Source organism: Fictibacillus macauensis ZFHKF-1 (genome assembly GCF_000269865.1).
Taxonomy (GTDB): Bacteria; Bacillota; Bacilli; order Bacillales; family Fictibacillaceae; genus Fictibacillus_C; species Fictibacillus_C macauensis.
Genome location: NZ_AKKV01000026.1, coordinates 173,015 through 230,685 on the forward strand (window position 1 = coordinate 173,015; position 57,671 = coordinate 230,685).

General features: G+C 40.6%; 50 protein-coding genes, 2 tRNA genes and 2 other annotated features (2 of these 54 running past the window's edge). Of the genes, 5 read left to right on the top strand and 47 right to left on the bottom strand.

The window, feature by feature from the left end; all coding sequences use genetic code 11:
* From A374_RS11390 to A374_RS11405, 4 genes are all read right to left on the bottom strand, one after another.
* A protein-coding gene (locus tag A374_RS11390) for a Maf family protein (protein WP_007202362.1) crosses the window boundary here: on the bottom strand, positions 1 to 477 show its 5' portion. It extends 111 nt beyond the left edge of the window; the window shows 477 of its 588 coding nt (coding positions 1–477); the start codon lies at positions 475 to 477; its stop codon lies off the left edge, out of view.
* Between the two features lie 295 nt (positions 478 to 772).
* Complete coding sequence (locus A374_RS11395) at positions 773 to 1,762, bottom strand: SPOR domain-containing protein (protein WP_007202363.1); 990 nt, start codon at positions 1,760 to 1,762, stop codon at positions 773 to 775.
* A 117-nt stretch (positions 1,763 to 1,879) separates the two neighbouring features.
* Positions 1,880 to 2,650, bottom strand: coding sequence for a prepilin peptidase (locus A374_RS20060; protein WP_040340537.1), 771 nt, complete (start codon positions 2,648 to 2,650; stop codon positions 1,880 to 1,882).
* A gap of 79 nt (positions 2,651 to 2,729) precedes the next feature.
* Positions 2,730 to 4,046 carry a bifunctional folylpolyglutamate synthase/dihydrofolate synthase gene (locus A374_RS11405; RefSeq protein WP_007202365.1) on the bottom strand — a complete coding sequence of 439 codons (1,317 nt, stop codon included), beginning with the start codon at positions 4,044 to 4,046 and terminating at the stop codon, positions 2,730 to 2,732.
* Positions 4,047 to 4,109: 63 nt separating this feature from the next.
* On the opposite strand from A374_RS11405, the gene A374_RS11410 reads away from it, so the two are divergent.
* Both A374_RS11410 and A374_RS11415 read left to right on the top strand, forming a co-directional pair.
* Positions 4,110 to 5,018, top strand: a complete 909-nt coding sequence (locus A374_RS11410; protein WP_007202366.1) for an ATP-grasp domain-containing protein — start codon at positions 4,110 to 4,112, stop codon at positions 5,016 to 5,018.
* Positions 4,937 to 5,887: an ATP-grasp domain-containing protein gene (locus A374_RS11415; protein WP_083842021.1), complete on the top strand. Its 951-nt coding sequence runs from the start codon at positions 4,937 to 4,939 to the stop codon at positions 5,885 to 5,887. Before A374_RS11410 ends, A374_RS11415 begins: the two co-directional genes overlap by 82 nt.
* Before the next feature lie 69 nt (positions 5,888 to 5,956).
* Here A374_RS11415 and A374_RS11420 read toward each other — a convergent pair whose 3' ends face one another.
* Complete coding sequence (locus A374_RS11420) at positions 5,957 to 8,608, bottom strand: valine--tRNA ligase (protein WP_007202368.1); 2,652 nt, start codon at positions 8,606 to 8,608, stop codon at positions 5,957 to 5,959.
* Between the two features lie 43 nt (positions 8,609 to 8,651).
* Positions 8,652 to 8,892, bottom strand: a binding site (T-box leader).
* Between the two features lie 196 nt (positions 8,893 to 9,088).
* Between A374_RS11420 and A374_RS11425 the strand changes: the two genes are divergently transcribed.
* On the top strand, positions 9,089 to 9,301 hold the full coding sequence (locus A374_RS11425; protein ID WP_007202369.1) for a hypothetical protein: 213 nt from the start codon (positions 9,089 to 9,091) through the stop codon (positions 9,299 to 9,301).
* Positions 9,302 to 9,335: 34 nt separating this feature from the next.
* On the opposite strand, the gene ysxE is transcribed toward A374_RS11425, so the two are convergent.
* The 29 genes from ysxE to A374_RS11580 form a co-directional block, all read right to left on the bottom strand.
* The gene (gene ysxE / locus A374_RS11430) at positions 9,336 to 10,391 is read right to left on the bottom strand and encodes a spore coat protein YsxE (RefSeq protein WP_007202370.1); all 1,056 of its coding nucleotides are present in this window, start codon (positions 10,389 to 10,391) and stop codon (positions 9,336 to 9,338) included.
* The gene (locus tag A374_RS11435; RefSeq protein WP_007202371.1) at positions 10,388 to 11,308 is read right to left on the bottom strand and encodes a hypothetical protein; all 921 of its coding nucleotides are present in this window, start codon (positions 11,306 to 11,308) and stop codon (positions 10,388 to 10,390) included. Before A374_RS11435 ends, ysxE begins: the two co-directional genes overlap by 4 nt.
* 4 nt (positions 11,309 to 11,312) lie before the next feature.
* On the bottom strand, positions 11,313 to 12,620 hold the full coding sequence (locus A374_RS11440; protein WP_007202372.1) for a LysM peptidoglycan-binding domain-containing protein: 1,308 nt from the start codon (positions 12,618 to 12,620) through the stop codon (positions 11,313 to 11,315).
* A 159-nt stretch (positions 12,621 to 12,779) separates the two neighbouring features.
* On the bottom strand, positions 12,780 to 14,063 hold the full coding sequence (gene hemL, locus A374_RS11445; protein WP_007202373.1) for a glutamate-1-semialdehyde 2,1-aminomutase: 1,284 nt from the start codon (positions 14,061 to 14,063) through the stop codon (positions 12,780 to 12,782).
* A 13-nt stretch (positions 14,064 to 14,076) separates the two neighbouring features.
* Complete coding sequence (gene hemB / locus A374_RS11450; RefSeq protein WP_007202374.1) at positions 14,077 to 15,051, bottom strand: porphobilinogen synthase; 975 nt, start codon at positions 15,049 to 15,051, stop codon at positions 14,077 to 14,079.
* A gap of 14 nt (positions 15,052 to 15,065) precedes the next feature.
* Positions 15,066 to 15,818 carry a uroporphyrinogen-III synthase gene (locus A374_RS11455; RefSeq protein WP_007202375.1) on the bottom strand — a complete coding sequence of 251 codons (753 nt, stop codon included), beginning with the start codon at positions 15,816 to 15,818 and terminating at the stop codon, positions 15,066 to 15,068.
* A complete protein-coding gene (gene hemC / locus A374_RS11460) occupies positions 15,815 to 16,747 on the bottom strand; it encodes a hydroxymethylbilane synthase (protein WP_007202376.1) in 933 nt (310 codons plus the stop codon). Before hemC ends, A374_RS11455 begins: the two co-directional genes overlap by 4 nt.
* Positions 16,748 to 16,779: 32 nt before the next feature.
* Positions 16,780 to 17,613, bottom strand: coding sequence for a cytochrome c biogenesis protein (locus A374_RS11465; RefSeq protein WP_007202377.1), 834 nt, complete (start codon positions 17,611 to 17,613; stop codon positions 16,780 to 16,782).
* 39 nt (positions 17,614 to 17,652) lie between these two features.
* Positions 17,653 to 18,987: a glutamyl-tRNA reductase gene (gene hemA / locus A374_RS11470; protein WP_007202378.1), complete on the bottom strand. Its 1,335-nt coding sequence runs from the start codon at positions 18,985 to 18,987 to the stop codon at positions 17,653 to 17,655.
* 752 nt (positions 18,988 to 19,739) lie between these two features.
* Entirely contained in the window at positions 19,740 to 20,327 is a 588-nt protein-coding gene (gene yihA / locus A374_RS11480; RefSeq protein WP_007202379.1) for a ribosome biogenesis GTP-binding protein YihA/YsxC, read from the bottom strand.
* Between the two features lie 5 nt (positions 20,328 to 20,332).
* A complete protein-coding gene (gene lon / locus A374_RS11485; protein WP_007202380.1) occupies positions 20,333 to 22,651 on the bottom strand; it encodes an endopeptidase La in 2,319 nt (772 codons plus the stop codon).
* 233 nt (positions 22,652 to 22,884) lie between these two features.
* A complete protein-coding gene (gene lonB / locus A374_RS11490; RefSeq protein WP_007202381.1) occupies positions 22,885 to 24,558 on the bottom strand; it encodes an ATP-dependent protease LonB in 1,674 nt (557 codons plus the stop codon).
* A 126-nt stretch (positions 24,559 to 24,684) separates the two neighbouring features.
* Entirely contained in the window at positions 24,685 to 25,959 is a 1,275-nt protein-coding gene (clpX, locus tag A374_RS11495) for an ATP-dependent protease ATP-binding subunit ClpX (protein WP_007202382.1), read from the bottom strand.
* Positions 25,960 to 26,356: 397 nt separating this feature from the next.
* Positions 26,357 to 27,652, bottom strand: coding sequence for a trigger factor (gene tig / locus A374_RS11500; RefSeq protein ID WP_007202383.1), 1,296 nt, complete (start codon positions 27,650 to 27,652; stop codon positions 26,357 to 26,359).
* 116 nt (positions 27,653 to 27,768) lie between these two features.
* A complete protein-coding gene (locus A374_RS19560) occupies positions 27,769 to 28,806 on the bottom strand; it encodes a hypothetical protein (protein ID WP_007202384.1) in 1,038 nt (345 codons plus the stop codon).
* 191 nt (positions 28,807 to 28,997) lie between these two features.
* Positions 28,998 to 29,582: a 3-isopropylmalate dehydratase small subunit gene (leuD, locus tag A374_RS11510; RefSeq protein WP_007202385.1), complete on the bottom strand. Its 585-nt coding sequence runs from the start codon at positions 29,580 to 29,582 to the stop codon at positions 28,998 to 29,000.
* Positions 29,569 to 30,999 (bottom strand): 3-isopropylmalate dehydratase large subunit, encoded by a 1,431-nt coding sequence (gene leuC / locus A374_RS11515; protein ID WP_156793211.1) that lies wholly within the window; start codon positions 30,997 to 30,999, stop codon positions 29,569 to 29,571. The genes leuD and leuC overlap by 14 nt, the downstream gene beginning before the upstream one ends.
* A 10-nt stretch (positions 31,000 to 31,009) precedes the next feature.
* A complete protein-coding gene (gene leuB / locus A374_RS11520) occupies positions 31,010 to 32,107 on the bottom strand; it encodes a 3-isopropylmalate dehydrogenase (RefSeq protein ID WP_007202387.1) in 1,098 nt (365 codons plus the stop codon).
* A 58-nt stretch (positions 32,108 to 32,165) separates the two neighbouring features.
* A complete protein-coding gene (locus A374_RS11525) occupies positions 32,166 to 33,704 on the bottom strand; it encodes a 2-isopropylmalate synthase (RefSeq protein ID WP_007202388.1) in 1,539 nt (512 codons plus the stop codon).
* A 131-nt stretch (positions 33,705 to 33,835) separates the two neighbouring features.
* Positions 33,836 to 34,080: a binding site (T-box leader), on the bottom strand.
* 701 nt (positions 34,081 to 34,781) lie between these two features.
* Positions 34,782 to 35,594 (bottom strand): PP2C family serine/threonine-protein phosphatase, encoded by an 813-nt coding sequence (locus tag A374_RS11530; RefSeq protein ID WP_007202389.1) that lies wholly within the window; start codon positions 35,592 to 35,594, stop codon positions 34,782 to 34,784.
* A complete protein-coding gene (locus A374_RS11535) occupies positions 35,587 to 36,039 on the bottom strand; it encodes an HIT family protein (RefSeq protein WP_007202390.1) in 453 nt (150 codons plus the stop codon). Before A374_RS11535 ends, A374_RS11530 begins: the two co-directional genes overlap by 8 nt.
* A gap of 67 nt (positions 36,040 to 36,106) precedes the next feature.
* The gene (locus tag A374_RS11540; RefSeq protein ID WP_007202391.1) at positions 36,107 to 36,451 is read right to left on the bottom strand and encodes a hypothetical protein; all 345 of its coding nucleotides are present in this window, start codon (positions 36,449 to 36,451) and stop codon (positions 36,107 to 36,109) included.
* 105 nt (positions 36,452 to 36,556) lie between these two features.
* A complete protein-coding gene (ilvC, locus tag A374_RS11545) occupies positions 36,557 to 37,567 on the bottom strand; it encodes a ketol-acid reductoisomerase (protein ID WP_007202392.1) in 1,011 nt (336 codons plus the stop codon).
* Positions 37,568 to 37,604: 37 nt separating this feature from the next.
* The gene (gene ilvN, locus A374_RS11550; RefSeq protein ID WP_007202393.1) at positions 37,605 to 38,123 is read right to left on the bottom strand and encodes an acetolactate synthase small subunit; all 519 of its coding nucleotides are present in this window, start codon (positions 38,121 to 38,123) and stop codon (positions 37,605 to 37,607) included.
* The gene (gene ilvB / locus A374_RS11555; RefSeq protein WP_040340539.1) at positions 38,120 to 39,838 is read right to left on the bottom strand and encodes an acetolactate synthase large subunit; all 1,719 of its coding nucleotides are present in this window, start codon (positions 39,836 to 39,838) and stop codon (positions 38,120 to 38,122) included. The genes ilvN and ilvB overlap by 4 nt, the downstream gene beginning before the upstream one ends.
* A gap of 320 nt (positions 39,839 to 40,158) precedes the next feature.
* Positions 40,159 to 41,826 (bottom strand): dihydroxy-acid dehydratase, encoded by a 1,668-nt coding sequence (gene ilvD / locus A374_RS11560; RefSeq protein ID WP_007202395.1) that lies wholly within the window; start codon positions 41,824 to 41,826, stop codon positions 40,159 to 40,161.
* Positions 41,827 to 42,735: 909 nt separating this feature from the next.
* Positions 42,736 to 43,509: an RNA polymerase sigma factor sigma-70 region 4 domain-containing protein gene (locus tag A374_RS11570; protein WP_007202396.1), complete on the bottom strand. Its 774-nt coding sequence runs from the start codon at positions 43,507 to 43,509 to the stop codon at positions 42,736 to 42,738.
* A gap of 21 nt (positions 43,510 to 43,530) precedes the next feature.
* Positions 43,531 to 44,511 carry a hypothetical protein gene (locus tag A374_RS11575; RefSeq protein ID WP_007202397.1) on the bottom strand — a complete coding sequence of 327 codons (981 nt, stop codon included), beginning with the start codon at positions 44,509 to 44,511 and terminating at the stop codon, positions 43,531 to 43,533.
* A gap of 480 nt (positions 44,512 to 44,991) precedes the next feature.
* Positions 44,992 to 45,855 carry a MarR family transcriptional regulator gene (locus A374_RS11580; protein ID WP_007202398.1) on the bottom strand — a complete coding sequence of 288 codons (864 nt, stop codon included), beginning with the start codon at positions 45,853 to 45,855 and terminating at the stop codon, positions 44,992 to 44,994.
* Between the two features lie 1,549 nt (positions 45,856 to 47,404).
* On the opposite strand from A374_RS11580, the gene A374_RS11590 reads away from it, so the two are divergent.
* Positions 47,405 to 47,953, top strand: a complete 549-nt coding sequence (locus A374_RS11590) for a tyrosine-type recombinase/integrase (protein ID WP_007202400.1) — start codon at positions 47,405 to 47,407, stop codon at positions 47,951 to 47,953.
* Positions 47,954 to 48,334: 381 nt separating this feature from the next.
* Here the strand turns inward: A374_RS11590 and A374_RS11595 are convergent, their stop codons facing one another.
* The gene (locus tag A374_RS11595) at positions 48,335 to 48,565 is read right to left on the bottom strand and encodes a hypothetical protein (protein WP_007202401.1); all 231 of its coding nucleotides are present in this window, start codon (positions 48,563 to 48,565) and stop codon (positions 48,335 to 48,337) included.
* A gap of 113 nt (positions 48,566 to 48,678) precedes the next feature.
* Entirely contained in the window at positions 48,679 to 49,452 is a 774-nt protein-coding gene (locus A374_RS11600; RefSeq protein ID WP_007202402.1) for an HNH endonuclease, read from the bottom strand.
* 109 nt (positions 49,453 to 49,561) lie between these two features.
* Here A374_RS11600 and A374_RS11605 point away from each other — a divergent pair, with 109 nt between their 5' ends.
* Positions 49,562 to 50,692, top strand: coding sequence for a Shedu immune nuclease family protein (locus A374_RS11605; RefSeq protein ID WP_007202403.1), 1,131 nt, complete (start codon positions 49,562 to 49,564; stop codon positions 50,690 to 50,692).
* A gap of 72 nt (positions 50,693 to 50,764) precedes the next feature.
* On the opposite strand, the gene A374_RS11610 is transcribed toward A374_RS11605, so the two are convergent.
* The 11 genes from A374_RS11610 to racE form a co-directional block, all read right to left on the bottom strand.
* Complete coding sequence (locus A374_RS11610) at positions 50,765 to 51,232, bottom strand: hypothetical protein (RefSeq protein ID WP_007202404.1); 468 nt, start codon at positions 51,230 to 51,232, stop codon at positions 50,765 to 50,767.
* Between the two features lie 3 nt (positions 51,233 to 51,235).
* Entirely contained in the window at positions 51,236 to 51,610 is a 375-nt protein-coding gene (locus A374_RS11615) for a hypothetical protein (protein WP_007202405.1), read from the bottom strand.
* 203 nt (positions 51,611 to 51,813) lie between these two features.
* Positions 51,814 to 52,068, bottom strand: a complete 255-nt coding sequence (locus tag A374_RS11620) for a hypothetical protein (RefSeq protein WP_007202406.1) — start codon at positions 52,066 to 52,068, stop codon at positions 51,814 to 51,816.
* 102 nt (positions 52,069 to 52,170) lie between these two features.
* Complete coding sequence (locus A374_RS11625) at positions 52,171 to 53,187, bottom strand: tyrosine-type recombinase/integrase (protein ID WP_007202407.1); 1,017 nt, start codon at positions 53,185 to 53,187, stop codon at positions 52,171 to 52,173.
* Positions 53,188 to 53,347: 160 nt separating this feature from the next.
* A tRNA-Arg gene (locus A374_RS11630) sits at positions 53,348 to 53,424 on the bottom strand.
* A gap of 180 nt (positions 53,425 to 53,604) precedes the next feature.
* A tRNA-Gly gene (locus tag A374_RS11635) sits at positions 53,605 to 53,678 on the bottom strand.
* Positions 53,679 to 53,797: 119 nt separating this feature from the next.
* Positions 53,798 to 54,325 carry a metallophosphoesterase family protein gene (locus A374_RS11640; RefSeq protein ID WP_007202408.1) on the bottom strand — a complete coding sequence of 176 codons (528 nt, stop codon included), beginning with the start codon at positions 54,323 to 54,325 and terminating at the stop codon, positions 53,798 to 53,800.
* Positions 54,326 to 54,339: 14 nt separating this feature from the next.
* A complete protein-coding gene (locus A374_RS11645) occupies positions 54,340 to 54,930 on the bottom strand; it encodes an XTP/dITP diphosphatase (RefSeq protein ID WP_007202409.1) in 591 nt (196 codons plus the stop codon).
* Positions 54,927 to 55,670 carry a ribonuclease PH gene (rph, locus tag A374_RS11650; protein ID WP_007202410.1) on the bottom strand — a complete coding sequence of 248 codons (744 nt, stop codon included), beginning with the start codon at positions 55,668 to 55,670 and terminating at the stop codon, positions 54,927 to 54,929. The genes A374_RS11645 and rph overlap by 4 nt, the downstream gene beginning before the upstream one ends.
* 94 nt (positions 55,671 to 55,764) lie before the next feature.
* Positions 55,765 to 56,826: a GerMN domain-containing protein gene (locus tag A374_RS11655; RefSeq protein WP_007202411.1), complete on the bottom strand. Its 1,062-nt coding sequence runs from the start codon at positions 56,824 to 56,826 to the stop codon at positions 55,765 to 55,767.
* 123 nt (positions 56,827 to 56,949) lie between these two features.
* On the bottom strand, positions 56,950 to 57,671 hold the 3' portion of the coding sequence (racE, locus tag A374_RS11660) for a glutamate racemase (RefSeq protein ID WP_007202412.1). The gene runs 82 nt beyond the window's last position; 722 of the gene's 804 nt are visible here — the last part of the coding sequence; the start codon falls outside the window, past its right edge; the stop codon is at positions 56,950 to 56,952.

Below are 57,671 nucleotides of genomic sequence, written 5' to 3' on the forward strand. Positions count from 1 at the left end.
GACAAGGCGAGAACCTCTCCCTTGAATGCCATAGCTTCCAGCTTTGTCAAACGGTTCACCTGTTTCGATGTAGTTCTCAATTTCAGCAGCGCTTAGTTCCCAAAAGGTAACCTCTGTCGCGACCGAAAAAACGCATTCTTTTTCTTCTGAAAGAATGCATACACCTGTGTAAACAGTATGAGTTTTCCCTGATAAAGACTGCAGTGTGCGTACTGCATCACTTCGGTCTTCAGGCTTTCCCATTACCGTTTCATCAATAACAACGACCGTGTCTGCGCCAAGAACGACCGCATCTTTATGGCGCTTCCAAACATCTTCTGCTTTTTGTCTCGCAAGTGAACAAACAAGTTCCTCAGATGATAACGTAGGATCCATGACCTCTTGAATCGTACTAGGAATCACTTCGTATTTGATAGAGTTCATTGAAAGAAGTTCTTTTCTTCGAGGCGAAGAAGAGGCTAATATGAGGCGTTTCATGTCATCATCCTTTACAACGGGTTGCAAAACCATCTATTGGCAGGAGATGTACAGTAAGCATATCAAAATCTCCAAAGTTAGACAATATGCAATCCGATTCAACATTTGTTCTTTTAATTTTTCGCCATTCTTTCTCTTTTTATGACGGATTTCGCGAAATCTTTCGTACTATTTTTTTAAAATTGACGTTTATATGAACTCTTTCTCCATTTGCTTGCTTCTTCCTAGATCATGGCCGACAGATTAAGTGCTAAGAAAAAGGTGGAATGCTACGCCACCTTTTTCTCATTGGATTCTATTGCAGAGCCTTCATAAGGGAATCGTACGCTATAAAACTATTAAGAGCGGCTTGCTTTACGCGGCTGTCTTTGTTCGTTTTTAACTGCGCAATCGTCGCTCCAACTTCTTTCTCGTACGCAGCGACTGCTTTTCGTTGACCTTCTGACCATAGATGCTCTTGCTTTACTCGATACGCTTGCCATTGTTTAAAGTCTTTGCTGATGGACGCTTGTGCTTTCTCACTAACAGCCGTCATTTCAGAAAGTGTAATGAGATTTTGTAATAAGATTTTTCCGTTCACCATATATGCTTCATCACGGCGATCTGCAACGTGTAGCTTAGAAGACGAAGCATCTACCTTTCGTAACCATGTAGAGACACCTTCTTTTTTGTACGTTTGTTCGAGTGCGACCGCTTGATCTTTTTGATTTGATAACCCAATTAAAACGGCGTAGCTTGTCCCTTGCTTATAAATAGCAGCGGCAACTCCCTTCTTTTGCAAGTCGGTCCTCGCTTCCTCCGCCTTGTCTTTTGTAGCAAATAATCCGTTTTGAATACCATATAACGTGAGCGGTATTTCTTTAATCGTCACCGCTGAACTTCGCTGTGCCGCTTGTGTTGGTATAGATTGGTCGTGTTGACTAACTGAATTTCCTGTAAACAGCATGAGAATGACGGCGCCAAATGTGCAACCAATGAAGACGGCTGCAATGACAGCTGTAATCATCGGCTTTGAAAATGGACGTACATTTCGATGTTGATTTCTTAACAGCATTCGTTTGCGTTGAAACCGATGTTTCCACTGCAATTTTTGAAAGAGGGCATGCAATTGCGGCGTTTGAAATAGCGGTTCTTTCCTACTGCCCTTTTTACTTAAAAAAGATTCATTAGGACTAGGATAAATCGTAACAGCGGTTTCTTCGATTGAAACATCTTGGGCTTTATGTGACTCGTGCGTAACCGACTTCCCATTAATCGTTACATTCACTTTATTAGACGTTGTCATATGTGGTTATCCTCGCTTCCCTATAGTTTGTACCTCACTTGTGCTCTATCATCTAGTAATTACTCTATGCGTGTTTTGACATTCGTAGAACAAACGAGACAAAATGAAAGAGTCGTTTTAGGGAAGCAAGGCTAGAAATGTTGAGAAGTACCACGTTACTAGGCTATCACCCATCACGTAAGCCGCTAGGGAACCAATAGCTAGGAAAGGACCAAATGGTAGAAGCATGCCTTTTGTTACCGATTGACGAAACAATAGAAGAATACCAACATAAAGCGAACCACAAAACGTCGCTAGTATAATAGCAAGCAGCACGAGTTGCCAACCAAGCACAAGGCCAACAACGCCCATTAGCTTAACATCACCACCCCCGATTCCGCCTTTAGAGACAAGCAATACGAGATATAAGGTAAAAAAACCAACAGCACCACCAACAACCATCAACCACCAAGGATCAAAAGGAATAAACAACCGCTCTATACCGAGCAAAATACTGAAGTAGAGTAAGATACGATGAGGAATGATGAGGTAACATAAATCGGAAACAGAAATGATAAGTAGAAAAAGAAGAAAGGATAGCGCAACAAGCAGTTCGGGTGACCACCCAACAAAAGAAGGAAACAGTGGAAAGAAACAACATGCAAGGCATTCCATTAAAAAATAATGAATGGGAATACTGCGTTGACACGTTCGACATCGCCCGCGTTGCACCATCCATGAAAACAGTGGAATTAATTCGTACCAGCGAAGGAACCGATGGCAGTAGGGGCAGTGTGAGCGTGGTGCAATAATGGAATCGCCCTTTCCCATTCGATGTCCAACCACATGACCAAAGGAAGCAACGACACTTCCAAAAAGAGCGAGAAACACATAAGGTAGGCTATTCATGAAAGGGCAGCTACTACCATCACCAACGTGGTAGCAGCCTCTTTCACCTCACTTTCTTTGCATCAAATAAGAGGAAAGGTTAGACGTTCATCTCTGAAATTTTTTGCAACAAATAGCTACGCACTTCCGCAATAAAGTAAAGTGAGCCTGTTAACAACAACGGTTCCGTTTGTGAACCTTTTTGAAGCCATCTGCGGATGGCTTCATGCCAATCTTTCTCATAATACGTTTCAGAGAGTGAACATTGCGCTCTTAACATCTCGCCCTTTTGCGCGCGATGATGAGAAAAGTCTGTAAACGTAATCGATAAGGCAACTTCTTCTAACGGCGTTAACATCTCGTGAACGTCTTTATCTTGTAGCGCCCCAAATAAAATATGAAACCGCGTCTTTGGCGCATGATCGCGTAACGTTTGTAGAAGTGCTGTCATACTTTCTGGGTTATGTGCGCCATCTACTAACAACGGAAACGGTGCAGCAACATACTCAAATCGGCCGCTCCACGACGCTTTTTGCAAACCATTCGTTAGCGCCTCTTCTGAAATCGTAAATCCGTAGCGTCTGTTGAGTGCTTCAATCGTCATAACTACAATGCCGGCGTTATCAACTTGATGGGCACCAAGCATAGAAAGTGGATAAGGCCCCTTTTTATCGTCTTGCGTCGTGACGTAAAAAACCTCTTGCCCCCGCTGCTTCACGGCTGTCCGCTCTGTCTGATAAGTCATGCCCGCACACTCTAACGGTGCAGCAACCTTTTTTGCCGTGTTTATAATTACCTCTTTTGGTTCTTGCTTTTTGACAGCTGTAATGACCGGAACACCTTCTTTAATAATGCCCGCTTTATGATGCGCAATCTCAGCTAGCGTTCTACCAAGGATGTTCATATGATCATAGCCGATACTTGTAATCACAGAAACGAGGGGTGTAATGACATTCGTAGCATCGGTTAGGCCGCCTAAGCCTGCTTCAATCAAACAAATATCCGGTTGTTCTTCTGCAAAATAGAGAAAAGCCGCTGCTGTCATCGCTTCAAACTCTGACAAGCTTCCATACCCCTCCTTTTTAACTTCATCGGCAGGTTGCTTTAATTTGTGAAGAATATCCTGTAATTTTTCATGAGGAATGGCTTCTCCTTGATAGTGAATATGATCCGTAACACATTCAAGATACGGAGACGTAAATGTCCCGACCGTGTAGCCTGCTTCTTTAAAAATAGCATGTAACATCGCAATGACTGAGCCTTTTCCATTCGTGCCAGCCACATGAATACACGTAAGTTTTTTTTCAGGATGCTGCATTTTTTGTAAAACGGCACGCATTCTTTCTAAACCCATTTTCATCTCACCAGGATGTTCTAATTGTAAAAAGCGATTCACATCATCGTACGTTTGGAACATAAGATTTTTCACCCTTTCTTGTGCTATGCTAAACAATAGAGAAAACTGCTTAAGGAGGCTTCTATGAAACCATCTATGTGTTGGATTATTTATAATGGCAATTTAAATTCAGCAAAATTCACCGATTTTGCACAATGGATGGCGCGCGCCGCCGAAGACGCCGGCATTACCCCTATCCTTATCAAAAACAATGAACTGTTACCTCTGCTTCATGAACGAAAACTACTGCTTGCTGGCAAAGAAACGGAGCTACCCGCTTTTGTTATTTTTGGCGATAAAGATCTTTTTCTCGCGCGCCAGCTAGAGCTTCTTGGAATTCCTGTGTACAATTCTGCCGAGACGATTGAACGATGTGATCATAAAGGAAAAATGTATCAAGCGCTCGCCGCTCAAGGGCTTCCGCTTCCGAAAACAATCATCGCACCAAAAATCTTTCATACGCTATCAAACGATGATCACCTTGCCCTATTTACAGCGCACCTCTCGTTTCCCCTTGTTATTAAGGAAGCCTATGGCTCATTTGGTATGCAAGTATACCTCGTTCATAATGAAACAGAGCTGCGTGAAAAAGTAGCAGCACTTGGTGCTACAGAGTATATTGTACAAGAAATGATCACCTCTAGCTGGGGCAAAGACATTCGGCTTAACGTAGTCGGTGGCCAAGTGATTGCCGCTATGCAGCGAAGTAGCGAAACAGATTTTCGCGCGAACATTACAGCTGGCGGACGCAGCATGCCGTACGATCCAAGCGATGAAGAAGTAGCGTTAGCGATTGCCTGTGCTTCTGCTGTGAATGCCGCTTTCGCTGGCGTCGATCTCCTTTTTGGTCCTGATGGCTCTCCGATTGTCTGTGAAATTAATTCTAATGCGCATATAAGAAGCATCTATGAATGCACACAAATCGATGTGGCGCCAGCAATGATTGCGCATATACAAAGCGACTTAGCAAGAAGGAACGGTATGATCGGATGACCATTTCGGGCTGGCTCATTTATCAAAAACAAGCGAGTGTGACGAATGCTTCCTACATTAAGTGGATGCAAGACGAAGCTGCTGCTGTGGGTCTTTCCTTAACGCTTATGTACGTCGAAGACTTTGCTTATGGTGTGACGAATCATCGTCTTTCTCTTTACTATAACGAAGAGCACATCGCTTTGCCAACGTTTGCGATCATGCGTGGTGTAGATCCCTTCTTATCCGCTCACCTTGAAAAAATGGGCATCACGGTTTTTAACAATAGCGCTCTTGCTAGTATTGCAAACGATAAAGCGCGAACGTATCAATTTTTAGCAGGTCTTCATATACCGATGATGGATAGTATTTTTCTTGTTCCATCCCGCTTTTCGCTCGCATCGCTTCCCTTTTCCTTTCCACTCGTTGCCAAGTTAGCAAGCGGCAGAGGGGGCACTGACGTTCACCTCGTTCATCACCCAAACGAGCTTGAAGCTATATTTCGTGAGCATTTCCATGAGCGCTGGGTTTTGCAAAAGTGTTTACTACCTTATGGAAAAGATGTTCGTGTGTTTATTGTCAACAATGAGATTATCGGCGCCGTTCTTCGCTCCTCATCCACTCAGTTTCACGCCAACGTGTCACTTGGTGGCGAAGCCTCATTTTACGAGTTATCAACCGAGCAACGCCAGCTTGTTCAGCGCATTCTTGATGTTGTGACCATTGATATGGCTGGGATTGATTTTTTAGTAACAGAAAACGGCGAATTTATTTTTAACGAAATTGAAGATGCGGTTGGCAGCCGCTCGCTAAGTGCAACGAGCTCTATTAATATCGTTCAATGCTATATGACACATATTGCCCAACACTTACACAACAGTTCTCTATAAAAAAATCCGAACGTACACCCTCATCTACTTGAAAGGACGTACTGTTCGGATTTTTTTCGTTGCTAGTACTTATGCTTGTAGTTCTTGAATACGTTGGCGTACTTTATCGAGCTTTTCGCTATAATCTTGTTCTTTCGCACGCTCTTCTTCAATTACTTTTTCAGGCGCTTTCTTCATAAAGCCTTCATTGCTAAGCTTCTTCTGAACGCGCTCTACTTCTTTTTTATATTTATCTACTTCTTTTTCAAGGCGAGCAATTTCTTCGTCCAAATTAATTAAGCCTTCAAGTGGTAAGTACAGTTCCACATCAGATAACACGGCACTCATCGATTTCTCTGGTGCACTAAGACCTACCGCAATCGTTAACTCACTTGGGTTACAGAATTTCTCTAAATAGTTTTTATTTCTTTGTAGCGCATGTAACACGGTTTCTGTTTTCGCTGAAATCTCTAGTTTAATTGGTTTACTTGGTGCCACATTCATTTCAGAACGAATGTTGCGAACCGTACGAATGATTTCAGTTACTAAGCTCATGTCAGCTGCCGCTTCTGGGAAATGAAGATCCTCGCGTTTCGTCGGCCAAGCTGCTACGGTAATTGATTGCCCAACGTGCGGAAGATGCTGCCAAATTTCCTCTGTAATAAATGGCATAATCGGATGCAATAAGCGCAATGTTTGGTCAAGCACATAAGCAAGAACCGAACGAGTTGTCTTTTTCGCCGCTTCGTCTTCTCCATATAATGGAAGCTTTGCCATTTCAATATACCAATCACAAAGATCATCCCAAATGAAGTTATACAATACGCGCCCTACTTCACCGAACTCGTACGTATCCATTAAGCGCGTTACGTTTTCAGCCGTGTCATTGAGGCGTGTTAAAATCCATTGATCCGCTAAGCTTAATGTTCCACTTAAATCAATCTCTTCCGCTTTTAAGCCATCCATGTTCATTAATGCAAAACGAGAAGCGTTCCAAATCTTATTTGCAAAATTCCATGTAGACTCTACTTTTTCCCAATAGAAACGCAAATCATTTCCTGGTGAGCTTCCTGTTGTTAAGAAGAAACGCAGCGCATCGGCACCGTATTTTTCAATAACATCCATCGGATCGACACCATTGCCGAGTGATTTACTCATCTTACGGCCATCTGAGTCACGAACGAGTCCATGAATGAGTACGTCTTGGAACGGACGCTCTTCTGTAAATTCGAGACCTTGGAAAATCATGCGTGCTACCCAGAAGTAAATAATATCATAGCCGGTTACAAGCACATTTGTTGGATAATAGCGTTTCAGATCAGCTGCTTCCTCATCTGGCCAACCCATTGTTGAAAATGGCCATAGTGCCGATGAGAACCACGTATCAAGGACATCTGTATCTTGTTCCCAATTGTCAAGATCAGCTGGTGCTTCTTCTCCTACGTAAAGTTCGCCTGTTTCTTTATGGAACCAAGCAGGAATGCGATGACCCCACCATAATTGACGTGAAATACACCAATCACGAATATTTTCAATCCAGCGAAGATACGTTTTCTCAAAACGATCTGGTACGAAGTTTACTTTGTTCTCAGATTGTTGCAGCGCAATCGCCTGCTGTGCTAGTGGCTGCATTTTCACGAACCATTGTGTAGACAAGTACGGCTCAACGACCGCACCACTGCGCTCAGAATGACCAACCGAATGCATATGCTCTTCAATTTTAAAGAGAACGCCTGCCTCTTGAAGATCCTTTACGATGGCTTTACGGCATTCGAAGCGATCTAATCCTTCATACTTGCCGGCATTGTCATTCATTTTTCCGCCCTCATCCATTACGAGAATGCGTTCTAAATTATGACGATTGCCGATTTCAAAGTCATTCGGATCATGTGCTGGCGTGATTTTTACAGCGCCAGATCCAAACTCACGATCCACATAGTCATCGCCGACAATTTCAATTTCACGACCGACAATCGGTAGAATTGCTTTCTTCCCAATTAAATGCTTGTAGCGATCATCGTGTGGATGAACCGCAATCGCTGTATCTCCGAGCATCGTTTCTGGACGCGTGGTTGCCACTTCAATACTTCCAGAACCGTCTGCTAATGGATATTTCATATGATAAAAAGCACCTTGCACTTCTTCGTGAATCACTTCAATATCAGAAAGCGCTGTTTTCGTATCTGGATCCCAGTTAATAATATACTCGCCACGGTAAATGAGACCTTTGTTATACAAATCAACAAAAACTTTACGTACCGCTTTTGATAAGCCGTCATCTAGTGTAAAGCGCTCACGCGAATAATCTAATCCAAGCCCAAGCTTTGACCATTGCTTACGAATAAACGTTGCGTATTCTTCTTTCCACTCCCACGCTTTTTCGAGGAACTTTTCGCGTCCTAACTCATAGCGATTCGTTCCTTCTTCACGAAGCTTGCCTTCTACTTTTGCTTGTGTCGCAATCCCTGCATGATCCATACCTGGTAGCCAAAGCACATCATAGCCTTGCATGCGCTTGGCACGACTCATAATATCTTGCAGTGCCGTATCCCAAGCGTGACCTAAGTGTAACTTTCCTGTTACGTTCGGTGGGGGAATAACAATTGTATATGGTTTTTTTTCAGGATCACCTGTTGCTTCAAAAAATTTCCCATCTACCCAATATTGATACCAAGCGGCTTCTGTTGCCTTTGGATCATATTTCGTTGGCATAGAAAGCTCTTGCTTTTCTTCATTCGACATACATGTCGCCTCCTTTTAACATATAAAAAAGCCCCTAATCGTCTCAAAGGACGAAAAGAAGCTACATTCGCGGTACCACCTTTGTTTACAGAAAATAACGTACGTTTTCTGTACACTCATGTCATGATAACGGCTGTTCGCCGACTTTTCCTACGTGATTCCCACCTCAAAAAAGCTGCTCCTGGGCGACCTTCTGACGTTTAACATCCTTAGAAAATCTCTCAGCTACTGATTTTCCTCTCTAAAAGGGTAAATGTCGTACTCTTCCCATTCTTCGCATCTAGTATTATTCAGTTATGTACCCCTTATTTTACCGAGTGCACCATAAGACGTCAATAGCTTTCCCCCTTTATCGATGATTTATTCTATGTTGCAGTACGGATGAACGTGTTTTACTACAGTATTTTTTTGACAAGAAGTAGCTTAATGATGAATACCTTTACTATAAGAGACTCTTACTAAGGAAAGTAGGAAGGAACCATGGCTAAACGCTTTCGTCGATCATGGAGAGGACAAGGAAAAATGCAGTGGCCAAGTTGGTTAAAAAATATCCGCGATACAATCAGTCAATTTACCATCCCTCTTATCATCTTTCAAGTCATCCGGACGCTTCTCTTTCCATCGGGAGTAGATTTAATTATTATCGTCATTTTGCTACTGCTTCACGTTTGCTTTGTAGTTGAAATCCTATAAAAGCGCAACAAAAAAAGAAGATCACAGCGCACGCTTACATGTGATCTTCTTTTTCGCCTTCAAAAAATTCATCTTCTGGCTTCGCTGGCAACGGTAAACTTAAAATATCATCACAAAATTCACGGATGTGGCGCATCGCACTAATTCTCTTTTCTAAACGATTCACCAACTCAATTTGACTATGCTGCCCACGCTGATTATGATACATCTCAATAGAACTAAAGATCGGTTCTGGAAAACTCATATAACTTACGAGCAAATAACGCTCTTCCTCTGAAAGTTCTATATGGCGCTGATACAATTCAAATAGCTTACTTCCAGTTTCACGCGTCCACGTAGGTTGATGAACCGCCTTGCGAAAAAAGTAGGCAAGATCACGCACCGGTGTATCAAGCACAGCCCGTTCAAAGTTTAAGAGATGCGGTTCGCCCATGTGCGAAAAAAGCAAATGCTGACTCGATAACTGCCCATGACATAACACACTGCGATAGCGCTGTTCACTATGACAAATATCATACCAATCACGCAGCTTTCGCTTTGCATCTTCCGCCAGACGCATCATCTGATGAAAATGACTTAAATACGTAAGTGCAAAAGGTGACATGTATGTCATGCGCTCAGATTCTTCGGCAAAACGCTCCATCTCTAATTGCCGTGATTCCCAGCGTTGCATTAAATATTGAAACGAATAATCCACGACTTCTTGCGAAAAATCTTGCTCCTTCAACGTCAGCTGATGAATCTTACCAATCTCGTGAATCACCAGTTCATCTTTATCATATTCATAGCGCGGTTCAGCTGAAAACCATGGCATTAAATAATACGTATAATTGCCACTTCTGACAACATAATCACCGTGCTTTGTTGGATAGAGCGGTACAACTTGATGATACCCAAGCTCTGATAAGCGCTGAATTACATGAATAAACCACTCTTGTTCTTCCTCAGTCATACTCGTTTCTTTGAGCGCGAAGGTCCCCCTCCGCGACATGACTTTTTTCGCCTGCCCGTGATCTTCTATCTTCTCTGGATACAGATCATATTGAAACAAGACCGGTCCATAATTAATGCCTTCGCTGGAAGTGCTCATAAAGCCACCTTCCTTCGCTTTTCATCTAACCATTCAGAATAACAGTGCAGAAGAATACGATTAAAATCCCAATTTTGCTCAAATTGCTCGACCGTCGAAATGATGTGTGCAAGCTCTTTTGTTTCTAATTGTTCCACGCAATGAACAAGCTCCCATGGCATTAATAGTTCGGCTAACAGAAGGAGCCCTTGCTCTTGCTGCAAAGAATAATGCTCATTGATACAATGCAAAAGCTTTTTTAAAGAATGCGGGCCACACTCTTTCAACCAATCTCGTAAAAAATGGCGCAGCGGCAAGTAACCGCGGATGGGCTCATGATGGCTTCCTTTATAAAAAAGAATATTAAAAATTTGCTTACCATGTAACACGCTTAACGGTTGATCCATAATCGGTAGCAGGCACTCTCCCGCTGCTTTCTTCACTTCTTCTGCTTGCTTTAACCGCTTATCTGCTTCTACTAAGCATTGCTTGACACTTTCAAGTACGGTAAATTGCTTACCTAACTGATGAACAGCGCTTAAGCATTGCCCAAAAGAATAGGTTTTCTCTTGGCATAACGTACTAAATTCTTGCGAGGCTTCAAGCCCGGCCTTTAACATCGTCCCTATTAAAAGCCCCCATGCTTTTTCATGACCAGCTCGGTCATAGCTTCCTTCTACTTCGTCATGTAACGTTACATATTTGCCGTTCACTTCAATCCAGGGGTGACCCGTCGCTGTCCGAATCATTCGGTCAGCGATGGCCACACTATTCCGTCCTGTTTGATCTCGCCACTTTACATGCCACTTTAATAGATTGTCATCACTCCACAGCACCACCCGCTTTAAACCACAATCTGTATCCAGTAGCTTCCCCTTTTGTTTCCATGAAACCGTACGAAGTTCATACGCTTTTTTAATTTCTTCTATAACATTCATCGGCTTAGCGTCCTTTGGAAACGGGAATATAGATAATTTGCCCTTCTGCCATTTCTTCTTCGCTCATGCGATTAACCCGCATTAACGAATGCATGGAAATGTCATACTTTTCGCAAATCGATTCTAATGATTCCCCTCGTTGCATAATGTACATTTTCATTTTAGAAAAACGCTCTTCATTGCCGCCCAACATTTTCGTTAATGATAACGTATTTTCTTCATTACGCGCGGCGCTTAAGGTTGCTTGCTCTTCCACCTTTTCTTGTTTCTCTGGTAGTGGCACTTCTTCTACAGAATTTACAGCAGCAGGTGGGGCAGGCGGTGACTTATGCATAAACGTTTCATACACTGATTTTTTAACTTCAAGCTCCGGTTCCATACTAGCTGGTTTTTTTTCTTCTTTACGCTGATAAATAATTTGCGGTTGCTCTTCTACCGCAGCAGGTGGAGGCGGTGCTACTTCTTCGAACAGTTTCTTTGCTTCAAATTGAAACGGAGCGAAAATATCTTGCGCTTGTGCAAAATCTTGCTCTTCCATAAAGGGCTTGAGCTCTGGATCAAGCATGCGGGCATCCATTATCGGAATATTCATCGTCGCATGCTGTTGTGGCGATTCCTCGTTCATCATCTCTTCCCGATGATACACTTCTTCTTGAGGATCAGCTATCTTTTCTTGTGCCTGAAATTGTTCTTGCACCTGCTCAATAGCCGCATAAGGAACGGAAAGTGGAGGAGGTGTTTGCTCATAGGTTACTTCTTCTTCCGGCATATGCTCATATGGCGCTTCTTCTTCTGTCATATGCTCGTATGACACTTCCTCTTGCGGCATGTGCTCATACGTCACTTCCTCTTCCACCATATGCTCATTCATCATGGCTTCCTCTTCAATTCCTGAAATAGATACCGTTGCGATCAGCGCAATACATGTAGGATGTGGCAAATCATAATCAAATTCTTCAATGCCAACAAACACATCATGAAGGGCTCTCACTTTGGATGCGGGTACGGTAATATCAATCGGAAAACGATGCTCTAACTCTGCTAAGCCTTCGTCATTCATTTTCAATTGTGTAAGCGAGCGATAGGAAGCTTGCTCACGAAGGGAACTTCCTTCTAGGTTAAAATTTGCGCCTTGCGCGCACGGTCTATATTCACCATGAAGCAGTAACGCACCTCGCACGTAAACCTGTCCGTTTTCTTCTGTAACATCAATTTCTGGATCGATTGCCATTGAAACAACTTCTGCTACTTCCTGTCCGTTCTTTAACCAGATGGACTCCTCAATGGAGAAACGCAGCTTTGAAGGATTCATTGCCTTTCTCCTCCTTTCAACCTTTTATTCATACACTACAGGAATATGAGAACATACAAGAATTTATGATTGAATGAGGAAATGTTCTTGGAAATGGCAGACAAAAAAAGAACGAAGGTGTCAGGCTACTTACGTAGCGCGACATCTTCGTTCTTCGGTTTATAGTTGTGAAAATGTGTGATGAAAAGCTGCAATCGTTTGATCGATATCAGCATCGCTATGCTCTGTTGATAAGAATAACCCTTCAAATTGCGAAGGCGGTAAAGAAATACCCGCTTCAAGCATGCCTTGGAAATAACGTGTAAAGTGATCTAAATTAGAAGACTTAGCGGTCTCATAATTGATCACCTCTTCATTTGTAAAGAAAAAGCCAATCATAGAGCCAGCGCGGTTAATCGTATGAGGAATATGATACTTTTGTGCCGCTTCTTTAATGCCCGCTTCAAGTCGATCTCCTTTTCGCACAAACTCTTCATACGAAGCTGGCGTAAGCTGTCTGAGCGTTTCGTATCCTGCCGCCATTGCTAGTGGATTCCCAGATAGTGTACCTGCTTGGTAAATCGGTCCACTTGGTGCGATTTGCTCCATAATTTCTTTTTTTCCACCATACGCGCCAACCGGTAATCCACCACCGATTACTTTTCCTAAGCACGTTAAATCTGGCGTTACGCCAAAGTGACCTTGCGCACAATGATACCCCACACGGAACCCTGTCATGACTTCATCGAAAATAAGCAAGGCGCCATATTGTTCTGTAATCGCTCGTAAGCCTTCAAGGAAGCCAGCTTGCGGCGGAACAACACCCATGTTGCCAGCTACTGGCTCAACGATAATACACGCGATATCTTCACCAAATTGCTCAAAGGCATAGCGTACACTATCTAAATCGTTATAAGGAACAGTAATCGTATTGCTCGCAATCGATTCTGGTACTCCCGGGCTATCTGGTAAGCCAAGCGTTGCCACACCAGAACCTGCTTTAATAAGCAATGAATCACCATGTCCATGGTAGCACCCTTCAAATTTTAGGATTTTATTACGGCTCGTATAGCCACGTGCTAAGCGAAGCGCACTCATCGTTGCTTCTGTTCCTGAGTTAACCATGCGAATGATTTCAACAGATGGCACACGTTCAACGACAAGCTTTGCTAATTTCGTTTCCCATTCACTTGGCGCCCCAAAGCTTGTCCCAAGCTCCGCTGTTTTTTTCAGCGCTTCTACGACAGCATCATTGGCATGACCAAGAATAAGCGGTCCCCATGATAACACGTAATCAATATATTCATTGCCATCAATATCATAAATTTTCGAGCCTTTTCCACGCGCCATATAAACAGGATCCATGTTCACTGACTTAAAGGCACGTACTGGACTATTTACGCCACCTGGCATATATTTTTTTGCTTCAGAAAAAGCTTTCTTTGATTTCTCAAAGTTTCTCATGAACGTGTTCCTCCTACCGTTGTTTATTTAACCAGCGCGAAGCGTCCTTCGCATGGTACGTAATAATTAAATCTGCTCCCGCTCGTTTCATCCCTAACAACGTTTCAAGCACAACACTTTCTTCATCAATCCAACCGTTTTGTGCCGCTGCTTTAATCATGGCGTACTCTCCACTAACATTATACGCAACAAGTGGTAATGGAAAACGATCCTTTAGTTCACGTAAAACGTCTAAGTAGGCTAGCGCAGGTTTTACCATGAGAAAATCAGCGCCTTCTTCGACATCAGACTGCGCTTCACGAAGCGCTTCTAAGCGATTCGCTGGATCCATTTGATACGTTTTACGATCGCCAAACTGTGGACTACTATGAGCCGCATCACGGAATGGTCCGTAATAAGCAGAGGCATATTTCACCGAATAACTCATAATGGAAATGTGTTCAAAGCCAGCTTCATCTAATCCTTTTCGAATAGCTGCCACAAAGCCATCCATCATGTTAGAGGGAGCAATCATATCCGCACCCGCCTGCGCTTGAGAGACAGCGGTTTGCGCTAATAGTGTTAAAGATTCATCGTTTAGAACGTCACCATCTTTAATCACACCACAGTGACCATGATCGGTATATTGACATAAGCACGTATCTGCAATAACGAGGAGTTCAGGAAATTTTTCTTTAATCATCCCAATCGCACGTTGCACGATGCCATTATGATCATAAGCTGAACTTCCTACCTCATCTTTATGATTTGGAACACCAAATACCATTACCGAGCGAATGTGATGATCCACAAGATCCTGCATCTCTGCTTCTAAATAATCAAGGGAGACGTGATACACACCCGGCATTGATGGTACTTCTTGACGAATGCCTTCACCTTCTACGAAAAAAATAGGATAAATAAAATCATCCGTTGAAAGCTGCGTTTCGCGTAACATTGCACGCATACCCTCACTACTTCTTAGTCTTCTATGACGTTTAAATTCCATGTTGATACCCCTTTCTATCCATGTTTCTTCACAGCTTCTATTATACCCTCTTCCGTAAAGTGAGACGCAACAATCAGCCTATGAAAGCCTTTCATTCTAGCTTCTTTTTCCGTTACGGGACCTACGCAAACAGCGAGAGCGCTTTCTTTATACTGAAGCAATAATGGTTCCTCCACTAGTTCACAGAAAAACGCAACACTTGAAGGGCTCATAAATACGATCGCTTCCTCTGTCCCGTCTAACTTCTCATTGTCAGCGGTGCGCACGCGTTTCGTTTCATAGACGATTAGCTCCGTTACGTTAGCGACACCAGTAAGTTCATTTTTTACGGTCTGTTTTGCTAAATTCCCTTTAGGTACTAATACTTCTTCGCCACGCTTCATGACGCGAGCCAGTTCTGCCGCTAACGCGCGCCCTTCATACATTGCGGGGATTACGTTAGGTTCGATTCCTTTTTCGCGGAGCTTATTTGCCGTTTTAGGACCGACGGCAGCAATCTTTTGCTGACTTAGCGACAACTGCTTTCGATCTAACAAAGCAAAAAAATGCGCCACAGCATTTCCGCTCGTAAACACAATCCATTGAAACGCAGAAAGCTTCGCTAAGACGGCATCTACCGTAGCATCATCATGCGCACAAATTTGCATAACAGGAAAAGCAACAGGAACCGCCCCTTCCTTACGTAAAGAGGCGATTAAGCTTCCTGCCTGCTCGGCCGCACGTGTAACAATAATACGCTCACCTGCGAGCACTCCTGATGTCGTCATAGTCCTAAGTCTTTCTTTACACTTTCTAGGATCTCAGTCGCTCCTTGTTCTTGTAGTTGCACAGCCAATTGCACACCAAGAATGTTCGCATCATGTGATTGTGCCGTTTCTTTAAGAATGTTCGTACCATCTGGTGTACCAACTAAGCCTGTGAGCGAAATCGTCCCGTTGCTTTCTTTTTGCGCAAAAGCTGCAATCGGCACTTGGCAACCGCCTTCTAACGTATGAAGAAACGCACGTTCTGCCATAACCGTTTCAAATGTTTCATCATCATTCACATGGTGAAGGAGCTGACGCAACTCGTCATCACTTTCACGACACTCAATGGCTAATGCCCCTTGACCGACCGCTGGTAAACTAAGCGAAATCGGTAAAAATTCTGTAACCGTCTCTTTAGACCATCCCATGCGCTCAAGACCTGCTGCAGCTAGTATAATCGCATCAAAGCTACCGTCTTTTAACTTGCTAAGGCGCGTATCAATATTCCCTCGAATCGAGCGAATCGTTAGATCAGGACGCTTATGTAAAAGTTGTGCCGCTCTTCGTAAAGAGCTCGTCCCAACAATCGCTCCAGCCGGTAATGAAGCAAGTGAATCGTACGTATGGGAGATAAATGCATCACGCGGATCGACGCGTTTTGGCGTGCAGCCGATCATTAAACCTTCTGGCAATAGCGCCGGCATATCTTTCATACTATGTACAGCCATATCAATTTCTTTCGAAAGAAGTGCTTGCTCAATTTCTTTTACAAATAAGCCTTTACCGCCCACTTTAGAAAGCGTAACATCAAGAATGACATCACCTTTTGTTACAATTTCTTTGACTTCAAACTCAAACGGTAAGCCGAGTTTTTTTAACTGATCGATAAACCAATTTGTTTGTGTTAACGCAAGCTTACTTCGTCTTGAGCCTACTATAATCTTTCTCATCTGCCATTCCTCCTACTTGAAGATCCAACCTCTTAATCGTACCAAAAATGAAATGTCGTAAAGGTAGAAGCTAAGAAAAAATTGATGAGGACAACGAGAAACGCAGCGCTATTCCAAAACACCATCTGTTTTCCTTGCAACCCTTTTGCTACTTTTTGATACAAAAAATTACTATATACAATTAAAACAATAAAGGACGAAATTACTTTTACATCCAAAAACGAAAACGCTTGAACTTTTATGTACGCCCAAATAATTCCTAAAATCAAGCTCAATAAAAGTAGCGGTACGCCGGTCATATTAAGAACGAAAGACAGCTGTTCCAGCACCGATAAACTTCCTAAGCGCTGAAGCCGCTTGCTCCATTTTTTTTGCTTTAACAAACGATATTGCAATAAATACATCATCGAAAAAATAAAAGAGAGCGTAAACGCGCCGTAGGAGACGAAAGCCATCGTAACATGAATGACGAGCAGCTCTGATATTAAGCTCATCGATACGGAAGAAGCTGTATCCTCGCCCGGTGCAAATAAATTAAATGACATAATAAAAAAGCCAACGACGTTCGTAAAAAAGACGAGAAAATCAATTTTAAAAAACCAATTTAATAAGAGCGAAAACGTGACGAGCACCCATGCGTAAAAAAACAAGCCTTCAAACGGCGTCAGTAACGGTGGTCGACCTGTAACAATCATACGCTGAAAAAAGAACATGCTTTGTAAAATCCAAACAAAAGAAAGCAACCAGAAAGCCATGCGATTCGCTTTCCGGTTGTTTTGTAAAAAGTCGATAAAATAACCAATGATGCTTAACGCATACAAGATAATGGTCGTATCATATATCCAATTAGCATTCTGCATTTGCATAATAGCAACTCCTCTTGCGGAGCGTAAATGACATCATAATCATACCGAAAAGGAAGGAGTCATTTCAACGGCCGGTGTTTCTACTTGCTGTTGTTCTTGACGTATAACCTCTTCTTCAATAGCAAAAATTTTCGTAAAGAAGGAAAGCGCTTGTTCCGCTTCTTCTTCTCCTGCCATCTCTTTAATGCGCACAATTGGATCACGCAACAATTGATTGACAATGCTTTTCGTATGCTTGCTTAACACTTTTCGTTCACGATCAGTTAAGTTAGGCATCTTACGTTCAATGCTTTGCATCGTATCGGCTTGAACAGCTAACGCTTTATTGCGCAGTGCCGTAATCAATGGAACAACACCAAGCGTGTTAATCCATAGTTGAAAAGCAACGATTTGCTCTTCAATCATGAGCTCGATTTTCTCAGCTTCTTTTTTACGTTCTGCTAAGTTCGCCTCAACAATGCCTTCTAAATCATCAATGTCGTATAAGAACACACTTTCAAGCTCATCTAACGCAGGATCCAAGTCACGCGGAACAGCAATATCAACCATAAAGAGCGGTCGCCCTTTTCTTTGTTTTAACACAGATTCTACCATGTTTTTTGTCACAACATAGTCCGGTGATCCCGTCGAAGTAATCACAATATCCGTAGAAGCTAACACGGTCGTTATGTCTTCCATTGCATGTGGTGTTCCTTCAAACTTTTCGGCAAGCTCAGCGGCTTTTTCAAAGGTACGATTCGCAACATGAACGCTTGCAACGCCATTTGCGTGCAAGTGCTTAGCTGCTAGCTCGCTCATTTTCCCTGCCCCAACAAGTAAAATATCTTTCTCGTTCAAGTCACCAAAAATTTTCTTCGCAAGTTCTACTGCTGCATAACTAACGGATACAGCATTTTCACCAATCTCTGTTTCAGAGTGGGATTTCTTTGCAAGTGTAATGGCTTCTTTAAATAAGTGGTTAAAGATCGTTCCTGTTGTGCCTTTTTGTTGTGCTAACAAAAAGCTATCGCGCACTTGTCCTAAAATTTGTGTTTCTCCAAGTACCATAGAGTCAATACCTGCCGTTACCCGGAAGAGATGCTCTACAGCAATTTCCTCTTCACGAATGAAAAGAAAAGGCGTAAGTTCATTTTTATCAATATCAAACCAATCAGCAAGGAATGATTTCATATAATAACGACCGGTATGAATTTGGTCGACAACAGCATACATTTCCGTACGATTACATGTCGAAACAAGCACACATTCTAATATGCTTTTTCGTTCGCGAAGAGCTACCATAGCCTCCGTTAGCTCCTCTTGTGAGAACGACACTTTTTCACGTATTTCAACAGGCGCTGTTTTGTAATTTAATCCGACAACAAGGATGTGCATCCCACTCACCCCCTTTACATATTTCCACTGCAATTTACGATAATTATAACATGTATTAAACGATAATAATTATAAATCTGCTTGCTTTTTTGTGACAGAACGGCAAAAGTTTTTTCCAATCTTTTTCCTATTCTGTCCAGCATCACAATTTCTATTAAAAAGAGGTCCCTAATTTTCCTTGGAAATTTTTTCAGAAAAAAGTGACAGGACAATCTTTAGAAAACGACCCCTGTAGTTACACGCATTTACTGATCATCGTAAAATGTTGCTTTTTGGAGAAGGCGTTCCCTATCTACTATACCAAACATGTTGGCTGACGCCAACCAGACTTTCTTCGCAACCATCCTCGTCATTCTCTTCATCCACTGAACATGCTTATCGAACAGAAAGACATGAGAGGAAACTTCTATTACATAAAGAAGGACATTTCTTCTGTTTTGTAGCGCAAGCAGGGAATTGACTTGCTTGCATGCCGGGTCGATCTGCTGCGCGCAAACCAGAATCTCTTGTGCGCTCACTCTTTTCGCAATTATTGAATAACGTTTACGCTATTTCTTCTCATTTTTGAGCGCATTTACGAGAGGATCTCTTCATTTGCTCTATTTTTCATTCCTTACCTACATTGTTGGAGGCGATTTATCTGATCTGCGCGCAAACGGACCTCGGCTGCGCGGAATCACGTTACTTCTATGTTAAACGGAAACAAAAAGATACCGAGCCCTGCTAAACATAGCAAGCGCTCGGTACCAAATTTATCTTTTCATATGTTCTATAATTGAACCCCACGCAGCATCTTTTCCATATCCGGTTTCAGATGAAAAGAGCAACAATGGATCTTCTGGTTTCTTTTTCAACGTTTCTTTAACGACTTTTAAATGCTTTTGCCATTTACCTTTAGGGATTTTATCACATTTTGTTGCCACGATAATAACTGGAATCTCATAATGCTTTAACCATTCATACATGAGCACGTCATCAACAGATGGTGCGTGGCGTAGATCTACTAGCAACACAACAGCTTTTAATTGTGGACGCTCCATAATGTAACGCTCAATCATTTTACCCCAAGCTTCACGCTCAGATTTAGATACTTTCGCAAAACCGTATCCTGGTACGTCTACGAAATACAATTGATCATTAATGATATAAAAGTTTAACGTCTGCGTTTTCCCAGGACGAGACGACGTACGCGCGAGATTTTTCCGCGCAATCATCTTGTTAATAAACGATGATTTTCCTACATTGGATCGACCAGCGAGCCCGATTTCCGGCAACTGATCGACCGGATACTGTTCAGGCTTTACCGCTGATATAACGATATCAGCTTTTGTTACTTTCATGATTATTACTCTCCTACTAGTGCATGTTTCAGCACTTCATCAAGATGGTTGACCGGAATAAATGTTAAATCATTGCGTACACTTTCCGGAATATCCTCTATATCTTTTTCATTTTCTTTTGGCAGAATAATCGTCTGCAGCCCCGCACGATGAGCACTTAAGCTCTTTTCCTTCAAACCACCAATCGGTAACACACGTCCTCTTAAGGTAATTTCTCCAGTCATCCCCACATCTTTTCTAACTGCTCTACCTGAGAGTGCCGATACGAGTGCGGTTGCCATTGTAATACCAGCAGAAGGACCGTCTTTTGGCGTTGCTCCTTCTGGAACGTGAATGTGAATATCCGTTTTTTCATAAAATTGCGGATCAATGCCAAACTCTTTGGCACGAGAGCGAACGTAACTTAGTGCCGCATGAGCAGATTCTTTCATCACATCTCCCAGTTTTCCAGTTAAGCTTAACTTTCCTTTTCCAGGCGTTGTTGATACTTCAATCGATAACGTGTCGCCACCTGCTGTCGTATACGCAAGTCCTGTAGCCGCCCCTACTTGATCTTCCATTTCGGCTTGTCCGTAACGGAAACGTGGCTTGCCTAAATAGTCTTCAATATTCTTAGCAGTAATCGTCACGCGTTTCTTTTCGCCAGCTACAAGTTGTTTGGCACCTTTTCGGCATAGACTAGCAAGCTGTCGCTCCATGCTACGAACGCCTGCTTCACGGGTGTATTGACGAGCTAATGTGACAATGGCTTCGTCTTTTACTTGAAATTGTGATTTCTTCAAACCATGTGCTTTTAATTGTTTAGGCAGCAGATGATTTTTGGCGATATGCACCTTTTCCACCTCTGTATAGCCCGCAATCGATATAATTTCCATGCGATCTAAGAGCGGCCCTGGAATCGTTGCTAAATTGTTCGCTGTCGTAATGAACATTACTTTTGATAAATCATACGGCTCTTCGATAAAATGATCGCTAAACGTATTGTTTTGTTCAGGATCTAAGACTTCTAACAGCGCTGACGATGGATCGCCACGAAAATCATTGGCCATTTTATCGATTTCATCTAATAAGAAAACAGGATTGATGCTACCCGCTTTTTTCATACCTTGAATAAGTCGACCTGGCATCGCACCAACATACGTGCGGCGGTGACCGCGAATTTCCGCCTCGTCTCGAACCCCACCGAGTGAAATGCGCACAAAGTTGCGACCGATGGCCCGGGCAACGGAACGAGCAAGTGATGTCTTACCAACGCCTGGAGGTCCTGCTAAACAAAGAATTGGACCTTTCAAAGACTTAGTTAACTGTTGAACGGCAATGTATTCTAACACGCGTTCTTTCACTTTCTCAAGCCCATAATGATCTTCATTTAAAATCGTTTCTGTATGATTTAAATCAAGACGATCTTCTGTTTCTGTCGTCCAAGGTAAATTAATAAGCCACTCAATATAATTGCGAATTACGGAACTTTCTGCTGACGAGCCTGGCATCTTTTCGTAGCGATCAAGTTCTTTGAAAGCAATTTCACGCACATGCTCTGGCATATCACTACCTTCAATTTTCTCTTTAAGCGTAGCAACCTCGCCGCTTTTTCCTTCCTTGTCGCCAAGTTCTTTTTGGATCGCCTTCATTTGTTCACGTAAATAATATTCTTTTTGCGTTTGTTCCATCGCTTTTTTGACGCGTTGACCAATTTTCTTTTCTAGCCCTAACACTTCTTTTTCATTATTTAATAGCGAAATAAGATGATGCAGGCGATCTTTCACATCAATAATTTCAAGAACTTTTTGTTTTTCTTTAATTTTTAATGATAAATGCGAAGCAATCACATCCGCTAAACGACCAGGTTCTTCAATATCCTGAACCGATGCTAGCGTCTCTGGCGTGACTTTCTTTGAAAGATTTATGTACTGTTCAAATTGTTGAAGCGCGGTTCTCATCAATGCTTGTGCTTCGATATCAGACTGCTGTTCTTCTTCAATCAATTCGATTTCAACCGCTAAGTACTCTTCTCCATCAATATAACGCAGTATTTTTCCACGCTGAACGCCTTCGACAAGAACGCGAATCGTCCCATTTGGAAGCTTTAGCATTTGATTGACTTTTGAAAGGGTACCAATCTCATATATTTGCTCTCCTGTTGGATCTTCTACAGCTACTTCCTTTTGAGTAGAAAGAAAAATATGCTGATCATCGAGCATAACCTGTTCTAACGCTTGTACAGATTTCTCCCTTCCCACATCAAGGTGGAGCACCATCGTCGGGTACACCAGCAGGCCGCGAAGAGGAAGGAGGGGAAGAATACGGGTCTTTTGTTTCTCCATTTAAAGCACCTCCAAGTACTGCTATCCGTTGATCGCAATCAACACGAAGCAGCCGCCTTTTTTCACATTTGGCATTTTCGATAAAACCCGTAGAACGCATGATCATAACATACTGTTTCATCTCGTTGCCAACACCAAAATAACCGAAAAAAATCTTCAGTCTTTGTACAATTCTACCTATAAAGCGGCGATTTGTCTAATCGTAGTTAATAGATGATAAAGAAAGCCCCCTCTTATACAGATTTTGGAGGGGACTTTAAAAAAGTTGAAGCTGGAATGGCTTGATCTTCTTGGTGATCTTGTTGTAAAAAGACTTGTTGTAGCACTTGCGAAAGCTTCGTTACGGGGATAATTTCAATGCCTTCTATGTCATGTAGCATTTGTTGATCGTTATCCTTTGGAATGAAAACGCGTTTTACACCCGCTAATTTCGCTGCCTGTACTTTCGCCATCACGCCACCGACTGGCTTAACGACACCGTGCACACTCAATTCTCCGGTCATTGCCACTTCGCGATCGATGGCTAACCCATGAATGGAAGAGTAAATCGCCGTTGCAATCGCAATTCCTGCTGAAGGACCATCAACTGGCCCGCCACCTGGGAAGTTAACATGAATATCAAAGCGTGACGCATCTTCTCCCATCGAACGTAGCACAGTCATTACATTTTCTACAGAGCCTTTAGCCATACTTTTACGTCGAATGGATTTTGCATTGTTGCCGATCGATTCTTCTTCTACAATACCAGTAATCGTAATGCTGCCTTGTTTTTTGGCTGGCGAGACAATCGCTTCAATTTCTAATAATGCACCACTGTTCGGTCCGTACACGGCTAAGCCATTGACGAGTCCCGGCTTTGATTTTTCGCCAATTTTCGTTTCAGGACGTGGTGTCATGTGACTAGAATGTACGACCCATTCCATGTCTGCTTTTTTCACAAAGTCACGTTCTTCTGTAATGGCAAGACCCGCTGCAATTTGCATCATATTCACGGCTTCACGGCCATTTTTTGCGTATTTTGCAAGCACCGCTACTGTCTCATCATCCACAGCCATTTTCACTTTATCCGCTGCTTTACGGGCAATCTGCTCCACTTCTGGTGCTTGTAAATCTTTAAAAAAGACTTCTAAACAACGCGAGCGAATCGCTGGTGGAATCTCATCCGGTGTTCGTGTCGTCGCTCCAATTAATCGGAAATCAGCCGGTAAACCATTTTGAAAGATATCATGAATATGCGTTGGAATATTCACGTTTTCTTCATTATAATAGGCACTTTCTAAAAAGACTTTTCGATCCTCTAATACTTTTAATAGTTTATTCATTTGAATTGGATGAAGCTCTCCAATTTCATCAATAAATAAAACACCGCCATGGGCATTTGTAACGGCCCCTTGCTTCGGTTGCGGAATACCTGCTTGCCCCATGGCGCCCGCACCTTGATAGATCGGGTCATGTACCGAACCGATTAACGGGTCAGCAATGCCGCGTTCATCAAAGCGTGCTGTCGTTGCATCAAGCTCTACGAACACCGAGGACGGACGAAACGGTGATTTATCATTACGTTTCGCTTCTTCTAATACAAGTCGTGCCGCTGCAGTTTTACCGACACCAGGCGGTCCGTAGACGATTACATGCTGTGGATTTGGTCCACATAAAGCAGCCTGTAGCGAACGAATCCCATCTTGTTGTCCTACGATATCAGAAAATGAAACAGGTCGAACTCTTTCAGACAATGGTTCTGTTAAAGCGATGCTTCTCATCTTTCGAAGTTGATCCATTTCTTTTTTTGACTCTTTATCGATGCTCACCTTTTGCGTCCGCTGCGAGCGAAGCAAATTCCAAAAGTAAAGGCCAATGATGATGCCAAAGAAAAGCTGTATAAGTAATGCGATCCCAGTCCAGTTCATGTCTTCCTCCCATATAGGTTCCTAGTTAACTCTAGTATCTCCGAGTGTCTAGTGCCCTAAACGGTAAAAGTAGCAAAACGTAAAAAAAAGGAACCCACATAGTGAGTTCCTTTTGTGTAGAAAAGCTTATGCACTTTCTTTTGGTGTTTCTTTTTTCGGTTCTACAATCGTACCATCAGATAACTCCAATTTAGGTGGTACTTTATCAGAAACCGTTTCTTTCGTAATGATACATTTTGCAACATCATCACGTGATGGCAATTCGAACATCACATCAAGCATCATGCCTTCAATAATGGATCGAAGACCACGTGCTCCTGTTTTACGCTCGATCGCTTGCGTTGCAATTTCTTGTAACGCTTCATCTGTAAAGTCTAGCTCCACACCATCTAAATCAAGGAACTTCTTGTATTGTTTAACGAGCGCGTTTTTCGGCTTCGTTAAAATTTCAACAAGCGCTTCTTCATCAAGTGGCGTTAAGCTTGCTGTTACTGGTAGACGGCCAATGAATTCTGGAATTAAACCGAAGCGTAATAAATCTTCAGGCAATACTTTTGCTAAATATTCGCCTGCTTTTAATTCCGCTTGTTTTGATTCTGAACTAAAGCCAATAACCTTTTTACCGAGACGGCGTTTAATAATCTGCTCAATTCCATCAAATGCTCCACCGCAAATAAATAAAATATTTGTTGTGTCAATTTGAATGAACTCTTGATGCGGATGCTTACGTCCGCCCTGTGGTGGTACACTTGCTACCGTTCCTTCAAGAATCTTCAAGAGTGCTTGCTGCACACCTTCACCAGATACGTCACGCGTAATAGATGGATTCTCAGATTTACGAGCAATTTTATCAATCTCATCGATATAAATAATACCTTTTTCTGCTTTTTCTACATCATAGTCAGCTGACTGAATGAGTTTAAGAAGAATGTTTTCAACATCTTCCCCAACATATCCTGCTTCTGTTAATGACGTAGCATCCGCGATGGCAAATGGTACGTTCAAAATTCTTGCTAACGTTTGAGCCAATAATGTTTTCCCGCTACCCGTCGGTCCGATCATAGCAATGTTACTTTTTGCAAGTTCCACTTCATCGGATTTTTGCGTAGAGTTAATGCGTTTGTAATGGTTGTAGACTGCTACTGAAAGCGACTTTTTCGCTTGATCTTGCCCGATTACATACTCATCAAGAATTTTACGAATTTCCATTGGTTTTGGAATTTCTTTTAGCTCAACATCTTCTTCGGTACCAAGCTCTTCTTCTACGATTTCGGTGCAGAGTTCGATACACTCGTCACAAATATATACACCTGGTCCTGCTACCAGTTTACGGACTTGATCTTGTGTTTTTCCACAAAAGGAACACTTAAGTTGCCCTTTTTCGTCATTGAATTTAAACAATGAAATCACCCCTAAACCTTATATTGGTGAAACCGACAATCAACTACTGATTATAGGTTTGTTACTTCGAACGTCTATGTAACCGTCCGCTTGTTGCTTGTTTTTCCATTAGGTTATGTATTGGATTGTATCATATTACCCTTGCCCAACGGAAATAAAAACGCTTCACTTGCCAAGTTAGTATGTATTTCGCAAAATTGGTGTGTTCTATAAGTATAACCCTTCGTTCTTTTTTAAAACCTTTTTTTAAAAAACACCTCACCGCTGTTTGTAAAAAAGGAGAAAAAAGACCTATTAAAACCTTTCCATATTAAACCGAAATCTCCTGCATGTCATAAACAAATAATTATATAAAACAAGGCACGAGTAGTTCGTGCCTTGTTTCTACATGCTTTATTTATGCAACTGTTTTGCTGTTTTCTACAAGAAGATCAATTGCTTTTCTTACTTTAAGGTCAGCAGCAACTGCGTCGCTTCCACCTTGCATAGCAAGCATTTGTTTAATTTGTTCTACGTCCATGTTGTACATTTCAGCCATTTTGTTTAGCTCTTCTGTAATTTCTTCTTCAGAAGGCTCAATGTTCTCTGCTACAGAGATTGCTTCAAGTACAAGGTTAGTTTTCACACGAGTCGCTGCATCGTCTTTCATTTGTGAGCGAAGTGCTTCTTCGTCAGTACCTGAGAATTGGAAGTAAAGATCAAGGTTCATACCTTGCATTTGAAGACGTTGACCAAACTCTTGAACCATGCGGTCAAGCTCAGTGTTAATCATTGCTTCAGGAACGTCTACTTCTGCTGCTTCAACTGCTTTTTCAACGACTGTATCACGTGTGTGATGCTCGCCTTCGTGCTTTTTGCTTTCTTCAAGCTTGCCACGAAGTTTTGCTTTTAGCGCGTCTAAAGAATCTACTTCTTCATCTGCTTCTTTTGCAAACTCGTCGTTTAATTCAGGAAGTTGTTTTGATTTAATTTCGTGAACTTTCACTTTGAATACAGCAGCTTTACCAGCAAGCTCTTCTGCATGGTATTCTTCTGGGAAGTTAACGTTAACGTCTTTTTCAACGCCAGCTTTTTCGCCAATTAACTGCTCTTCAAAACCAGGAATGAAAGAACCAGATCCGATTTCTAGTGGGTAGTTATCCGCTTTTCCACCTTCAAATGCTTCTCCGTCAACAAATCCTTCGAAGTCAATAACAGCTGTGTCGCCGTCTGTGATTTCGCCATCTTCTTTTACGACAAGCTCAGCTTGTTGTTCTTGAAGTGTTTTAAGCTCGTTGTCTACATCTTCATCTGTAACAGTCGCATCAAATGCCGTTACTTCTAGTCCTTTATAGTCACCAAGTTTTACTTCTGGTTTTACAACAACTTTCGCTGTGAAAACGAGAGTAGTCCCTTGTTCCATTTGCTCAATGTCAACTTCTGGACGATCTACTGGCTCAATTCCAGTTTCTTCTACAGCATTGCTGTATGCTTTCGGAAGAATAATATCAAGCGCATCTTGATATAGAGATTCAATACCAAAACGTTGTTCAAACATTTTACGAGGAATTTTTCCTTTACGGAATCCAGGAACGTTAACTTTTTTAACGACCTTTTTAAATGCTTGATCAATCGCTGTATCTACTTCAGACGCCTCAACTTCTACCGTTAAGACACCTTGATTACCTTCTAACTTTTCCCACTTTGCACTCATTGAAAGTTCCCTCCAACATTACATATTTCAACAAAATAGTTTACTATTTTCGTTACAACCACTTCATTATATCATAACAGGCTTGATTTTCAACAATGAGCCGAGAGAATACTCCATTAGTTGTTGAAAAAATCTTGTGTGCCAAATGTTAAGCGTTCAATATCAAGTAACTGCTGAACGGCTTGCTGCAACGCTTCTGGATGAAAATCAACCGAAGCTTCACTATGGATTTCCTGCTCCATGCCACTTAATTGCTGTGCGGCCGCCTCGACTGCATGCGACCAAAAATAGGCGTCTAACGGCATCGGTTCTTGCGGATAAATGGCCAATATGTAGTCCCACCAAACGGTTAAAGCAAACTCAAGCAACGTTGGATTTTGTTGCGACAAACGCTCCTCTAGTTCCTTCTTTACAGCGACGTTAAAAGCATGTTCATATACATCGTATAGATCTCCAATGGAAATCGTAAAATCCTTGCCAAACTTATGTACGATAAATGTTTCATTTTGCCCTTTAAAGAGGAGGTGGTTTAATACCATCGTCTTAATACCAGGATGCCCGTTCTCTCGTTGTAAAAATTGTCGATAAATAGGAAGTGCGAGATCAACATCTATGTAGCTTAGCTGTTGAATCGCAATCCATTGATTATGTATTTCGTCGCTTTTAAGCATGTTTTCAAGTGTTGCCATTTCCTGTGTTACATCTTTTTCTTCTGCTTCTGAGCCATCGAATGCCGAATCGACTTCCGACATTTTTCGACCGAAGTGCAATAGCTGATAAAAAGATTCTGCTTGCGCTGCTGGTAGCTGATGTTCTTCTAACACCGCTTCTACAACCGAAACAACCTTCTCATATTCAGACAGTTGAATGAGTACAGAAAGATAAATTTGCAGCACATCAAAGTAATCACCAATGTCTTTATTCAGCATTTGCTCGGCTCGTTCTCTCGCATCCTGTAACTGTCCAAGTTCAATTAAGCTTAGAACCGCTCCAAGGTTACCCTGAGGATGCATTGGATCTTGCTCTAACAATTGGAGAAAGCACGTTAGCGCCTCTTTAAATTGTTTCGCCTTTAATGAATCCATGCCTTTTTCCAAAAGACGAGCAGAAAGTCTTGGAAACATGACAACATTGTCTTTTTTTTCATTGTCCATAGGATTTGTTCACTTCCAATTTATATTAGCATCAGTGTAACAGGTTCACCGCCTTAACACAACAAATGTCAAGGAAAACTACGGTGAACAAGCATGAAATCCGAAAGAGGGGTAACGTCCTCATTCGGATTATTCACCTTCGTTCACGTTTCTTCTATAGTATTCCCTGTTTTCTCGTCCATAAACGAACGCTACACGGTATGCGTTAATTCATGCTGCGTAATGTTTTTTTCATAGTGCATTGTAAGTGAAATTTCATCCCAGCCGTTCACTAGCATCTCCTTCCAATAAGGATCGAAGGAAAAAGCAAACGCCGTACCATCTGAAAACGTAAGTGTTTGTGAATCAAGAGAGACTGTTAGCTTTTCTCCTTTTTTTGCTTTTACCATCAGCACGTCCCGCTCCTGCTCGGAAACGGTGATGAGCAACAAACCATTTTTCAATGAATTATTGTAGAAAATATCAGCAAACGATGGCGCAATAATTACTTTGAATCCATAATCAGCAAGCGCCCACGGCGCATGCTCTCGAGAAGAGCCGCACCCAAAGTTTTCGCCGGTAATTAAAATGTCCGCATCCGTCACCTCTGGCGCGTTTAACTCAAATGATGCATTAGCATGTCCCTCAGAATCGTATCGCCAATCAAAAAAAGCATAGCGTCCAAAACCGGTACGTTCCACTCGTTTTAAAAACTGTTTCGGAATAATTTGATCTGTATCCACATGCTTTCGATCTAGCACGGCGGCTACACCTGTAAATGTTTTAAAAGCAGTCATGAGCTACTTCACTTCCTTTCTTAAGCATTGTTCGTACATCTACAAATTTACCAGCAAGTGCTGCAGCTGCAGCCATCGTCGGTGATACGAGATGGGTTCTTGCTCCCTTACCTTGCCGTCCTTCAAAATTCCGATTCGAAGTTGAGGCGCAGCGCTCACCAGATGGGACAAGATCAGGATTCATGCCAAGACACATGGAACATCCTGAGTCTCGCCACTGAAAGCCAGCTTCCTTAAAAATGACATCTAGCCCTTCTGCCTCCGCTTGCTTTTTCACAGCTTGAGATCCTGGAACGACGATAGCCTGAACGTTCTTATGAACCGTGTGACCGGCAACGATGCGGGCGGCACTGCGCAAATCACTCATGCGTGCATTCGTACAAGAACCGATAAAGACGTGTTGAATGTCAACATCACATAACGATTCGCCTCCCGTTAACCCCATATATGAAAGGGCCGCTTTTACCCCTTCTCGTTCATTGTCAGCTCCTTCATGCGGACGCGGTAGCACTTGAGATATGCCAATGCCCATGGATGGATTCGTCCCCCATGTGACCATCGGTTCAATCGTTTCTGCGGCAAGCGTAATCGTTTTGTCGTACACCGCATCCTCATCTGAAGCGAGTGCTAACCAACGTTTTGCTGCCTCATCAAAGGCGTTTGAAATCGGAGCATACTTTCGATCTTTACAATAGGCAATCGTCGTTTCATCAGGAGAAATTAAACCTGCTTTCGCACCAGCCTCAATGGACATATTACACAAGGTCATCCGTTCTTCCATTGAAAAGGAGGAAATGACACTGCCGCTAAATTCCATCACATACCCGGCGCCAACGCTCGTTCCATAGCGAGCAATGAGCGATAAAATGACATCTTTTGCACTGACCCCATAGCCTAACTCCCCCTCAATCACCACGTTTAATTGCTTTGGCTTTTGCTGCCACAACGTTTGTGTAGCTAACACATGCTCTACTTCGCTCGTTCCAATCCCAAATGCTAATGCTCCAAATGCCCCGTGTGTTGATGTGTGACTATCACCACACACAATCGTTTTTCCAGGCAACGTTAGTCCGAGCTCTGGTCCAATGACATGGACGATCCCTTGGTCATCAGAATGTAATCCTTCTAATTGAATACCAAATTCCTGACAATTCGCTTCCAATGTTTGCATTTGCTTTTTCGCGATCGAATCCTCGATCACATACCGATTCAATGTTGGTACGTTATGATCCATCGTAGCAAAACAACGATCCGGTCGACGAACGGTTCTATTTTTTTGTCGCAAACCTTCAAATGCTTGCGGCGAAGTCACTTCATGCAACAAGTGCAAATCAATGTAGAGCAAGCTTGGTTTTCCCTCTTCACTGACTACTTCATGTTGTTCCCAAATTTTATCGATAATACTTTTTCCCATCACTCTCTCCCCCTTACTGATACACTTCATGAATAGTTGCAGTTGCTGCTTCTATTTCGAGACAAGAGACAAGCGCTTCAATAACGTCTGACGTGGTAGCCGCTTGTTGCTCACTAGCAGCGATATCACTAGTAACCACATGTGTTCGCACTACTTCCTGAACCGCTAGCTCAATTGCTGCTGCTTCTTCTTCTAATTGAAACGAATGACGTAACATCATCGCAACCGACAACACCATGCCAAATGGATTTGCCGAATTAGAGCCCGCAAGATCCGGCGCAGATCCGTGCACAGGTTCGTACAATGCGGGACCATTTTCACTAAGTGAAGCTGACGGCAACATGCCGAGCGAGCCTGTAATCATCGACGCCTCATCAGATAAAATATCACCAAACATATTTTCCGTTACGATGACGTCAAACTGAGAGGGCTTTCGAATCAGTTGCATGGCCGCATTATCAACGAGCATATGCTCAACCGTTACGTCTGGAAATGCCGCATGTACAGCTCGCACTTCTTCTCGCCATAGCTTACTCGTTTCAAGTACGTTCGCTTTATCGACCGAAGTGAGCTTTTTCTTTCGCTTGCGTGCTAACTGAAAAGCTTTCGTAACAATGCGGGTAATTTCTTGCCGATGATAAGCTAACGTATCGACGGCTTCATCTTCTGAACGTCGCTCTTTCGGCTTCGCAAAATACAAACCGCCCGTTAGTTCTCGTACGATGATAAAATCAACGCCCGTTACGTGTGCTTCTTTTAACGGCGAGAGTGCGGTTAAATCTTTAAAAACAGAAACAGGACGAACGTTAGCATATACCTTTAGCGCGTGGCGAATGGCTAACAATCCTTGTTCGGGTGTAACCGCACCTCCTTCCCACTTCGGTCCACCAACTGCTCCTAACAAAATAGCATCACTTTGTTGGCAACTAGCGAGTGTATCAGCTGGCAACGGCTCTCCTGTCCGATCAATCGCAGCGCCGCCAATCTCCTTTTCAATGATCGTAAACACATGATCAAAACGTTTTTCAATGACGTGTAACACTGCACGTGCTGCCTCCATCACTTCTTTTCCAATCCCATCTCCAGGTAAAACAGTAATCATTTTTTCCATAAAACGCTCTCCCTTCACAATGTTAACTTTTTCATCATCTAACCATTATAGAATTCTCTTACGCATGCACCCTTTGTCGCTGGTACGATTCCTGTAACAAGACTTTATTTAAGGCATGAATATACGCTTTCGCCGATGCTTGTAGCACGTCTTGCGCTGTACCACTTCCATTCATCTCCTCCTGTTCGTGTTGTAAACGAACTGTCACTTGCGCTAAAGCATCTCTACCCGCACCAATAGACTGGAGACGATAATCTTTTAACTGCACGGGCAATGAAATCATTTGATCTAACGTATGATAGATCGCTTCCACACTTCCCGAACCAGTCGCTGCATGATTTTCGATCGTTCCTTCCGGCGTTTCGAGTGAGATCGTTGCCGTTGGAATGTTGTGACTGCTATAGGTGACTTGTACACTTCGTAAGCTATACATCGAAAAAGGAAGCTGCATATGTTGATCTGTGAAAAGCGCAAACAAATCTTCTTCAGTTACCTCTTTTTTTGTATCCGCTAGTTTCTTAAACTGCTGAAACAACGAATCAATAACCGCATCTTCAACAACTAACCCTAAGCGCTTGATACTATCCCGAAACGCGTGACGACCGGAATGCTTGCCAAGCACAAGCGCATTGGAAGCAACACCTACAAGCTCAGGAGAAATAATTTCATAGGTTGATTTTTCTTTTAAAACACCATCTTGATGAATGCCTGATTCATGCGCAAAGGCATTACCTCCCACAATCGCTTTATTCGGTGGAACATTAATTCCTGTAAAACGACTGACGAGCCTACTCGTGTACGTTATTTCTTTTAAATGAAGACGCGTTTGACAACCGTAAAAATCAGAACGAATGGCTAGTGCCACAGCAATTTCTTCGAGCGCTGCATTGCCTGCGCGTTCGCCAATGCCATTGATTGTACATTCCACTTGATCGGCGCCATGTTCAATCGCAGCAAGCGAATTTGCTACAGCCATTCCTAAGTCATCATGGCAATGAGCGGATAACATTGCTTGATCCATATTCGGAACGTGTTTCTTCATATAAGAAAAGAGCTGACCGTATTCCTGTGGTGTATAGTATCCAACCGTATCTGGTAGATTAATAATTGTTGCCCCAGCGTCAATCACTTGTTCGATAATATTTGCTAAAAAGGGGTAATCAGAGCGGCAGGCATCTTCCGCTGACCACTGCACCGTTTCAAACTTTTGTTTGGCATACCGCACTGCTTCGACCGCTAACGCAATAACTTCTTCAGGCGTCTTTTTCAACTTATGTGTCATATGAATTGGTGATGTTGCTAGGAATACGTGGATGCGAGGGTGGGGAGTGTCTTGCAATGCTTCCCATGCCGCATCAATATCGTGTTTCGTCGAACGAGCGAGCGCGGTAACCGTACTCTGCTTAATCTCGGCTGCTATTTGTTTGACCGCTTCTAAATCGCCCGGTGACGCTGCCGGAAAGCCAGCTTCAATCACATCAACACCAAGTCGTTCTAGCTGTTTAGCAATCTCTAGCTTTTCGGTACTATTCAAATTCACCCCAGCTGTTTGTTCTCCATCTCGCAATGTCGTATCGTATAGTTTAATGGTTCTCATCCATGATTTCCTCCTCTTTATAGCGAATATTAGCAATTTTTAAATAATTATAGATACACCTATTTCATCCTCCCCTCCCTTGCTTTACACTAAAAAAAGCCTTTTCACTCCCTTGGCAAGTAGTTCTTACCAGAAGGGGCGAAAAGACTTCTTTTCACGGTACCACCCTTGTTCACGATTTTTATTAATAAAAAAACCGTCTCAAAGACAACAGTTTGTCATTTTGCTAACGAGTTATTATTGATAACCCGGCCTTTTCTACTTAGGTTCAAAAAGGCACTCAGGGGTGAGAGTCAACAGTGGTTCTTACCGGATCTCAGCATTACCGGTTCTCTGTAAAGACTTTACTGTTTCCATTCCCCATCTTCGTTTTTGCTATTAGTATGATCTGCAATTGATATTGCTGACTATCTTACTCTCCTTTTTCACTGGGGTCAACCGCTTTTTTTGAAAAAAAGTGATTTATCTGTCAATTCTGACATTCTGTATCCGCTTACAGTGTAGACGTAGCAGCGGTTCACTGCGAACTAAAAAAATTTATAAATAAAATGAGTTGAAACGCTTACATAGTTAAAAAAATAATGCTAGCTTCACTTGAGCTAGCAGGAATTATAAAATGTTATAGAAATTTTCAAATAAAGTGTACACGTTTTTAGACAATCATAAATACTTTAGTGAAATAAAACCTAAGTGGTTTGGTTAGAAATACATGGAAAGATAGGACTGAATGGGTAACGGGTTCGGTTGGTGGGGAGAAAATATTAAATAACAGCATAATTAAGGACACAATTCGCACATGAATTGGTGTCCTTAATTTTGTTGTTAAATCGATCAGGGATGCTTCCGCAGTGTATAACACTGTGGAAGCATCTTTTTTATTCCTGCAATATTTTGATGAAGTTCTCCTCGTTCCAATTTTTACTAAAAAAACTTCATTAAAAAAAGACAGAGCCAATTCAGTAACAGGTTCGGTTGATGGGGAGAGAACTTACAATAACAATAAAAAAAGAGGTGCAATTCGCGCCTCTTTTTTTATTGTATTTCGCATCATATTTAGCATAGTAATCGGTAATTTAGTTACTGATTACTCGGTATCGTAACTTCCTTTAGGTTATTTACTTTCCAAGAAATTATGGTAGTGCTATCTCTCACATTATTTTCTTGGATATTTTGAAATATTGCTTTTATACTTTCCTCTTCCTTAGAATCGCCGAATGAATTATATATTTTTTTAGGGTTTGCATACGGTTCATTAGGACACTCAAGTAGACCATCTGTGGTTAGAAATAAGTGATTTTCTCCTTTTCTCAACTCTTTTACTCCCACGGTATAACAAGGTACATCTTGTTCAAATGTATTAACTTGTCCTATCCATTCATAAAATTGCCTTTGATTTATTTGATATTGACCTAGCTTAGCTAATTCTGGATGGAATAAAAAAAGAATGCAGTCCCCAACAGAAAACCACCAAACATATTTACCTTTTCTAACAACAATTAAACAAGCGGTTTCTCCTTGTATATTATGGCAAGTAGATAAGAATTCTCTAGATTGAAACATACTTAATATTTTTTCTTCTAGTTTCTTAAACGCTTTTTGAGTTATGTCTAAAGATAATAAATGCTTTATCGCGTCCTTTTCGTTTGCGAACAATCCTACGACCTTTTCGGCACTCTCGGCTGTATTATGTGCATCTAAAATGATTACAAACTCCCAATTCTCTTTTTCGTTAAACCAGATTAGACATCCATCTTCATTTTTATATTGCCCTGCATTTGCATTCCCACCATATCGTCCTATAGTTATATGATTTAAACATACGATGCTTTCTCTATCAACAAAGGTTTCTTGACTTCCAATCCAACTAAAATCTCTAATATTATTATTCAAATGGATTATCCTCTAAATATGTTTTAAGACGATTACAAAGTTTAATTACTTCATCGTTATCTCCCATCGGAGCAGCTTCCCAATCGTAAACTTCCATTGGACCCCAATGTTCTTTTGGTGTATTAGGATAACGAGCAACTAAGTGCATATGAAGATGGGGAACAGAATTACCTGAAATAAGTGAGTAGATATGTTCCGCGTTTTCTGAATCTTTTAGTGCTTTACTAACTCTAGCCATAATGGTACCGAATGCTTTTGCTTCCTCTACTTTTAATTCGGCAAGGGTCGGTACGTGTCTTTTTAAATCAATCATAATATGACCTAAATAATTAGGCTTATCACTTTTATCAATGTGACCAACATACACATATTCATCTTCATAAATAATAATTCCAGAAGTTTCGATAGTGCCAGCGTGTTTATTACAAATGAAGCAATCATCCATACAAATCAACCCTTTTTTAGTATTTATAGCATTATAATACAAAAAGAAAATCATTTATATAGTCTTTTTATCTCTGCCAGTTCTTGATAATACTCTGCCAAGGTCTGTGTATCGTTAGTAGAAGGTGGTTATGGGTAGTGAGAATACTTGGGAATCTAGCATGTTTTTTCGCAAATTCATTGAGATGGACTTCCTTTTGTAAAATCGTATCCAATCCAATTTCCCCAAAGTTCATTTCCCAATCATATGCGACATCGCTCCGAAATACATAGCGAGTTAATACATCTGCCGACACGACAATATGAGTAGGGAATTGAGTTTCTTCCACATCATCGTAGTGTTTTCCGCCCATTCCCTTTTGACGAACATTATTAAGATAATAGATCATTTCGTTTCGTAACGTTCTAAACATTCCAAACACCTGCGATACAAAAACTCTAATTGATCGTAATACGTTTCTCTATCGATTTCTAAAATGTCGCACGGTCTAGTCACTGGCGTTCTACTTAAAAGCAATTTAGCAAAATTTTTCCGGTGACTGTTGCTTTACAAACGGCATCATCTCTCGTAATTTACGGCCAACCACCTCAATTTCATGCTGACGCTCTCGTGCATTGACGGCGTGGAAAACAGGACGATTCGCTTGGTTTTCAAGAATCCAACTCTTCGCAAATTCACCACTTTGAATATCGGCTAACACTTGCTTCATACGTCCTTTCGTTTCCTCATTAACGATGCGTGGTCCTGACGCAAAATCACCCCATTGCGCAGTATCAGAAATCGAATACCGCATGCCTTCTAATCCGCCTTCATACATAAGATCAACAATCAGTTTTAGTTCATGTAAACATTCAAAGTATGCAACTTCCGGTTGATAGCCAGCTTCTGTTAATGTTTCAAACCCGGCTTTAACGAGCGATGTAAGTCCACCACATAATACCGCTTGTTCACCGAATAGGTCCGTTTCTGTTTCTTCTTTAAAGGTTGTTTCTAGTACTCCAGCGCGTGCTGCCCCAATTCCTTTCGCATAAGCAAGCGCCGTTTCTTTAGCCTGTCCACTCACATTTTGATTGACAGCAATTAACGCGGGGACTCCTGCTCCTCCTTCATACGTACGGCGCACAAGATGACCAGGTCCTTTTGGTGCAACTAAAAACACATCCACAAAAGCAGGAGGTACAATTTGATGAAAGTGAACGTTAAAGCCATGCGCAAATACGAGCGATTTTCCAGGAGCGAGCGCCGGTTCAATTGACTCCTTATACACGGTTGGTTGTAGTTCATCAGGAACTAACACCATAATTACGTCTGCTTCCTCACATGCCTGCGCCACACTTGTTACGGTTAAGCCGTCACGTTTTGCTTGCTCAAACGAGGATCCTTGTCGCACACCAACGACTACGTTATAGCCACTATCGTTTAAATTGAGGGCATGCGCATGTCCTTGCGAACCATATCCAATCACCGCTACGGTTTTTCCTTGTAAGTCGTTGCTTTCGATTTCGTTTTCATAATATACCTTTGCCATTTTAAAATCTCTCCTTTAAGTTTAATAGTGGGAATTTTTAAATAATGGATGAGGAAACAAAGCTATGAACGGTTCGCTGTGTTCCTCGCGTCATCGCGGTTAGACCCGTTCGGGCAATGTCTGTTATGCCATATGGTCGTAACAGCTCAAGTAACGCTTCTACTTTTTCATGATTACCTGTCACTTCAATCGTAATCGTCTCGCTGCTAACATCAATAATACTTGCGCGAAACGGCTGGATTAACACCGTTACTTCACTGCGCATTTGTGGTGTAGCTGCAACTTTCACAAGCGCTAATTCGCGCGCAACAAGTGCTAGCTCTGTGATGTCAATCACTTTTAAAATATCAATCTGTTTGTGTAATTGCTTAATAAGTTGTTCTACTTTACGATGATCCTCTACTTCAACAACAATTGTAACTTTTGATAGTTCTTGTGTATGGGCATGCCCGACAGAAATACTTTCGATATTAAACTGGCGCTTCGTTAAGACACTTGTTATGCGTTGTAACACGCCACTTTGGTTTTGTACAGTCGCCGTAATCATGCGTCTCATTTTTTCACCCCTAGCATTTGATGAATGCCTTGACCTGGTGCAATCATCGGATACACATTTTCATCAGAGGCGACTCGGCAATCTAGTAAATACGGACCCTTACTGTGAAGAGCCTTTGCCACATGTGTTCGTACCTCTTGCGGTGTTGACACCGTTGCTGCTGGAATGTTATACGCTTCTGCTAGTTTGACAAAATCCGGCTGCACCGGCAACAACGATTGTGAATAGCGTTCCTCATAGAAAATTTGTTGCCATTGTCGAACCATACCGAGTGATTGGTTGTTAACGATGATTACAATGACCGCTAATTGTCGTTCTTGAAGGACAGAAAGCTCTTGCAAGGTCATTTGAAAACCACCATCGCCTACAATGGCTACAACCGGCAAATCCGGTTTCCCCATTTTAGCGCCAATTGCTGCCGGAAAACCAAAGCCCATCGTTCCTAATCCTCCAGACGTTACCCAGCGATTGGGTTTCGTAAAACCATAATATTGCGCACTCCACATTTGATGTTGACCCACATCGGTCGTTACAACTGCCTCGCCTTTTGTTTCTTCGTGAACAAGTTGAAGCAATTGTTGTGGCTTTAATACCTCTTCGCTTGTGTCATACCACAACGGATAGTGTTCTTTATAATTGGCAAGTGTCGCTACCCATTCTTGCGTTTCACCTCGTTCTGTTTCTAACGCTAGCATTGTCTGAAGCGTTTGTTTGGCACAACCGACAATGGGAATCGTCGGTTCAATGATTTTGCCAATTTCAGCAGGATCAATATCAATATGAGCAATCGTCGCTTTACTCGCAAAATGATTTAGATTCCCGGTGAGGCGATCATCAAAGCGAGCGCCAATGCCAATGAGTAAATCACAGTCATACAATGCCATATTGGCGGCATACGTTCCATGCATCCCTGCCATCCCTAGAAATAAATCATGATTGTACGGAAAAGTCCCAAGTCCTAATAACGTATTTGCTACGGGAATGTGATACTGTTCAGCAAAATTACGAAGGGCCTCTTCGCCTTTTGCCACTAACACACCGGCACCTGCTAAAATGACAGGCCGTTTCGCGTTCGTGACAGCCTCCATTAATCGTTTCACTTGTAATACATTCGGTCTCACAGTTGGCTCATAACCTGGTAGGGAAACGGGCGGATGTGATTCATAGTCACCGAGAGCGGTCGAAACGTCTTTTGGAATATCAATAACAACCGGACCCGGTCGTCCCGTTTGCGCGATATGGAAAGCTTCCGCAATCATTCTCGGTAGGTCTTCTGGCTTCTGCACTTGAACATTATGTTTCGTAATCGGCATCGTAATTCCAACAATATCTGCTTCTTGGAAGGCGTCTGTCCCAATAACAGAGGTAGCCACTTGGCCTGTAAAGATTACGAGTGGCAAAGAATCAATCATCGCATCAGCAATACCTGTAACAAGATTCGTTGCCCCAGGCCCTGATGTTGCAATTACTACACCCGCTTTTCCGGTAACCCGTGCGTAGCCTTGGGCAGCATGAATAGCACCTTGTTCGTGTCGCGTTAAAATATGCTGTAAGTTTCGTTTGTAAAGCGCATCATAAATGGGAAGTACAGCTCCTCCTGGATAACCAAAAATCACATCAACTTGTTGTGCTTCCAATGCCTCCATCAGCATTTCTGCTCCAGACATTGTTGTTGTCTTCTTTCGTTCTTTTTCAGCCACGAAACTGGCCTTCATACTAGCTCCCCCTTTGCCATTCTGCTTATAAATGAAAAAAGCCTTCTCACGCCCTCGGCAAGTCCTACTTACCAAAAGGGGTGAAAAGACTTCTTTTCACGGTACCACCCTTGTTCACGACTCTGTTACAAGCCGCCTCAAAGACATTGTTGCTGTCTGTTTTTGCTAACGAGTTATCCTAAAATAACCCGGCCTGCTCTACTACATTTCGAAAAGGCACTCAGGGGTGAGATCCCAACAGAAGTCCTTACCGGTTCTCAGCTTTCCCGGTTCTCTGTAAAAGTCCTTTCTGTTTTCGTTCCCCGTCTTCGTTTTCTCTATTAAATTTTTAAAATACCACCCGTGTTAGCTGAAGTTACGAGCTTCGCATACCGAGCTAAATAACCAGATTGAATTTTTGGTGCAGGCTGTTGCCAGTTCGCTTTTCGTTGTTGCCATTCTTCTTGTGATAATTGAGCTTCAATGGTTCGATCAAGTAAATTAATTACGATGGTATCGCCATTTTCTAAAAATGCGATGGGTCCGCCTTCTGCTGCCTCTGGCGACATATGACCAATGGAGATGCCGCGTGAGGCACCAGAAAATCGCCCGTCTGTTAACAGCGCCACTTTTGTACTTAGTCCTCGACCGGCAATTGCTGACGTTGGCGTTAGCATTTCAGGCATGCCCGGTCCACCTTTTGGACCTTCGTAACGAATAACCACGACATGTCCTTCTTTTACTTCACCCGCGTGAATGCCTTCAATCGCTTCCTCTTGTGATTCATAAACGATTACTTCGCCTTCAAAGGTTTGAATGGAAGGATCCACGGCACCCACTTTAATGACACAGCCGTCAGGTGCGATATTGCCAAATAGAATTGACAAGCCACCCACTGGCGAGTACGCATGCGCCTCATCACGAATGACATCAGAATTGGTTACTTCAGCATTTTGAATGTTTTCATATAAGCTTTTTCCCGTAATCGTAAGCCGTTCTTTATGAATGGCACCAGGAATGTTACTTAACTGCTTAATAATGGCGCTCACACCACCGGCTTCATGCACATCTTGCATCGTGTAATCAGAAGCAGGACTAATTTTAGATAAGTATGGAACGCGACGCGCCACTTCATTAATGCGCTCTAAGTCGTAATCAATACCCGCTTCATTCGCAATGGCTAACATATGAAGCACTGTATTCGTCGATCCTCCCATCGCCATATCGAGAGCAAACGCATCATCAATGGCTTGCTTTGTAATAATGTCGCGCGGCGTAATGTTATTCTCTACGAGCTTCATGAGATGCTGTGCCGCCTCTTTATATAAAGAATTGCGTTCTTTTGATGTCGCTACAAGCGTTCCGTTTCCTGGTAATGTAATGCCAAGCATTTCCATGATGGAGTTCATACTATTTGCGGTGAACATTCCAGAGCATGAGCCGCATGTTGGACAAGCACTCGTTTCTAGCTCAAGTAACTCATCGCGACTCATCTTTCCAGAAAGATGAGCGCCTACTCCTTCAAAAACGGACGCTAGCGATAGTGATTTCCCTACGGAAGATTTACCTGCTTCCATCGGCCCACCCGATACGAAAACAGCTGGAACATTCGTCCGAACCGCTGCCATGAGCATCCCTGGTGTAATTTTGTCACAATTCGGAATATAAAAGACGCCATCAAACCAATGCGCATTAATGACCGTTTCAGCAGAATCCGCAATAATTTCTCGACTAGGAAGCGAATAGCGCATTCCAATATGCCCCATAGCAATGCCATCATCGACACCGATTGTATTAAACTCAAACGGAATGCCTCCAGCTTCGCGGATCGCTTCCTTTACAACTTCACCGACTTTATTTAAATGCATGTGACCCGGAATAATATCCACATACGAGTTACATACACCGATAAATGGCTTATGCATATCCTCTTCTTTCACGCCTGCCGCATGAAGTAAACTGCGATGAGGCGCACGATCAATGCCTTGCTTAATCATGTTACTGCGCATACTAACAACTCCCGTGCTAAAGTTTCCATTTTTTAAATTAAGTGAATATTCATAATTGCTTTAATTGATATTGCTGATTATCTTACGCCCCTTTTCTATTGCGGTCAACCGCTTTTTTTCGAAAAAAAGTGATTTATCTGTCAATTCAGACATCCTGTATCCGCTTACAGTATGGACGTAGCAATGGTTCACAGCAAAGCAAAAATATTTATGAATAAAATGCGTTAAAGCGTTTACATAGTAAGAAAAAAAGAGAGGTGCTGTCACGGTTCAGTGAGCATAATTACTTTAGTGAAGTAAAACCTAAGCGGTATGGTTAAGAAAAACAATGAAAGGCAGAGCGTAATATGCTCTGTTTTTTTGATTTGATGAAAAAACAAGGCATTATTTTTTTTAAAAATAGACAAGCTTTTTCAGTAGAAATTTAAATTTTAGTTGGAAGGAGTAGGTCTTTTGCTGAAATATGTAAGCATAAAAAAGAGGATGCTCCCACAGTATTATAAGCTGTGTTAGCATCCTTATCTGTTTAAAACCTTATCAGATCAAGGTTTCAGTATGTAAGTAAATGGCGTCCCAGGAGGGATTCGAACCCCCGACCGTACGCTTAGAAGGCGTATGCTCTATCCTGCTGAGCTACTGGGGGGATGCTGTTCCTTATCAGCCAAAACACAGGCATATAAAAGGTTAGCACAGATTAAATTTTCACTGTATGGCTACAATATATAATAGTAGGGATTAGTACATTTCCCTAACAAAGTTCTATTACCTTATTTAACAGGATAACTCACAATTTTACAGTTTTCAAGCATATTTTTACAGTATTTAATTTATATACAATGTTTACTTTTAAAGCACACTTACTTTAGTCATCTGAAAAATGAAAAAAGAGACAGCCTAGGATGTTACTCCCTAAGCCATCTCCTGTAATTGCTCTTTATTAAACTCCTGGTATATGTCTGCCCTTCTCTTTCCTGTTACTATCATTCCTACTGTAGACCTTGCTACCTTATACCTATCTGCAATATCTGTCTGAGTCATCCCTTTAACAAAGTACATTTCTAAAATATGTCTTACTGCTCCTGCTGTTAACTTACTGCTCTTAGGTCTTACTGCATCTTTGTTAAGGTTTTTAAACATTACAAATAGTCCTGAATGGTTCTTTCCTTTAAGGATTTTAATTACTGAGCCTACTGGAATATTAAAAGCTTCTGACAACTCCTCTATGCTCCTATCTGATTGATAAAATCCCTCTAACATTTCATAAGCTTCATAAGGTGTAACCTTTGCCTCTAAAGGCTTATCAGTTAGCCCAATAATATAAGCATGAGTTAAGTTATCTGCCTGACTTAAATATTCAAGGTTACTAAGACTATTATCTGTCTTGACTCCTGAGATATGGTTAATTGTCTTACCCTCAGCCATCTGTTTAATATACTCCTCAGCATCTGCAAGTATCATTACAATGTGATGTAGGTAAACTGTAGTATTTTTTCCTTTATGTCTTAAAGTATAAAACAGGTAGCCTTGCTGAGTTGTGCTTGATTTTCTATCTCCTTTGCTACCTATCAAGCTTTGAATTGTAACAATGCCTGACTCAAGGTCATAACTACTACCATCTAGCTCCATATACTTATTAACTAATTCTACTCTGTTTTTCAACTGTTCTACATTTAATCTAATCATCCTTAATTCCTCCATAGTGTTTTATTTTATTTTTAGTAAGTGTTTAATTTCTTCCTCAACAGTAGTAAGGACTAGCAAAGCATCCTTATGCACTGAAGCTCTTTGCTTAATTACATCAGGCTTAATTTCAGCAGGTTTTACTACTTGCTTAGCTTGTTTACTTTCTTGTAGCATTTCATGAGCTTTTTCAGCTCCAAATAACTCTTTATACATGTTAAATAATTCAGCATTAGATAGAGGCTGTTTAACATCAGACTTAATATTTTTTCCCTCTGCATACTTCTTTATCTCTTGCTTATTAAGTGCCTGAGCTGTACCCTGTTCCATTCTGTCTAACCTCACAGCCTGACTAATTACATCTGTATCTGGATGTCCTGTCTGATTGTACATAGAACAGAACAGCATACCAAAGTAAGCCATCTCTCTAATAAATCTCTCATCTGTAACATCTGCCTGAACAAAGTTGTTAGCATTACCTTTGCTCAGCTTGTTTCCCCTGTATAGATAAGGACTTTCTTCAATCATTACTCCTAACTGTTTAGCATCAAAATATTGACTGATGGAGCTTAGCTCTCCCTTAATCATCCACCTTAAGGACTTTTGCTTTACTGATTGTAAGTTCATCACATCATCAGCAGTTAAGCCTGTGAAATCAATCATTAGCTGTCTGTCCCTTGCACTGCCTGTAATAGCTGACTTATAAAGAACATCTACAAACTTATCTAACTGCTCCTCTGTTAATGTTCTACTGGAAAGAATGCTCATGTCTAAGGGCTTTTCTACCCCTGCCTCAAGGCTTTCTATTTCTTCCTCATATTCCTCTTTGTTATCTGAAATATATTTTCTTATAGCCCTATCTGAGACACCTACAGCTTCTGCATATTGCTTTTGAGTTACCTGACTTGTAACCTTTAAATAAGCAAATGCTAAAGCATGGTCTAAGGAGCTAGAGGGATTGTTACTTTCTATATACTCAGCAATTACTTTCTCTTTATCTGACATGTTCCTGCATCTCCTTTTAATACTTTTGTAAGATTCCATTTTTGTTGCTTTTTTTATTTCAAAAACTTATAAGGGAAAATTAAGGAGCAAAGACATTTGCTAAAGGCAGGTAAGCCAGCAACCTCTACTCCCTATCTCATATATATATCTGACTGTCACAAACTAACTAAAGTACTTAATGCCATCTTTTAAAACTTTTTTCTTAAAAAGGCAATGCTTAGGCTTAGCTGAACTGAATAGCTATTGCTCCCTCTTTTAACAACTTGAGAGTGATTGTCTTAGCCTACATCTATTAACTGTATCCATCCTGCCTCTATTAACTCAATAAATGCAGAAGAGGCATCTGTATTAATAAAAGCCTTTAAGCCAGCTCCATCAATTACAGTTACCTCATCCCTGTACTATATTTAGTTAAGTAGGAAAGAGTGTTTCTAACTCCTACAGATAAGATGTTGCTCATCCAAATTCTCCTCTTTTCTCTTATTTTTTTCTTGTAATAGTAAACTCAGTATAAGTTGAAGGCTCAGGATATCCTTCTTGTCTGTATATAATCAAAGGATTAACTTTAAGGACTGTATGCCTACCTACCTTAATCCTTGCAAATACTGCCATATCTCCCCAATACAAAGAGCTAACTTTCTTACTAACTAACTTCCCTTCCATACCTAAAGCCTCTGCCAGTTGCTCAATAGTAATGTATTTATCCTTGCTTGCATCTACCTCATAAGGGTTAGCTGTAATCAGGTTATGATGATAGTTTACAAAAGGAATAAGTCTGTAAATAAAACCAATGTCAGCAGGTTTAATCTTGTTCTCTGCATATAGTTCCTTAATGTTATCTATGAACACTCTTACTGTCTTTTTAACTGATGTTCTGCTATTTACATCTTTTCTAAAACAGTATTCTTTATTGATGTAGAATGCCTTATACTCTTTGCCATATAACTCTGCTTTGTCTTCTGATACTAATCCTAAATCCACAAACTTCTTTACAAGGGCATTAATTGTATGAGCTTTTTTAATCTTTAATACCTCAGCCAGTTCCTTCTTAGTCATGGGTAATTTTGAATCATTATTCATTTTCAACATATTTTCATAGCTGATATAACTCTGCATTACTAGAAAATAACCTTGCTCTTTCATGCTTAACATATTGTCTGCCCCCCTAACTTTCTCCATTTTGGCAAAATAAAAAGGATGCTTCTCTGTTCCTTGAGCATCCCTGTAGGCTTGTTTTCTCTTTTCATTGTCAATTATGTCCTGCTGTTGCTTTGTCCTGATGCTAACTACATCATCAAACTTTTCACCTGTCTCAATATCCACCAATACTCTTTTTTCTGTCATTGTCATTAACTCCCCTTAGTTGCATAATATTGGCCTCCCATATCACTTATAAGGCTCTATCTCTCAGAAACATGTTTAGCCAGTAAAGGCTTTTACCCCTTTACACCTATACATCTGACTGAATGCTGCCTTTTTAAAGTGTATTTGATTCTAAAAGGACAAAAAGTTATTTTTTAATGGGAGTATTTTGCTGAGGAGATAATTAAAACTTGAATAACAACAATAAGGTGTAATTACACAGAAGAAAGGTTTGTAATATATAGGGGTTAGCTCCTTGCTATATAAGCTTTCCCTAGTTTAAGCATGAAGGGGGAGTATAGAAATAGGTGTAAAAAAAGGGCATTTAATAAAAGTGGACTCAGCCTTAGAGCCACAAGGGATAGAGCCTATTTTAGCTAATGAGTATCCTTCTTTATCTTTATAGACTTGCAAACCTTAAGGCTAAAGCCTTGAGCTAAAGCTCACTAATAATAAATAATAGACCCCAATAGCTCTTTTTAGGCTACAATATCTCAGCCTTTATTACAGTATCAGGTGTAGTTTGTGTGCAGGTAATTTAGTAATTACAGCTTCTAATTCTATCCTGTTGTTTAGGTTCTAATAATAATCCATTAGTTTTCCTATATTAGTTTTGAGGATGCCCTTGGCAGACTCTAGCCTGAAAGGCTAATACTACTGTTAATACAGTAAAATGCTTTATTATGGACAGTTCAGTTACTTATAATTAGTGTAGAGGGCTTAACAGTCCTTTATTACATGCCCTAACAGGCATTAAATCTCTTTTATGTAAGGAAACAGCCAGGAGCTGTAACAGGCTTTTGTCTTTCCCTTGCATCTTTGAATATTTTTGTAAAATTCTTATTAAACTTAATTCCTTATAGTGTATCCTCTTGTCCTTAACTGGATGAGAGGCTCTTTTTTTATGGATTTGGAAGGTAATAAACTATATTTTTATATGTACCAAAGAAATATGACCTTAGAGCATGTTGAACACAGTTATTATTAAGAACTTTGACTTTGTATCTGTTTTTAAAAGGATTACTATTATCCCTTTCAACAAACACCATCTGACCTCCATGCATACTAAACAGAATATCTGCCTCCATTATTGCTAATCTTTTCTTTGTTTCTTCAATACCAGAAATACACAAGCACATCCTCATCTTCCCCCTCCAACATTATCCATTTATATCCATTATACTTGTAAATTCCCAAGAAATCAGCCCTCTTTAAGCCTCTCCTTTCAGTAAAATTTTGCATAGGAACTGTTATTCAATTCCCTTAAACCATTGCCATGACTGCATTTAAAAGGTGTCCTCTACTCTATCCTCCTCAAACAAAAGAGGAACAAAAAGAACAGTTTTCCTTTACTTTGATTGTATTAGCTCTTGCTTGTCAGACTAAAAAAATGTAACACAATGTAATTATGTTACCTGTAGATTATTGTTATATCAGCCTATAACTGCTATGATAGTTATAGACAAGGATTTATGTAACATAATGAGTCTTAACTATTACATTAATTGTACATATAGTAGGGGGAATAAAAGTGAATACAGCTCAGCCAATAACTGATATGAAACTGATTAAGGATGTTATGGAAGTCTATAAAAAAGGTTCAAAGCAGTATTTACTGTTAGCTTACAGTTTAAATACAGGACTTAGAATATCTGACATACTGAGGACTAATGTTAAGGACAGCTTGAGAGGTATCTGGAAGAACAGAGAGGAAAAGACCAATAAGGAAAAGTTGATTGAGCTTAACCCTAAGCTACAGCTACTGATAAGGGATTATGTTGAGGCAGAGGGATTAGTTGAGGGGGACTTCCTCTTTTACAGTAATAAGGATAGGAGTAAGCCTATAAGCAGGGTACAGGCTCACAGAATAGTAGCTTATGCAGGAGATATGGTAGGCATTACACTAAGCTGTCATAGCCTTAGAAAGACCTTTGGTTACATGGCATACAAACAGGATGTAGACTTAGCTTTGCTCCAGTATATCTTTAACCACAGCTCACAAGCAGTAACATTAAGGTACATTGGTGTTACTCAAGATGAGGCAAACAAAGTAACTACAGGATTATCAATAGGTATATAAGTTGGGGTCAGGCAGATGCTGTAATGGTGTCTGTCTCTTTCTTTATATGCAACAGCTCCTATCACCTCTCAGACAGACTGCATAAAACACTCTGAATTGTTTGCATTGTGCAGTAAAAACTTGATAATAAAAAATGGTCACACTAAAAGGGATTCAAGGTTGTATGAGCTAATTGAAAAGCCTGATGCTAATCACCCCCCTACCATGGGGGACACCCCCTCTGAGGACATGAGGGAAGGCTATAAAACATATATATTCCATTTTTTCAGCATCTGGAGGACTCTATCAGGTTACTCAGCTACAGGACTGCTACCTAACCTAATTGTCACAAAGTGCTATTTCTTCAAGTTTCAGCAGGAAGGTACAAAAAAGAGAGCCTTTTTAGCTCCCTTTAACTACCTCACCATTTGACTTAACTTTTGTACCTTTAGGATATTGTTGAAACTCCTTTAACCTACCATCATGATTAATCTCACTTGCCAATGGCTTCCTAGGTATACCATCATTAAACTCCACTAATGCCCTTGCTAATCTGGAGACATTCAACTTACCTATCTCAATAACAGTTGCTTTATCTAATTTTTTAAAGTTTATTTCTAATCCCTGTTCCATATACTAAATCCATCTCTCATAGCTATATGGCATTTGCATATAATAAAACAATTATCATCAGAGGAAACTTATTTGTCAATGTATTCCAGTATACTGTAATTATTCAACAGTCTTTATCTATAAAAACTCTGTAATTCCTCTAATGATACTTGAATTTCTGAGTTATTAAGTCTCTCTATTCTCTTTAAATATAACTCTTCTAACATATCCACTTTATCCTCAAAATGACCAAAGTGTAACTTCTTATGACAGACCATACAAAGGGAAACAATGTTTGCATGTACATCTATGCTACAGTCAAACTGTTCTTGAAATTTCATAGGAATTATATGATGAGCCTCTACATAGTTTCTTTGGCTAAACTTAGATGTAAAGTGAGTATGGTGATTATCTACCTCACATAAGTAATCTGCATCAGTGACTGCATCAATTGCATATTTAGGATTCCTGCTCCAAATTTTTTTGTTTTTAACAGTCCTATATTTTGGTCTATCCTGTTTAGTATCTATAATGTTTACAGGTCTATTTTCATTGGATATATTTTGCTTAATCTGCTTTTCATACTCTATTTCATCCTTTAATAGCTCTGTTTGATATTCAATAGTCTGAGTGTATTCAAGAAACCTTCGATAGTGGTTTAATGAAACACTATACATTCTATTTCCATTTTTATTCTTTTGGAGAAATTCATTACTTTCTTGAAGTTCTTTTATGACAGAATTAATAACTAAAGGCTCTTCCACATTGTAAAGGTTCATTTCATCCATTCCATAACTAGTTAATTCAGAGCTAATTGTTTCTATAGCATTAGCATACCTGTTGACTGAATATGGAACTATGTTTCTATTATTTTCAAGCCAATAGATAAACTCATTTTTAATAACCATGTTTGATATTCTCCTTATACAGTTTGAGTCAATTATAACCTAATCTACTATAAAAATTACAATTTATGTATTCTAATGGTATAATTTATCTAAAAAAGGAGTCAATATGATGGAAATTGTTTTAAATTCTACATCTAAGGATTCTGCAATGGGGACTGACATTATTTTAAGAGAGAATAGTTTAACTAGATTAATATTCAGACCTCAAATTGTAAATAATCAAAAGGATATCAATGCACCAGTAAATGGTTGCTTTATCTTTCAAAAAAAGAAAAAAGCTGATATGTGGGAAGATTTCAAAGATTTTAACCTTTCATCTCTAAAAGCATATGAGGGAATCAAACTTGAGTTAAAGTCAGAAGAAATGCTCAAACTAATGACTGAGGCAGATGCTTACTACAAAATTCATAGAGAATATGGAATTGTTCAGGGTAGAAGTTTCTTTACCAAAGCAAATAGCCAATTGCAAAAAGTCATAGAAATGTTTAAAAAAGATAGCACCTTATTTGAAGCTCTATTGGATGAAAACAAGCAAGAATTAGTTAAGCAGACATTTGAATGGATGGCTAACACTAAAAATTCAGAAGATATAATCTCAAGATTATTAGAAGTTAAGGGAAATGAATTAGACAAACTTAATAACCTAATTGGAATTACAAATATTAGAAAGTTATTAAAGGTCTGGCATGATAATTCAGACAATACTGATGAGGAGTTTTGGCAAAGGGTTTTTACTGAAAATTCTTGGGTATTAAGCCAAATATTTGCTAGCCCTATGTTACTCTTTGCAGATAAAGCCTATGTAGGTGGTAAAGGAATTGGAAATAAAGGTGGAAAAGTAGTAGATTTCATGTTTAAGAATGATTTATCTAATGATGTTGCATTAATTGAAATTAAAACACCCAACACTGATTTACTCTCAGGTAAGTACAGGCAAAATATTTACTCTATCCACAGTAATTTAACTGGAGCAATTGTTCAGGTATTAGGGTACAAGGAAACATTACAAAGAGAATACAGTACATTAAGAGGTAGTTCTGATAAAGATTTTAAAGTTTTCAACCCTATGTGTGTTGTTATTGCGGGGAAGATGGATGACCTTGAAGAACAGAAATTACAGTCATTTGAATGGTATAGAAAAGAAATGAAAAGTGTAACTATCATAACATTTGATGAGCTGTTTAAAAAAGTGAATTTGCTACTTGATTTATTATCAGGAAAACAAGAAGAGAGCAACTAAATGCTCCCTTCTTTTTTATGTATCTGATTTTAGACTTAGTAATTATGATTACTAATTACATCCATAGAGATATTAATTTTCTTGTCTTAACTCTTCCATCAAGCCTTTTAAACCAGTTGTTACAAAGTCAATTGAATCTAAAACAGCATATTGAGCATCTCCAACTAACTTCTCATTATTATCTCCATATACTCTGATTTCTTTTTCAACTTCCCTCATCTTTTCAATTAGTTCATTATTCTTCAAGGGAATTGCATGAATTATTTCTCCTAAAGTTGTTTCTAATTCCTTATACCTTTTCTGATAATTAGTTGCCCTATTATCAGGACTTACACTTCTGATTGCCAATCTAATTTGCTCTAGCTTCTTATTAACTTCTGTAAAGACCTCAACTTTTCTATAATTTTGTATTATTTCAAGTGTATCACTAGCCCTATCTGCATGCTTTCTTGCTTTTAACCAAGCTACTACTGCTACAATGCCTGATAGAATTCCTATTATATCTGCTATATTACCTAACCCATTTAACAAGCTACCCATATGTTAAAACCCTTTTTTTATGTGCTGATATTTTGGCAATACTCTATACAGCTCATCAAACACTTCTTCCCATCTGTCATTTTCCCAAAATGCTCTAGTTAATGATTCAACAAAATGATAATTCCCACTATGTTGAGGAACTATTTCATACATCTCATCCTCAAATTTCCCATGACTAACCTTTTCTTTGTTATCTATTTTAGTTCTGTACCTATCCAGTAAATCCATAATAAGGTTGTACTGTTTTTTTGTAATTTCATATTCATAAATGGCTCTATCAACAGATGTATTTGAAAACAGTAAGTTCTGTCTAAAAGTAAGTACTTCTATAGTTTCTTCAAGCTCTTGGATTCTTTTTAATAAATTATTGTTATCCAATTTAAGTCCCCCCTTGTTTTTAAAACACATTTATAATAATACAATAAATCCCAATGAATGCACTACTTTTGTACTATAATTACATGATAAACAAACTAAGCTATTAAGATTTATATAAAACTAAATTAACAATCAAGGTCTCTACCTAATAAGAGAAACAAAACAAAAAAAGGAGCTGACTTAATCAGCATCCTCTGTTCTCCTTACAATAATCCACTGTTACTTAAGTAAATTCTAGTAAGGTAGCCTGACAATAGCATGTAATAGCCCTCATCATCATGAAAAGGCTTTTTAGCAACCTTGTCCTCTGTTAGATATTCATTAACTAAAAGGAACTCTCTTGCTTTGCTAGTCCATAACTCATACATTTCATGTTTAGCTTTTCCATTTTCAAAAGTAAAACTTTCCCCTAACTTGAGCATCTCATCTAGCCAAGTGTCCATCTCAATATTTTTCATCTATCTTCACCACCTTGTACATCCAATATACTACTAATTTTTGGATTTAAAAATACAGAAACATACAAAAAGCCCCCTACTAAAACAGCAGGAGGTAAGGTATTATAAGTACTCCCTGAGGTTATCAGCAACTTCCTCAACATCTAAGTCTAAATACTGAGTTGTGACAGCTAGGTTAGAGTGTCCTAGGGCTTTAGAGATTAATGCAAGGTTTGCCCCTTTTTCTAATAAAGTCTTTGCATAGCCCCTTCTAAGGGCATGAGGATTAATGTTATTTAACCCATACTTTTTAGCATATTTATTTAACTGCTTTGAAATGGCATTGTTTGTGGACTTTGTATTAAGAGAAGTTCCTTTGTAGCCTATGAACATGTATGAATTTTTCTGTCCATAATATGCTCTTATTTTATTGTTCTGGTTAATTAGAACCTTTAGCAAATGTAGTAATTCATCATCAAGAGGCAACTTTAAAATTTTATGGTTTTTTAAAATTGTTCCCTCCATACAGAGTACCTTATTGTCAAAATCAACATGCCTTTCTTGCAGTTGTCCTAATGTATTAATCCTAACACCTGTTCTATACAGAGTAAGCACTGCTACAGCATCCCTTAATCCAATAAAGGTATTTAAGTCTAACAAAGATAGAAGAACCATGACATCATCTTTCTTAGCACCTTTTTTAACCTGCTTATCAACTTTAATATTAATACCATGCCAAAACTTTGAGCTAAACCACCCATTATTAAAACATTTACCCAGAATAGCTTTTAAACATTTGAGCCTTGTGAGCTTAGTCTGATTAGATACTGCCATTGAATTGAGCCACAAATAAATACTATCTGTTGTAATATTCTCAAGGTATTCAACATTTGTAGCTTTCCTAAACTGTTCCATGTAGGTTACATAGTCCCTCATAGTTCTCTCTCTGTAACCACTCACTGTCATTTGCTGAATTATTATTTGCATAACACTGTCTAAGTCTCTGCCAACTTTCACACTTGCTGTAACTGATGTAGATGCCTTTGTAGCAGATAATTTTTTCTGTATACCTGAAATATTTTCTTTTTGAAACAGATTAATGTCTGCATCTACATTAAAAATACCTTTTTTCTTTGTCATACTGTCTCCCCCATTTATAAAGCATAGTTAGAGGCAACAGAACTTTTACTGAAATATATATAGGCATAAAAAAGAGGATACTCCCACAGTGTTCTAATCTGTGTTAGCATCCCTTATCTGTCCAAAACCCTGTCATTTCAAGGGTTAACATGTAAGTAAATGGCGTCCCAGGAGGGATTCGAACCCCCGACCGTACGCTTAGAAGGCGTATGCTCTATCCTGCTGAGCTACTGGGACTTAGTATGTATTTTAGAGCCCTTTCCGCCTAGTAATGCAAATCTTGCGATGACAGAGCGCTGCGGGCACACAGGTTCGTTTTCCTCTGTAGGAAAACTATATACGTTCAGTTCAAGTTTTGACTTTCTGGAAGTAAAAGTCTTGCGCCTTTGTTTCCATTGCAACGTGAGAACTAGCAAATGGAGCGGGTGATGAGAATCGAACTCACGACCAGAGCTTGGAAGGCTCTTGTTTTACCACTAAACTACACCCGCACATTAAGATGAATGTCACTAACATCAGCGACATAACTAAATATACTATAGGATGATAAAGATGTCAACAGTTTTGGGGAGAAAACTTCTCCCCATGTTTAATTTTTCGTAATACTATGTTACACATTCGCTTTACGAGGAAATTGTCGTTGCAGATCGGTTACTTCTTCACCTGTTTCTAATGTTAAATAGTGAACCGTAATGTATTGGTCATCAATGTCACATAGTACATACGTTTTTTCAGTCCGCTCTCTCGGCAAGCGAAGACTTCCTGGGTTAATATAAATCGTTCCATTCGTTTCAAAGCAATGAGCGACATGTGAATGACCGAAACAAGCAACTTCTGCTCCTGTTTCTTCCGTACGATATGTAAGAGAGACAAGGGATTCTTTTACGTTTAAGAGATGACCGTGTGTAATGTAAAAACACGCATCACCGATGAGTTCAATTGCTTCGGTTGGTAAATCTGGCGCCGCGTAGTCCATATTTCCTTTGACGACAACAAAGCCTGCCATTTCCTTCGCATCAGCGGTTAGTTCACAATCTCCACAGTGAATCATGCGCTCCACTTCATGCTGATGACGCTCTTTCACTTGCTGTAGCTCTTCTCTATACCCATGACTATCACTGACGATTAGAACTTTCACTCCACGTTCCCCTCCTAAAATAGTGCACGTACTTGACGTTCCAATTGATTTAATGCGTCTCTTCGATGGCTAATGGCATTCTTTTCATCTTTGGATAATTCGGCCATTGATGTTGTATCATTAATCATAAAAATCGGATCATATCCGAAGCCGTTATTTCCTTTGCGTTCATAGCCAATGTGCCCGTTACAATAGCCTTCCACAATGATTGTTTCTTTGCCCGGGCGCGCGACAGCTAGCGCGCACACAAAACGGGCCTTGCGGTGACCGTCAGCGACGCCACGCATTTTTTCAAGCACTTTATCAATATTTTTTTCATCACTCTTATCCATACCCGCATAGCGTGCTGAAAAAACACCAGGCTCGCCATGAAGCGCCTCGATTTCAAGTCCTGAATCATCAGCAATGACGGGCACATTATAGGCCTTCGCAATTGCTTCTGCTTTTAATTTTGCATTTTCTTCAAACGTAATGCCGGTTTCTTCTACATCAGGTGCTTGCTCAAGATCTAATAATGATAAGGTTTCAATACCAAGAGAAGCAAACATCGTTTGAAACTCTTTTGCTTTGCCGGCATTTTTCGTTGCTACAATTAACTGTTTCATGATAGGTTGTCCTCCTTCATAAGGTTCCCAATAATCTCTTGTTGATATGCCATTAATTGTCGTGTTCCATCATTTCCTAGCGCTACTAAACGCTCTAGTTCACGATACGAAAAAGGTGATTCTTCACCTGTTCCTTGTAATTCAACAAATTCTCCACTGCCGGTCATGATAATGTTCATATCGACGGCTGCAGTTGAATCTTCTTCATAATCTAAATCAAGCAACACGTCGCGCTCTTTATTCATGCCCACTGAAATAGCACTTAAGTAATCTGTTGCTGGCATTTTTTTAAGTTTGCCTTGCTCTAACAGTTTTCCAAAAGCTAAGACCATTGCTACGTACGCGCCTGTAATGGAAGCTGTTCGCGTCCCGCCGTCTGCTTGAATGACATCGCAATCGATCCATACTGTGCGCTCACCAAGCACCTCTAAATCAACAACCGCACGTAATGCACGACCAATCAGCCGTTGAATTTCCATCGTTCGTCCCGTTACTTTGCCTTTACTTGATTCTCGAATTGTTCGTTGCTGTGTGGCGCGGGGTAACATGGCATACTCGGCCGCAATCCAACCTTTGCCTTGATTTCGTAGAAAAGGGGGCACACGCTCTTCGATACTTGCTGAGCAAATAACCTTCGTATCACCCACGGTAATTAATACAGAACCTTCTGGGTGTTTTAAATAATGAGGCTCTATTTGGATGTGTCGCATCTCATTCCAAGCTCGTTCATCTTTTCTCATTGCAAGTCTCCTGCCTTCTTTTCAAACATCGTTTTCCATAAAAAAAGAGAGGGGTAATGGGTCCCCTCTTCATCGTACCATAGTATGCTTGTTATTAAAATTCACCTGTTTCGACAATTTCTGTTCGCGACACTGGTGCAGTTAATGATTTACCTGCTTGATTCTTTAAAGAAGCTTTGCCATCCACTTGGATTGCTACTTTTTTAACTCCTTCAATTTCTGTTAAAGAAAGTACGAGTGGCTTTAATACTTCATCATCAATCATATTTGCGGCTTTATTTCCTAAAATGGCTTTATTGAAGTTCAACGTTACGACGCCATCTTTTACAACGGGTTTATTCATAAGCTTCACGTCATTGCGTACATCGCTAAGTAAATGGCTTTCACTTGTTGGTCCTTCAATGAGCTCTTGAACGGCAGCAGCGACCGCATCCTGATTCTCATTGACGGCTATACGTCGCGTAACCGGGACATAGTACGTAGTATTGCTGCTATTTTGCGCTACAAAATATAAAGTAGCTGTATTGCTGTGCGCCATGTTGGTCACAGCGCCATTTTCAATATTAATGCCATCGCTTCGTGAGACACCTTCCCCAATTGGCGTATGCTGCAGTGGCATATCCTTTTGATCGTGACCTTCAATTTGAATTTTGACTGTTTTGATTGCTTCAAATTGTGTTAGGGTAAACGTAATCGCTTGTAATAGCTTGCGTTCATCTTGTGCGCGGTATTCTTTAAATTCTTTCGAAAAATTCGCTACCGCTGTTCCATCTTTTTCAACAGTCACATCTAATACGCGCGTATCAGTCGGCAATACGGCTTGAAAGCCATTTGGTAGCATTTGCGTGACAGGACCATCTTTTACTAAATATTGTAGCACTTGCTTCGCAGCCATTCCTGACTTTGGCAATGGTAGCATTTGCGGTACGACGAGCCCGTTGCTATCAAATAAATAGAGCTGACGTTTGACTTTATTTTTTTCACTAGCAGCTGTTGCCTTTGATTTCGGTTGTGTTTCTTTTTTATGTGAAAGCGCTGGTGGTGGATCAATCTGTTTACTTGCCTCCTCTTTTCCAAAGCCTAGCCCGCATCCTGATAACAATAAAGAAGCGGAAACAGCAAGAATTGGCCCGCCAATCTTTAACGATTTGCGCATACTTCTTCCCTCCCCGAATGGTTGTACTAGTATGTATACGAGCTATTAGGCGTTTTAGACCAGTTGCATTAAAAAAAGAGCATTCTCATTCACACGGAATGAAAACACTCTTTTCGTTCGTTCCTATAACTCTCCTAATGAAATATGTTCCACATCTTCAACAGGAACTTCCATCCATTGATTGGCAATTTCTTTAAAGTTTCCATTGCTTGCTGTGGAATAATAACGATGAAGAGGCATTCTCTCACCCGTATAAAGGAGTTCTGAATGATCGAGAATGACAGACACTTCACGTGCTGTTTCAGCACCTGAACAAATTAATTCCACACCCTCGCCCATTACTTCAGCAATTACAGAACGCAATAACGGATAATGCGTACAGCCTAAAATTAAGGTATCAATTGGCGTTTCCTTTAAAGGAGCTAGCGTCGTTTCGACGACTGCTCTTGTTGTTGCCCCTGTCCATTCTCCATTTTCAACAAGTGGGACGAAGGGAGGACAGGCAAGACTATGAACAGAAACATCTTGTTGAATTTCTTTTAGTGCTACTTCATACGCTTTGCTTTTTACCGTTCCAATCGTACCGATAATACCAATTTCTAAGTTATTCGTCACCTTCAAGGCACTGCGTGCTCCAGGATGAATGACACCAATAACCGGGATATCTAACGTTTGTTTCACTTCTTCTAAGATGGCAGCAGTTGCCGTGTTGCAGGCAATGACGAGCATTTTAATTCCTTTAGTCATTAGAAATTGAATCATTTCCATCGTATAAGTTTTCACTTCTGCAAGTGGACGAGGCCCATACGGACAACGCGCCGTATCACCTACATAATAAATTTCTT

Excerpts from the sequence above, each read along its gene's own strand:
- A374_RS11395 (WP_007202363.1), bottom strand. The coding sequence starts at position 1,762 with ATGACAACGTCTAATAAAGTGAATGTAACGATTAATGGGAAGTCGGTT.
- A374_RS20060 (WP_040340537.1), bottom strand. The coding sequence starts at position 2,650 with ATGAATAGCCTACCTTATGTGTTTCTCGCTCTTTTTGGAAGTGTCGTT.
- A374_RS11405 (WP_007202365.1), bottom strand. The coding sequence starts at position 4,046 with ATGTTCCAAACGTACGATGATGTGAATCGCTTTTTACAATTAGAACAT.
- A374_RS11410 (WP_007202366.1), top strand. The coding sequence starts at position 4,110 with ATGAAACCATCTATGTGTTGGATTATTTATAATGGCAATTTAAATTCA.
- A374_RS11415 (WP_083842021.1), top strand. The coding sequence starts at position 4,937 with ATGCACACAAATCGATGTGGCGCCAGCAATGATTGCGCATATACAAAG.
- A374_RS11420 (WP_007202368.1), bottom strand. The coding sequence starts at position 8,608 with ATGTCGAATGAAGAAAAGCAAGAGCTTTCTATGCCAACGAAATATGAT.
- A374_RS11425 (WP_007202369.1), top strand. The coding sequence starts at position 9,089 with ATGGCTAAACGCTTTCGTCGATCATGGAGAGGACAAGGAAAAATGCAG.
- ysxE (WP_007202370.1), bottom strand. The coding sequence starts at position 10,391 with ATGAGCACTTCCAGCGAAGGCATTAATTATGGACCGGTCTTGTTTCAA.
- A374_RS11435 (WP_007202371.1), bottom strand. The coding sequence starts at position 11,308 with ATGAATGTTATAGAAGAAATTAAAAAAGCGTATGAACTTCGTACGGTT.
- A374_RS11440 (WP_007202372.1), bottom strand. The coding sequence starts at position 12,620 with ATGAATCCTTCAAAGCTGCGTTTCTCCATTGAGGAGTCCATCTGGTTA.
- hemL (WP_007202373.1), bottom strand. The coding sequence starts at position 14,063 with ATGAGAAACTTTGAGAAATCAAAGAAAGCTTTTTCTGAAGCAAAAAAA.
- hemB (WP_007202374.1), bottom strand. The coding sequence starts at position 15,051 with ATGGAATTTAAACGTCATAGAAGACTAAGAAGTAGTGAGGGTATGCGT.
- A374_RS11455 (WP_007202375.1), bottom strand. The coding sequence starts at position 15,818 with ATGACGACATCAGGAGTGCTCGCAGGTGAGCGTATTATTGTTACACGT.
- hemC (WP_007202376.1), bottom strand. The coding sequence starts at position 16,747 with ATGAGAAAGATTATAGTAGGCTCAAGACGAAGTAAGCTTGCGTTAACA.
- A374_RS11465 (WP_007202377.1), bottom strand. The coding sequence starts at position 17,613 with ATGCAAATGCAGAATGCTAATTGGATATATGATACGACCATTATCTTG.
- hemA (WP_007202378.1), bottom strand. The coding sequence starts at position 18,987 with ATGCACATCCTTGTTGTCGGATTAAATTACAAAACAGCGCCTGTTGAA.
- yihA (WP_007202379.1), bottom strand. The coding sequence starts at position 20,327 with ATGAAAGTAACAAAAGCTGATATCGTTATATCAGCGGTAAAGCCTGAA.
- lon (WP_007202380.1), bottom strand. The coding sequence starts at position 22,651 with ATGGAGAAACAAAAGACCCGTATTCTTCCCCTCCTTCCTCTTCGCGGC.
- lonB (WP_007202381.1), bottom strand. The coding sequence starts at position 24,558 with ATGAACTGGACTGGGATCGCATTACTTATACAGCTTTTCTTTGGCATC.
- tig (WP_007202383.1), bottom strand. The coding sequence starts at position 27,652 with ATGAGTGCAAAGTGGGAAAAGTTAGAAGGTAATCAAGGTGTCTTAACG.
- A374_RS19560 (WP_007202384.1), bottom strand. The coding sequence starts at position 28,806 with ATGGACAATGAAAAAAAAGACAATGTTGTCATGTTTCCAAGACTTTCT.
- leuD (WP_007202385.1), bottom strand. The coding sequence starts at position 29,582 with ATGACTGCTTTTAAAACATTTACAGGTGTAGCCGCCGTGCTAGATCGA.
- leuB (WP_007202387.1), bottom strand. The coding sequence starts at position 32,107 with ATGGAAAAAATGATTACTGTTTTACCTGGAGATGGGATTGGAAAAGAA.
- A374_RS11525 (WP_007202388.1), bottom strand. The coding sequence starts at position 33,704 with ATGAGAACCATTAAACTATACGATACGACATTGCGAGATGGAGAACAA.
- A374_RS11535 (WP_007202390.1), bottom strand. The coding sequence starts at position 36,039 with ATGGATGATTGCTTCATTTGTAATAAACACGCTGGCACTATCGAAACT.
- A374_RS11540 (WP_007202391.1), bottom strand. The coding sequence starts at position 36,451 with ATGTTTAGAACGTTACGAAACGAAATGATCTATTATCTTAATAATGTT.
- ilvC (WP_007202392.1), bottom strand. The coding sequence starts at position 37,567 with ATGGCAAAGGTATATTATGAAAACGAAATCGAAAGCAACGACTTACAA.
- ilvN (WP_007202393.1), bottom strand. The coding sequence starts at position 38,123 with ATGAGACGCATGATTACGGCGACTGTACAAAACCAAAGTGGCGTGTTA.
- ilvB (WP_040340539.1), bottom strand. The coding sequence starts at position 39,838 with ATGAAGGCCAGTTTCGTGGCTGAAAAAGAACGAAAGAAGACAACAACA.
- ilvD (WP_007202395.1), bottom strand. The coding sequence starts at position 41,826 with ATGCGCAGTAACATGATTAAGCAAGGCATTGATCGTGCGCCTCATCGC.
- A374_RS11570 (WP_007202396.1), bottom strand. The coding sequence starts at position 43,509 with ATGATTAGATTAAATGTAGAACAGTTGAAAAACAGAGTAGAATTAGTT.
- A374_RS11575 (WP_007202397.1), bottom strand. The coding sequence starts at position 44,511 with ATGTCAGATAAAGAGAAAGTAATTGCTGAGTATATAGAAAGTAACAAT.
- A374_RS11580 (WP_007202398.1), bottom strand. The coding sequence starts at position 45,855 with ATGACAGAAAAAAGAGTATTGGTGGATATTGAGACAGGTGAAAAGTTT.
- A374_RS11595 (WP_007202401.1), bottom strand. The coding sequence starts at position 48,565 with ATGGAACAGGGATTAGAAATAAACTTTAAAAAATTAGATAAAGCAACT.
- A374_RS11600 (WP_007202402.1), bottom strand. The coding sequence starts at position 49,452 with ATGGTTATTAAAAATGAGTTTATCTATTGGCTTGAAAATAATAGAAAC.
- A374_RS11605 (WP_007202403.1), top strand. The coding sequence starts at position 49,562 with ATGGAAATTGTTTTAAATTCTACATCTAAGGATTCTGCAATGGGGACT.
- A374_RS11610 (WP_007202404.1), bottom strand. The coding sequence starts at position 51,232 with ATGGGTAGCTTGTTAAATGGGTTAGGTAATATAGCAGATATAATAGGA.
- A374_RS11620 (WP_007202406.1), bottom strand. The coding sequence starts at position 52,068 with ATGAAAAATATTGAGATGGACACTTGGCTAGATGAGATGCTCAAGTTA.
- A374_RS11625 (WP_007202407.1), bottom strand. The coding sequence starts at position 53,187 with ATGACAAAGAAAAAAGGTATTTTTAATGTAGATGCAGACATTAATCTG.
- A374_RS11645 (WP_007202409.1), bottom strand. The coding sequence starts at position 54,930 with ATGAAACAGTTAATTGTAGCAACGAAAAATGCCGGCAAAGCAAAAGAG.
- rph (WP_007202410.1), bottom strand. The coding sequence starts at position 55,670 with ATGAGAAAAGATGAACGAGCTTGGAATGAGATGCGACACATCCAAATA.
- A374_RS11655 (WP_007202411.1), bottom strand. The coding sequence starts at position 56,826 with ATGCGCAAATCGTTAAAGATTGGCGGGCCAATTCTTGCTGTTTCCGCT.